Raw genomic sequence first — 56927 nt, 5'->3', positions numbered from 1 at the left:
GACACCACGTTACCGTAGGAGTTGGTGATCACCGACATCATGATCAAGCCCGGCACGATGTATTCCATGTAGTTGAAGCCGCCCATCTCGCCGATCCGACTACCGATCAGGTTGCCAAAGATGATGAAATACAGCGTCATGGTGATCGCCGGCGGCAGCAAGGTCTGACCCCAGATCCGCAGGAAGCGGCGCACTTCACGATGGACGATGGTGGAAAACGCTGTAAACAGTTGCTGCGGGCTCATGCACTCTCCCGTTGGCTCAGATTCTTCTCGACCAGCGCCACGAACAGCTCCTCCAGTCGGTTGGCTTTGTTACGCATACTGCAGACCCGGACCTGCTGCTGCTCCAGCTGCTGGAACAGATGGTTCAGCCCCTGGCCACGCTCCACATCCACCTCCAGGCTGCCGTCGCCCAACGGCCGGACCACGTAGCCGGACAGCAGCGGCGGCTGTTCGCGGGCGGATTCGATATCCAGGATGAAGGTCTCGGTATTGAGCTGCTGCAGCAGATCGCGGGTGCTGGTGTTCTGCACGATGCGGCCGTGATCGATGATGGCGATATTACGGCACAGGCTCTCCGCCTCTTCCAGGTAGTGGGTGGTCAGGATGATGGTGGTGCCGGCGGAGTTGATCTCTTTGAGAAACTCCCACATCGAACGGCGCAGTTCGATATCGACCCCGGCGGTCGGCTCGTCGAGGATCAGCAGCTTGGGTTCATGCATCAGCGCCCGGGCGATCATCAGCCGGCGCTTCATACCACCGGACAGCATCCGCGCCCGCTCCGACCTTTTCTCCCACAAGCCAAGCTTCTTCAAATAGAACTCGGCCCGCTCGCGGGCCTGGCCCAGCGCAATACCGTAGTAACCGGCCTGGGTCAGCAGGATATCTTCAACCTTTTCGAACATGTTGAAGTTAAACTCCTGCGGCACCACCCCCAGACACATTTTGGCGGCGATCTTGTCGTGGTCCAGGTCATGACCGAACACGCTAACCCGGCCGGAGCTCTTGTTGACCAGCGAGGAAACGATTCCCAGGGTGGTGGATTTACCGGCGCCGTTCGGCCCCAGCAGGGCCATGAAATCACCCTGCTGCACCTCGAATGAGATCCCCTTCAGAGCCTCGAAGCCGTTGTCGTATACTTTGCGCAACTCGTGTATGGATAGCACTGTCGTCATTAAGCAATCCTGTTATCAAGTGAACTTTTCCAGCTGAGGGCGGCAGCGACCAGTTTCAAGCGTTACAGGCCGGATTAAGGTAAAATTGCCGGCCGCCAAGCAGAAGTGAGTCAACCATGAGCCTCGATTATCGCAGTTTTCACCTCAATCTTTTATCCCACGCCTACAACAATCTGTTGCGCAGCCATCCGTTTGACGATGATGCGATGAGCGCGGAAGATGCCGATTTCCTGCAGGGATTGCATGACTTGATCGAGGCGGGCCAGTCTGAACAGGCGGATTTCATCGATCGCGGCCAGGCGCTGCTCGCCACTCTGGTGCGCCGCTACCCGGAACATGTGCCACTGGTACCGCGCGACCTGTTCTGGTTCTTCGGCGGCGAATGCCTGCACTTCATGCCCGACGAGGAGATCGCGCTATTCCAGCTGCTGGACGAACAGCGCTTCGATGCGGAGCGGGCCGGCGAGCCATTCAATTACGAGGAAGCCCGCGCCAATATCAAGGGACTGCATTGATCAGCCATCAGCTAAACGCTTTGCGAAAACCAGCCAAGCGGCTGGTTTTTTTGTGCCTTGAGTTACCCGCCTAAAGCTGGCGCTCGCGAAGGGCTGACGAAGTCGCCCCGGCAGGACAAACCAGATAGCAAGAGATGAAGACGCCAGGTTCGAAGCGCGTATAAACGAAAAAAGCAGCCTCGAGGCTGCTTTTTTCCGGAATCTGGAGCGGGAAACCGGGTTCGAACCGGCGACCTCAACCTTGGCAAGGTTGCGCTCTACCAACTGAGCTATTCCCGCGACTCTTTAATGATACCTTAAAGCATATCTTAAAGAGAGTGGCGTCCCATAGGGGGTTCGAACCCCTGTTACCGCCGTGAAAGGGCGGTGTCCTAGGCCACTAGACGAATGGGACGCTGCGGACACTTTTCACCGTGTCTGTCATCCCCTGAGGGGATTGGAGCGGGAAACCGGGTTCGAACCGGCGACCTCAACCTTGGCAAGGTTGCGCTCTACCAACTGAGCTATTCCCGCGACTCTTTAATCAATCTTAAAGAGAATGGCGTCCCATAGGGGGTTCGAACCCCTGTTACCGCCGTGAAAGGGCGGTGTCCTAGGCCACTAGACGAATGGGACGCAAACACCATTTTGTGGCTTTCCTCGTTGAGGAGGCGCGAATACTAAGGACCTGAACGGCCTCCGTCAACACCTTTTTTAACTTTTTTATCAACTGGATAGCTTTCACTCAGCTATTAGCTGGAAGCGATAAGCCGCAAGCTGCCCAGCGAGAGGAATCAGCTTGAAAACCAGCCCGATCCCTCCCGATATACCCCCGGCCCTCAGGCGCCGCGATTACAGACGAACAGGGAATGACCAGGGCCAGAAACGAAAAAACCAGCCACTAGGGCTGGTTTTTCTGGAATTTGGAGCGGGAAACCGGGTTCGAACCGGCGACCTCAACCTTGGCAAGGTTGCGCTCTACCAACTGAGCTATTCCCGCAAATGGCGTCCCATAGGGGGTTCGAACCCCTGTTACCGCCGTGAAAGGGCGGTGTCCTAGGCCACTAGACGAATGGGACGCTGCAGCCACTGCCTCAGCAGCGGTGCGTATAATATGGATTACTCATTGATTCGTCAAGCTTTTTTTAACGTTAATCGACTATCAAATCAGCCCCTTTTTAGTTAGGGTAACAGCTGCACAAAATATCCACTGGAAGAAGCTGCCATGGGGCCGACCGAAACGGGCCTGTTGATTCTTACTGGCGTCGCCATTCTGGCCGTTGTCGCCTTTGTGGCGCAGAACATCGAGAACACCAAACGCGAACGGCATCTGAAACTGATGCGGCTGCGCGATAACGTACGCCGGGCCGACCACCTGCTCAGCAGTTTTCCGGCGCTACTGCTGACCTTCGAGCTGAAGAAGCTGTTGGCCCGCTATCTGCAGCAGCAATGGCAAGCCATTCTGGAACTCGAAAACAGCGAAGAGAATCAACGCCAGCTAAAACGCGTGGTGGATATCGGCAATCAGAAGCCCGCTCCAATCCCCCATCCGGAAGGCTCGCTGACCGCCTTTGCGTCGCCGGCCGAGGCCGCCCAGGCACAGAGCCTGCTGCGCGAACAGGCCCAGTTCATCAACGATATCGAGAAGCGCGGCGAACTCCCCGCCCAGGCGGCCCGGGGGTATCTGGTACAGGTCAAACGCGCCTATACCCGCGCGTCCATCGAATTGGAGATCTGGGAAGCGATCGAGATCGAGCGGATGACCGGCAGTGAAGCCTCGCTGCCGAAGCTGCGCGGCTGCTTCATGAAGCTGGAGCGCCTGAACCATGACCAGTCGCTCGACCGCCAGCTGTACGAGCTGCGCACCCATATCGCCAAGCTAACCCAGATGAAGGAAGAAACCGACCGCCAGTGGGCGGAGGAGCGCAAGCGGGAAGCGGAAGCGGAGCGCAAGAAATTCCCCTCCTGATCGACCAATAACAAGACGATAGAAGGAGCTTGAGATGAGTCTGACCCTGCACGGCGTGGCGCTATCCCCCTTCGTCCGTAAAGTCCGGGTGGTGCTAGCCGAAAAACAGCTGGCCTACCAGATGAAAACGGTGGTGCCCTATATGACCCGCGAGGAGTACGCCGAGATCAACCCGCTACGGCGGGTGCCGGCACTGCAGGATGGCGACACCACACTGGCCGATTCCGCCGTTATCGCCCACTACCTGGACGCCAAGTACCCCGTGCACCCGCTGATGCCGGAGGCGATCGACGGCCGCGCCCGTTGCGAGTGGCTGGAAAAATTCGGCGACTATGAACTGGCCCAGAACGCCACCTTCGCGCTGTTCTACCAGACATTGGTCGCGCCAACCCTCGGCAAACAAACGGATCACGCAGTCGTCGAAAAGGCTTTGAACCACACACTTCCGCCACTGCTGGATTACCTGGAACAACAGCTGACCGACCGGGAATGGCTGGTCGACAACCGGTTCGGCCTGGCCGATATCGCCATCGCCAGCCAGTTGATCAATATGGGCTACGCCGGCTATCCGCTGGATGACAGCCGCTGGCCGCAACTGGCCAGCCACCTGAACCGCTGCTGCGCCCGGCCAAGTTTCGCCGAGCTGCTGCCGGAGGAGCAGCAGGTGCTGGGCAAGCTGAAAGCCCGCTAAACCCTGCCGCCGCAAACACCCGATCTCCTGCCACGAAGGAACCTTTAACGATGGCCGAACAGCTATTTTTTGATCCCGATGCCGCCAAAGAGCAGCGCTACGCGTCCCTGATCCCGCAGATCGAGGCGCTGGTTGGCGGCGAGGACGATCTGATCGCCAACCTGGCCAATATCAGCGCGGCGCTGAAGGAAGCGATGGGGTTCTTCTGGGTCGGCTTCTATCTGGTGAAAAAGAACGACATGCTGGTGCTCGGCCCGTTCCAGGGGCCGATCGCCTGCACCCGCATTCCGAAAGGGCGCGGCGTCTGCGGTGCCGCGTTCGAACGCGGTGAAACCATCCTGGTGCCGGACGTGGATGCGTTCCCGGGCCATATCGCCTGCAGCTCGGCGTCACGTTCCGAGATCGTGCTGCCGGCAATGAAGGATGGCGAGGTAAAGCTGATCCTGGACGTGGACAGCGACCGGCTGGATGATTTCGATGCGGTCGACCAACGCTACCTGGAACAGCTGATGCGAGTTATCGAAAGCACGCTCTGATTTTTTCAGATATCCGCTTCTTTCAGCACAGGCTGCAGCGGGCTCATAACAGAGATCCGCAGTTGCCAGCCCTGCAACCTCCCCGGGGCGCCATCGCCGCAGGCGGTTGCGGAGCCCTGCGGGCACCTGGTCGAGTGATACCCACAGGGCACCAGCCCAGCCGCTTACGTGAACAGCATTAATCCAAAGGCGGCCCTATGGCTTTTCATATTGCTTTATTAAATTAAACGCTTGCCTCGCCGACCAGCTCCACCGCCCGGCGGGCGACCGGCGACAGCTGATCGCCGCCCTGCTGCAGGTATGCACTGATCTGCTGCTTCATTGGCCGCGCCCAGAACTTGCGGATATGACCGGCGACCATGGTGGCGGCGGACTCTACATCGTCATGATGCAGGTTGTTGGCAGCGATCTGGTTGATCATCCGGACCAGATGGTCCTGCTGGGATGGATGGCTCATCGACGACTCACTCCTGACTTATTCTTTGCATTCTTTAAGCGTTCGATCCGAGCGCCTGGTTATAGATCATATGGCGCCCCTGGCGGGCGAAGCCGATCAGGTTAACACCGGCCTGCTCTGCCTGGCGGATCGCCAGCGCGGTCGGCGCCGACACCGCCACCAGCGTGGCAATGCCGACCGCGGCCGACTTCTGCACCATCTCGTAACTGGCCCGGCTGGAAACCAGCGCGAAGCCCTGCAACGGGTCGATCCCCTGTCCATACAAGGCCCCAACCAGTTTATCGAGCGCATTGTGTCGACCGACATCCTCACGCACCAGCCGGATCTCGCCGGCCAGATCACACCAGGCCGCGCCATGACAGGCGCCGGTCAGCGCCTGCAACGGCTGCCAGTCGGCCAGCTGGGCCAACGCCCGCTGCACCGCCTGATCGGACGGCAGCGGCTGAGCCGAAACCGGACTGATCGGCCGGATCGCCTGCTGCAACGATTCGGTACCACAGAGACCGCAGCCGGTACGGCCGGCCAGGTTGCGGCGACGCTCTTTCAGCGCCGCCATCCGGCCGGCGGCAATAGTCAACTGGACTTCATAACCCTCATCATGCGGCTCCAGTTCAACCGAGTAGAGCTCGGCCGGGCTGGCCAGGATCCCCTCGCTGAGGCTGAAGCCCAGCGCGAAATCCTCCAGATTGCACGGACTGGCCATCATCACCACATGGGAGATGCCGTTGTAGACCAGCGCCACCGGATACTCCTCGGCCACCTGATCGACGTAGCGCTCGGAGAGCGTCCCCTCCCCCCGCTGCCAGCTGCGTACCTCGACGCTGCGACAGCCTTCGGGATCGGGGGCCGCTAGCGGCCGCACAGAGGGCTGTGCCATCAGTGCGGCTCCGCACTACGCCGGCGTCCTGCACGCAGCAGCGTTTGCTGCTGTTCGTTGAAGGACCGGTAGCGCTGCTGCCAGTGCGACGGCTGGGTCACTTTCTCGACCTGCACCGCGGTCACCTTGTACTCCGGACAGTTGGTCGCCCAGTCGGAGTTGTCGGTGGTGATCACGTTGGCGCCGCTGCCCGGATGATGGAAGGTGGTATACACAACCCCCGGCTGCATCCGCTCGCTGACCTGCGCCCGCATCACCGTTTCACCGGCCCGGCTGCTGATCCCCAGCCAGTCGCCATCATTGATGCCACGCTCCTCGGCGTCGTGCGGATGGATCTCCAGCACATCCTCGTCATGCCAGACCTGGTTGTCGGTGCGCCGGGTCTGGGCGCCGACGTTGTACTGGCTGAGAATGCGGCCGGTGGTCAGCAGCAGCGGGAAGCGGCGGCTGGCGCGCTCTTCGGTGGCGACATATTCGGTGATCGCAAAATGCCCCTTACCGATCGGGAAATCCTCCACGTGCATGATCGGCGTGCCGTCCGGGTGCTGCTCGTTGCAGGGCCACTGGATACTGCCGAGCTGCTCCAGCTTGTCGTAGCTGACCCCGGTGAAAGTCGGCGTCAGGCTGGCGATCTCGTCCATGATTTCGGACGGGTGGCTGTAGTTCATCGGGTAGCCCAGCGCGTTGGACAGCGCCTGGGTCACCTGCCAGTCCTCCATGCCGGCCAGCGGCGGCATCACCTTGCGTACCCGGTTGATACGTCGCTCGGCGTTGGTGAAGGTACCGTTCTTCTCCAAGAAGCTGGCACCCGGCAGCAACACATGGGCGAACTTGGCGGTCTCGTTCAGGAAGATATCCTGCACCACCAGGCACTCCAGCGACCCCAGCGCCGCTTCCACATGCTGGGTGTTCGGATCGGACTGGGCAATGTCCTCGCCCTGCACGTAGAGTGCCTTGAAGGTGCCCTCGATCGCCGCGTCGAACATATTGGGAATGCGCAATCCCGGCTCGTCGTCGAGCTGGACGCCCCAGGCCTGCTCGAAGCGCTGGCGCACCGCATCGTCGGCGACATGCTGGTAACCCGGCAGCTCGTGCGGGAAGGAGCCCATATCGCAGGAGCCCTGCACGTTGTTCTGGCCACGCAGCGGGTTGACACCAACACCTTCGCGGCCGAGGTTGCCGGTGGCCATCGCCAGGTTGGCAATGCCCATCACCATGGTCGAGCCCTGGCTGTGTTCGGTCACGCCCAAGCCGTAGTAGATCGCCGCGTTCGGTACCGAGGCATAGAGCCGCGCCGCCTCGCGCACCTTGGCCGCCGGCACGCCGGTGATTGATTCACTGGCTTCCGGCGAGTTGCGCGCTTCGCTGATGAACTCGCGCCACTGCTGGTAAGCTTCCGGCTCGCAACGGCTTTCGATAAAGGCGCGATCCTCCAGCCCTTCTGTAATCACCACGTGGGCCAGGGCGTTGATCAATGCCACGTTGGTACCCGGCCGCAGCGGCAGGTGGTGCGACTCGCCCAGGTGCGGCGTATTCAGCAGGTCGATGTCGCGCGGGTCGGCGACGATCAGCTTGGCGCCTTGACGCAGCCGGCGGCGGGCCAGCGAGCCGAATACCGGATGGGCATCGGTCGGGTTGGCGCCGATCACCATGATCAGATCGGCCTGCATCACCGAGTCGAAGGTCTGGGTGCCGGCCGACTCGCCCAGCGTGGTCTTCAGACCGTAGCCGGTCGGCGAGTGGCAGACCCGGGCACAGGTATCTGTATTGTTGTTGCCGAAGCCGGCACGGATCAGTTTCTGCACCAGATAGGTTTCTTCGTTGGTGCAGCGCGACGAGGTGATGCCGCCGACACTCTCGCGACCGTACTTGGCCTGCACCGCCTTGATACGGTCGGCGGCGAACTCCAGCGCCTCCTGCCAGGAGACGGCGCGCCAGGGCTGGTCGATGGAGTCGCGGATCATCGGCTCGGTGATCCGGTCCTTATGGGTGGCGTAACCGAACGCGAAGCGCCCCTTGACGCAGGAGTGGCCGTGGTTCGCCTCGCCACCTTTATAGGGCACCATGCGGATCACCTGATCGCCCTTCATCTCGGCCTTGAACGAGCAGCCGACACCGCAGTAAGCACAGGTGGTCACCACCGAGTGCTCCGGCTGGCCCTGCTCGATCACGTTGTTCTCCATCAGCGTGGCGGTCGGGCAACTCTGCACGCAGGCACCGCAGGAAACGCAGTCTGATTCGAGGAACGGCTGGTCCTGGCCGGCCGCCACCTTGGAGTCGAAGCCACGCCCCTGGATGGTCAGTGCGAAGGTGCCCTGCACCTCCTCACAGGCGCGTACGCAGCGGGAGCAGACGATGCACTTGCTGGGGTCGAAGGTGAAATAGGGGTTGGACTCATCCTTCGGCGCCGACAGGTGGTTCTCGCCGTCGAAACCGTAGCGCACCTCGCGCAGGCCGACCGCACCGGCCATATCCTGCAGTTCGCAGTTGCCGTTGGCCGGGCAGGTCAGGCAGTCCAGCGGGTGATCGGAGATATAGAGCTCCATGATATTGCGACGCAGCTTGCCCAGCTTGTCGTTCTGGGTGGTCACCTGCATCCCCTGCTCCACCGGCGTGGTGCAGGAGGCGGGATAGCCGCGCCGGCCTTCGATCTGGACCGCACAGAGCCGGCAGGAGCCGAACGCTTCCAGGTTGTCGGAGGCACAGAGTTTCGGAATGTTGATATCCGCCAGTGCAGCGGCACGCAGCACCGAGGTGCCCTCCGGCACCGATACCTCGACACCGTCGATATTCAGGGTCACCAGCGTCTGCGACAGGCTGGCCGGGGTGCCGTAATCCTTGTTGGGGTCGGCCTTGGGGTTAAAGTATTCAACCATGATCTGCCTCCCGGCCTTGCGGGTTAAAGTCTTCAGGGAAGTGGGTCAGTGCCGAGCGCACCGGGTACGGCGTCATGCCGCCCATCGCGCAGAGCGAGCCGAACTCCATGGTGTCGCAAAGATCGCCCAGCAACTCCAGATTCTGCTCAGGCCGCTCGCCGTTGCGGATCCGGTCGATCACCTCGACACCGCGGGTCGAGCCGATCCGACAGGGGGTACACTTGCCGCAGGACTCCTCGACGCAGAACTCCATCGAAAAACGGGCCTGTTCGGACATATCGACAGTATCGTCGAACACCACTACCCCGCCGTGCCCCAATACCGCGCCAACCGCCGAGAAGGCTTCGTAATCGAGCGGCGTATCCCACTGGCTCTCCGGCAGGTAGGCACCGAGCGGGCCGCCCACCTGTACCGCCCGGATCGGTCGACCGGAGGCGGTGCCGCCGCCGAACTCTTCCATCAGTTCACGCAGGCTCATACCGAACGCCAATTCGATCAGCCCGCCGCGCTCGATGTTGCCGGCCAGCTGCATCGGCAGAGTGCCGCGCGAACGGCCCATGCCGTAGTCGGCGTAGGCCTGACCGCCCTCCGCCAGGATGAACGGCACCGCGGCCAGCGACAGCACGTTGTTAACCACCGTCGGCTGACCGAACAGACCGACCAGTGCCGGCAGCGGCGGCTTGGCGCGCACCAGGCCGCGCTTACCCTCCAGGCTCTCCAGCAGCGAGGTCTCCTCGCCACAGATATAGGCGCCGGCGCCGAGCCGCACCTCCAGTCGGAAGGTACGGCCGCTGCCGAGAATATTCTCGCCAAGGAAACCGGCCGCTTCGGCCTTTTCGATCGCCTGGTCCAGAATCCGGTGCGCCACCGGGTACTCGGAGCGCAGGTAGATGTAGCCCTGGTCGGCACCGACCGCCAAGCCGGCGATGGTCATCCCCTCGATCAGCATGTAGGGATCAGCTTCCATCACCATCCGGTCGGCAAAGGTACCGGAATCGCCTTCGTCGGCGTTGCAGACGATATATTTCTGGGTTTGCTCCCCGTCCGGCTGGGCATCGAGCACCGTCTGCCACTTGATGCCGGTCGGGAAGGCGGCGCCGCCACGACCGCGCAGGCCGGAAGCCTTGACCTCGTCGACGATCGCCTGCGGACTCGACTGCAGCGCCTTGCGCAGCCCCTTGAAGCCATCATGGGCCTGGTAATCTTCCAGCGACAGCGGATCGGTGATACCGGCGCGGGCGAAGGTCAGCCGCTGCTGCTTAGCCAGATAGGGGATCTGCTCGGTCAGCCCCTGGCAGAGCGGGTGTTCCTGCCCGCCGCTCAGCAGGCCGGCGTCGAACAGCTCCTTGACATCGCGCACTGCGACCGGGCCGTAGGCGACCCGCCCCTCGGCGGTTTCCACCTCCACCAGCGGTTCCAGCCAGAACAGGCCGCGTGAACCGTTGCGGACAACCTCCACCGCCGCACCGCGCTCAGCGGCCTCGGCCGCAATCTCAGCGGCCACCTTATCGGCGCCCAATGCCAGCGCGGTGGTATCGCAAGGTACGAAAATCTTCAGGCTCATCATTTCACCTCCAGCGGCACAGTGGTCAGCTCATCGACCAGCTGATCGAAACGGGTCGCATCGACCCGGCCGACGATCTCGTCGCCCACCCGTACAGACGGCCCGCAGGCACAGTTGCCCAGGCAGTAGACCGGTTCCAGGCTGAACTCCCGATCCGGGCTGGTCTGGTGGTAGCCGATCCCCAGCTTGGCCTTGGCATGGGCTTCCAGTTCGCGGGCACCGCGCGCCTGGCAGGCCTCGGCGCGGCAGATCTGCAGCTGATGACGGCCCGGCGGGCTGGTACGAAACTGGTGGTAGAAACTGATCACGCCGTGGATCTCGGCAGCGGTCTGCTGCAACGCCTCGGCAATCAGTGGCACCGCCTCGGAGGGGATATAACCCAACCGATCCTGGATACCGTGCAGGATCGGCAGCAGGGCACCGGGTTTGCTCTTGAGTTGATCGACAATAGTCGAGACCGCCGTGCGATCCGCTTCGGTAAGGCCGCTCATCTGTGCTCACCTTTTGGTTTTACTTATTTTTGTATTAAGACCGCCAAATATGAACTCAATTGCATATCTGACGAGCTTTTACTCGAATTAATTCGGTTCTTGTCGCCGTTAAAGGTAGCATTAGTGATCCGAGCGAAAAATATGAAAAAAAGTGCATATGTCCAGTTCCAAGCGCATCCATGTAGAACCCGCCTGGTCGTTCCGCGACGAACACGGCAATCGGCTCGATCCCAAGCTGTTCCAACTGCTCAATGCGGTCCACCAACACGGCAAGCTGACCGAGGCCGCCCAACAGGTCGGCATCTCCTACCGCCATGGCTGGAACCTGCTCAACAACTGGGCCGCGTTCTTCGGCAGCGAACTGGTGGCGCTGCAGAAAGGCAAAGGCGCCAGGCTGACGCCGCTGGGTGAGAAACTGCGCTGGGCGGAACAGCGGGTGGTGGCGCGGCTGGAACCACAGTTGAAAAGCCTGGCCTCGGAGTTGAACCTGGAGATTCAACGCAGCCTGGCCGGCGCCAGTCCGCTGCTGAAACTGCACGCCAGCCACGGCTATGCGGTGGAATTGCTGCCGGAGTATGCCGACAGCTTCCAGTTGGACCTGCAGTTTCGCAGTGCCGAAGAGGCACTGGCCGCATTGAACCGGGGTGCCTGCGACCTGGCCGGTTTCCACCTGCCGACCGAGACGCTAAGCGAAGCGCTGATCGACAGCTATAGCCGTCACCTGAAACCGCGCGTACACCGGGTGATCCGCTTTATCACCCGTTGCCAGGGGCTGATAGTCAAACCGGACAACCCACTGCAGATAACCCAGCTCGATGACCTGCAACGGGATGGGGTGCGCTTTATCAACCGGCAGAAAAACGCCGGCACCCGCGCCCTGCTGGACGAGTTGCTGCGCCGCGCCGGCATCGCCAGCGCGCGGATCGACGGCTACGACGACGAGGAGTTCACCCACTCGGCGGTGGCCGCCTACGTCGCCGCCGGCATGGCCGACGTCGGCTTTGGCGTCGAGGCCGCCGCCCGCCAGTTCAACCTGGATTTCATCCCGATCACCACCGAACACTACATGCTGGTCTGCCACAACCGCACGCTGCAGCAGGAAGCCACTCGCCGGCTGCTGACGATGCTCAGCAGCGAAGCCTTTCAGCAGGCGATCGAGCAGCTGCCCGGCTATCGGCTGGACCGCTGCGGCGAGGTGGTTCCCTTAAGCGAGGTATTTCCCTATGCCGGCAGCTGATCCCCTACGCCAATCCGCAATCGACCCGGGCAAAACATCCTTCGCAACAGATCTATCTTCTATACTGAGCGGACTAAGCCGTTGAACGGTGTTATTGGCGGGCCACTGCGCGCATCTGCAACAGCTCCCCATAAGCGGCGCTGATCTCTATACTCAGTTAACAACGGAGGCCAGCTCATCCCTTCCCGAGCGGCCTCCTGACGCAAGCACACAGGAAGTTCGCCTGATCATGGAGGTGGCAGTTGAAGCCGATCAACCTAGAAGTTGACCAATCGTTGTCAGACAGCCAGGCAGCCGCTGAGCATTATCTCAAGAGGGAACTCTATGAACTGGTCCGGCTCGAGCCGGCAGTATTCGAGTTCCTGCAAGCGGGATCGCTGGATGGCCTGTGGTATTGGGATATCGAGAACCCGGCCGTCGAATGGATGAGTCCGTCGTTTTGGACCCTGCTCGGCTACGATCCCGCCGAGAAGCAGCACTTGGCAGCGGAATGGCAGGATATTATCAACCCGGACGACCTTCAGCTGGCACTGCAAAACTTCGAGAAACACTGCCAGGCCCCTCACCACCCCTACGATCAAGTGGTGCGCTATCGCCACAAGGACGGCTCGACCGTCTGGGTACGCTGCCGCGGGATTGCGATACGTGATGCCAATGGCAAACCGATCCGGATGCTGGGGGCGCATAACGACTTGACTCCGCTCAAACGTACCGAACAACTCCTCAGAGAAAAGAACAGGCAACTGGAGAAACTCGCCCGCGAGGATTACCTCACCTCGCTGTACAATAGGCGGGCCTTTTACGAACACTTTGAAAGCCAACTGCGTATCTCGATTCGCGAGCGCTTGCCGATCTCCATAGCGCTTATCGACATCGATCACTTCAAACAGATCAATGACAGCCTGGGGCATCAGAAGGGTGATGAAGTCTTATGCACGCTCGCCAGACTGCTGGAAGCCAATTCCAGGGACAGTGACACCCTCGCCCGCTTTGGCGGGGAAGAGTTCATCGTATTGATGTTTGACGCGGACCGGCAGGACGGCCTGAAAGCCGCAGAGAGGCTACGACAGTGCGTTGAAGAGAGCGCCATGGCGCAGACCAGTCTGACGGTCAGCATAGGCGTCTCCAGCCATCAGCAGCCGGACCCGGTAAGCGGGGATATCGACGCTCCCCGTCTTTGCAACCGCATTATCGCCAAGGCGGACCAAGCGCTTTACCGCGCCAAGCGGGCGGGCCGAAACAAAATTGCCCACTTTGACGATGACACTTGTGAGGACCACATTTGCGACACGCTCGCTCGGAGCCTAACCCAGCAGGCAGGTTAAACAGTCGAGACACAGGCTGACGCCCGCATCAGGGGTGATGCGAATCTCTTCGGCCCCGGCTGCGGGCCGCCCCCTTGATAGCGACGCCAATAGGCCGCCAGTTAAGTTATTCTTATTCACTCTCAGAATATATCGTTTGCCCATCCAGCCCTCAGGGCAGATCATCCTCCTGACTAGCGCATTAAAAGGAGGAAAGGCCATGTCCTGCACCGTATCCAACTGCCAAACCCCTGCCACCAAGTTAAGCCTGGCTTCACTGATAAAAGGTTACTGGCGGGCCTGGCGGCGCCAGCTCTGCCGTTGGCGCAGAAACAGCCATGGCCGCCACCAGCTGGCCCAACTGGACGACCGGCTGCTGCGGGATATCGGCCTCAGCCGGCATGACGCCGAGCAGATTAGCCGGAAACCGTTCTGGCGGGAATGAGCCCCAGCCCCCAGCCGATATCGACTTTCGCCAAGCCCTGCCCACAGCACGGTGTTGCTGTGGTACATTGCCCAGCCGTACTGGCCAAAGATCGATATCGTCTATGGAATTTATCTGGGTATTGTTTGCATTTATCTGCGGGTTCGGCGTCAAGCTGCTGGCGCTGCCGCCACTGATCGGGTTCCTGTTCGCCGGCTTTCTGCTGCACTTCATCGGCGTCGAGCCGACCGCCAGCCTGGACACCCTGGCGGACCTGGGGATCACGCTGATGCTGTTTACCATCGGCCTGAAACTGCATGTCGGCGACCTGCTGAAACGTGAGGTCTGGGCCAGCACCCTGTCCCATATGACGTTGTGGACACTCCTGTTTGGCTCGTTGACGCTGTTGCTGGCCTCACTGGCCGCGCCCTATTTCACCGACATCGACCTCAAGTCCGCCGCCCTGCTCGGCTTCGCGCTGAGCTTCAGCAGCACCGTCTGCATCGTCAAGCTGCTGGAGGAGAGCGGCGAGATGAAGACCCGCCACGGCCAGTTGGCGATCGGGGTGCTGGTGATGCAGGATATCGCGGCGGTGCTGTTCCTGGTGTTCGCCACCGGCAAGGTGCCGTCGATCTGGGCGCTCGGTCTGCTGGGGCTGCTACTGGTGCGGCCGCTGCTCGGCACACTGCTGCAGCGGGCCGGCCACGGCGAACTGCTGCCACTGACCGGCTTTTTCCTGGCATTGGGCGGCTATGAGTTGTTCAACCTGGTCGGCGTCAAGGGCGACCTGGGCGCGCTGATCTTCGGCATGCTGCTGAGCAGCCACCCCAAGGCCAGCGAGCTGACCAAATCACTGCTCAGCTTCAAGGATATCTTCCTGATCGGCTTCTTCCTGTCGATCGGCTTCACCGCGCTGCCGGACTGGTCGATGCTGTCGATGGCGCTGCTGCTGGCGGTCCTGCTCCTGGTGAAGTTCCTGCTGTTCTTCCTGACCTTCGCCCGGCTGCGGCTACGCGGCCGCACCTCCTACCTGGCCGCGCTGGCATTGAGCAACTTCAGCGAGTTCGGCCTGATTGTCGCCGCATTGAGCGTGGACGCCGGCTGGCTGTCCAAGGAGTGGCTGGTGATCCTGGCGCTGGCGGTGTCGATCTCGTTCATCCTGACCAGCGCACTGTACCGCTCGGCCCACCGGGTCTACATGACCCACAAGGCGTTGATCAAGCGCCATGAACACCCGCAGCGGCTGCGGGAGGACGTGTTTGAACAGCCGGCCAATGCCGAGATTCTGGTGATCGGCCTGGGCCGGGTCGGCAAGGGCGCGTTCAAGGCGCTGCAATCGCTGGCCGACGAGCGGGTCTGCGGCATGGATGCCGATCGCAACCGGATCAAGCGGCTGCAGGCCAAGGGGATGAACGTGTTCTACGGCGACGGCGAGGACGCCGATCTCTGGGAGCGCTTTGACACCGCCAGCATCAAGCTGGTATTGCTGGCACTGCCGTCGATCGACGACAGCCGCAACATCACCCAGCAGCTGCGTAACGGCCAATACGACGGCCAGATCGCCGCGATCGCCCGCTACGAGGATGAACGGGATGCGCTGCAGGCAGCCGGTATCGACAAGGTATTCAACTTCTACACCGAGGCCGGCTCCGGCTTCGCCGAGGAGAGCCTGCAACTGATCGGCCTGCAATCGGACCGAAACCCGCCGGCCGAAGATGAAACCCGCTCGGCACAGGCGGTGGCCGGCTGATGTCCGGCCGGGCCGGCAGTTGCCGGCCCGATATCGGAGAAGCCGTCCGCTCGCCGGCGACCATTCCGATATACTGAGGGGACGGAAATCGCCCCAACGACAACCAGCAAGGAGGTTAAGATGTCAGATACGTTTGAAGCCAGCGGCAGCTGCCTGTGCGGCGCCACCCGATTGACCGCCAAAGCCACCAGCCGCAGCGTCGGCGCCTGCCACTGCGGCATGTGTCGCAAATGGACTGGCGGACCGCTGTTGGCGGTCGATTGCGGTACCGAGGTCAGCCTGGAAGGCGGCGAGAATATCGCCTGCTACGCATCGTCAGACTGGGCCGAACGCGGATTCTGCAAGCAGTGCGGTAGCCACCTGTTCTACCGGCTCAAGCAGAGCGGCCAGTACATCGTACCCGCAGGACTGCTGGACGGTGACGCGGCGCTCCATTTCGACCACCAGATTTTCATCGACCGCAAGCCGGACTACTACAGCTTCGCCAACCCGACCGAGGATATGACCGAAGCGGAGGTGTTCGCCAAATACATGCCGCCATCGACCTAACGCCAAGACGGCCGGAGGGCGGCTTCCGCCCTCTCCATCCCTATTTCGTCCCTCTCCCTGTTGCATTCAGGGCTGCGCAAACATCTTGCCGAACAGCGCGATATTCTCTTGGATATAGCCTAGGAAGGCATTCATCACCGGTGTCGGATGCTTGCCCTTCGGGTATACCGTGCACCAGGAGCGACGCAACGGAAAACCGTCCAACGGTAGAACCCGCACCCGCCCCTGGGCCAGCTCATTCTGGCAACTGAGCCGCGGCAGCACCGCCACGCCGAGACCGGCCAGCACCGCGTGCAGCACCGCGGCGTTCGAGCCCAGCTCCATGCAATCGGGCAACCGCAGGCGTTGTTCGGCACAGTATGCCTCCAGCGCCAGCCGCGTACCGGAGCCCGGTTCGCGCAGGATCAGCCCACCATCCAGGAACGCCTTCACATCGGGCGTTGCCTCGTCGAGCAACCGGTGATCCGCCGGCACCACCGCCACCATCTCGTTGTCGAGAAACGGCATGAAGGTCAGCGAGCGGTCCTGCGGCACCATCCCCATGATCACCAGGTCGTCGGTATTCGCGGCCAGCCGATCCAGCGCCTGGGCCCGGTTGACCACCCGCATCCGCACGTTGATCTGCGGATGCAGATCGAGGAACCCCTTCAGCAGCCGGGGTACCACATACTGGGCGGTACTGACCGCTGCCAGTCGCAGCTCCCCCCGCACCTGGCCGGCCAGTTCGGCGATCTCCATCTGCAACCGTTCCAGTTCACTGAAGATGTTGCGGGTTGCCAGCGCCAGGGCGTCGCCGGCCTGGGTGCGGTATAGCCGCTTGCCGATATATTCGAACAGCGGCTCACCCAGCGCACTCTCCAGCTGGCGGACCTGGGCACTGACCGCCGGTTGGGTCAGTCCCAGCTCCTCTGCAGCCTTGCTGTAGCTGTTGAGGCGGTGAACCGCCGTGAAAACCTGCAGCTGACGAAACGACAGCCGGTTGAGCAGTGGTTGAAGCTTCGAAGCCATAAAAAAATGCCATCCGCCGTTATCTATAACGTTTTACTTATAACAAACCTAACAAATATCAATTTTTGCTTCGCAAGGGAATCGACTAACGTCTTTAGACATGTACACGCCTACCCGGAGGAGCGGCATGTTAAAGAAAATCCTGATCGCCAATCGTGGCGAAATTGCAGTCCGCATCGTGCGCGCCTGCGCCGAGATGGGGATTCGCTCGGTCGCGATCTACACCGATCCCGACCGCTATGGCCTGCACGTCAAGCGGGCCGATGAAGCCTACTTTATCGGCGACGACCCGCTGGCCGGCTATCTGGATCCACGCCGACTGGTCAACCTGGCGGTTGAAACCGGCTGCGACGCGATCCACCCAGGCTACGGCTTCCTGTCGGAAAACGCCGACCTGGCGCGGATCTGCGCAGAGCGCGGCATCACCTTCATCGGCCCGAGCGCCGAGGTGATCGCCCGGATGGGTGACAAGACCGCCGCCCGCGCCAGCATGATCGCCGCCGGTGTACCGGTCACTCCGGGTAGCGACGGCAACCTGAAAGACCTGGACGAAGCGCTGAGCGTGGCCGCCGAGATCGGCTACCCGGTGATGCTGAAAGCCACCTCCGGTGGTGGCGGCCGCGGCATCCGCCGCTGCGATTCGGCCGAAGACCTGCGCCAGCAGTACCCGCGGGTGATCTCCGAAGCCACCAAGGCATTCGGTTCCGCCGAGGTGTTCCTGGAAAAATGCATCGTCGACCCGAAGCATATCGAGGTGCAGATTCTGGCCGACAGTCAGGGCAACGTGGTGCACCTGTTCGAGCGCGACTGCTCGATCCAGCGGCGCAACCAGAAGCTGATCGAGATCGCACCCAGCCCGCAGCTGACCGAAGAACAACGCGGCTACGTCGGCGAGCTGGCGGTCAAGGCCGCCCAGGCGGTCGGTTATGAGAACGCCGGCACCGTGGAGTTCCTGCTGGCCGGCAACGAAGTCTACTTCATGGAGATGAACACCCGGGTGCAGGTGGAGCACACCATCACCGAGCAGATCACCGGCGTCGACATCGTGCGCGAACAGATCCGGGTGGCTTCCGGCCTGCCGCTGAGTTACCGCCAGGAGGATATCCAGTACCGCGGCTTTGCGATCCAGTTCCGTATCAACGCCGAGGACCCGAAGAACGACTTCCTGCCGAGTTTCGGCCGGATCACCCGGTACTATGCGCCGGGCGGCCCCGGCGTGCGTACCGATACCGCGATCTACAGCGGTTACACCATCCCGCCCTATTTCGACTCGATGTGCCTCAAACTGGTGGTCTGGGCGTTGACCTGGGAGGAAGCACTCAACCGCGGCAGCCGGGCGCTGGCCGATATGCGACTGCAGGGGATCAAGAACACCTCGCTGTACTACGAGCAGATCCTGCAGCATCCGCAATTCCGCAAGGGTGACTTCAACACCAGCTTCGTGCCCAGCCATCCGGAGCTGCTGAACTATTCCGAGAAGCGTCGCCCGCGCGAAGTTGCGCTGGCCATCGCGGCTGCCATGGCCGGCTACACCGGCCTGTAAGCGACAGAGTCCACAGGAGATGAATAAGATGACTAAAGTCCACGTTACCGATGTGATCCTGCGCGACGCTCACCAGTCGCTGATCGCCACCCGCATGCGCACCGAGGATATGCTGCCGATCTGCGACAAGCTCGACCAGGTCGGCTACTGGTCGCTGGAGGTCTGGGGCGGCGCCACCTTCGACGCCTGCGTGCGCTTCCTGAAGGAAGATCCCTGGCAGCGCCTGCGCCAGCTGAAACAAGCCCTGCCGAACACCCGCCTGCAGATGCTGCTGCGCGGCCAGAACCTGCTCGGCTACCGTCACTACGCCGACGATGTGGTCGAGGCATTCGTGCAGAAAGCCGCCGACAACGGCATCGACGTATTCCGCGTATTCGACGCGTTGAACGACCTGCGCAACCTGGAAACCGCGATGAAAGCGGTCAAGAAAGCCGGCAAGCACGCCCAGGGCACCATCTGCTATACCACCAGCCCGGTCCACACCTCCGAACTGTTCGTCAAGCAGGCCCAGCAACTGAAAGCGATGGGTGCCGACTCCCTCGCGATCAAGGACATGGCCGGCCTGCTGACCCCCTATGCCGCCTATGACCTGGTACGCGCCATCAAGGATGCGGTCGACCTGCCGCTGTTCATCCACAGCCACGCCACCGCCGGCCTGGCCGCCCAGTGCCAGCTGAAGGCGATCGAAGCCGGTGCCGAGCATATCGATACCGCGCTGTCCGCCTTCGCCTGGGGCACCAGCCACCCGGCCACCGAATCCCAGGTCGCCGCGCTGAAAGGCACCCAGTGGGATACCGGCCTGGACCTGGCGCTGCTGGCCGAGATCACCCAGTACTTCCGCGAAGTACGCAAGAAATACCACCAGTTCGAAAGCGAGTTCACCCGCGAAGACGTGTCGGTACAGATCAACCAGGTCCCGGGCGGCATGATGTCCAACCTGGCCAACCAGTTGAAGGAACAGAACGCACTGAACCGCATCCAGGAGGTGTTCGACGAGATCCCGCGGGTACGCCAGGACCTCGGCTACCCGCCACTGGTCACCCCGACCTCGCAGATCGTCGGCACCCAGGCGGTACTGAACGTGCTGGCGGGCGAGCGCTACAAGACCATCACCAACGAGGTGCGCCGCTACCTGCAGGGCGGCTACGGTCAGCCGCCGGCCGAGGTCGACGCCAAGCTGCGTACCCAGGCGATCGGCAATGAACCGGTGATCGACGAGCGTCCGGCCGACCGGCTGAAACCGGAAATGGCCGCCCTGCGCGAAGCGATCGGCTCGCTGGCCGAGAGCGACGAGGATGTGCTGACCTACGCGATGTTCCAGGATATCGGCAAGCAGTTCCTTGAGGAGCGCGCCGCCGGCACCCTGCAGCCGGAACCGCTGCAGCCGCCCGCCGCAGCCGGCCGGCCGCATGACGAAGGGGTGGCGACCGAGTTCAAGCTCGACGTGCACGGCGAAACCTACGAGGTGGCGATCACCGGCGTCGGCGGCAAGGACAGCGCCAAGCGCAGTATCTTCCTGACCGTCGACGGCGTGCCCGAAGAGGTGGTACTGGAGCCGATCGGCAGCTTTGCCGGCGCCAGCGAAAGCGGCCGCGGCAAGGCCACCAGCCCGGGCCATATCACCACCGCGATGCCGGGCAATATCGTCGAGGTGCTGGTCAAGGAGGGCGATACCGTCAACGCCGGCCAGCCGGTACTGGTCACCGAGGCGATGAAGATGGAAACCGAAGTGCAGGCGACCATCGCCGGCACCGTTAAAGCGGTCTATGTCGAGAAGGGCGACCGGGTCACCCCGGGCGAGATCCTGGTCGACATCGAAGGCTAAACCGATCAGCCAACGCCACCGGTCCTCAGCACCGGTGGCGCCCCTTCGGCCGCTCCGCCAGGCGCGGCCACTTTTGTTCCGCCAACCGGACTGCCCGCTCCCACCCTGCTCTCACCGCGACCGGAATTGGATGAATCAACCCTATTGGCGCAGAGCAATGCTTGTCGATTAATGGCATCCGACGGTTGTTAGTCGAACCCGCGGCCGCTTTCTTACAAACTTTTTCAGGCGTGGCTTAACACCTTAGTATCTTTCCGGCGTGCGCTATTGCTGGTCATTTCAGTTTTGCGGTCTATAAAGGTTTGGGTAGGGTGAAAGCGTCGTACCTGGTTCCGGAGGCGCGTCATCGATCAGTTTGCAGGCCAGACACTCTGCGCCTCAAGGAGGATTTGAATGATTAAGCGAGCAACGATCTTTGCAACATTGCTGGCGGCCGGCTTCAGCCCCTGGCTGCAGGCTGGCTCACTGGTGCTGGGCGGCGGCGCCATCGCCGACCTGGATAATGACGCCAAGCCCTTGCTGCAGCTGGCATATGAGGCCGAACCTCAGGATGCATGGTGGAGCGTGCAGCCCTATGGCGAACTGTTGGTTAGCGAGCATAGCACCAGCTATCTGGGGTTGGGGCTGCAGAAGGCATTCCCGCTGTCGGACCACTGGGACTGGGGCCTGGGCATCAACGCCGGCTACTATCATTCCAACGATCATCAGCTCGATCTCGGCTATGACGTGGAATTCAGGTCACGCCTGTTTGTCGATTATCGGCTCGATCAACAACAGCGAGTCCGCCTGGAGATCGGTCATATCTCCAATGCCGAGCTGGGCGATGACAACCCCGGTACCGAGGTACTGCTGATCGACTGGATACGCGCTCTTTAACTGCCGCTCCCAGCCGGCACATTGAGCGTAGACGCTTATCAAGCCTGCCGGCAGAGCTCGATCCAGCGCTCGATGCCGGCGCTGTGATACTTGTGGCGATGCATGATCAGGTAGAACTGACGACTGAAGTCGCGCCCCGCCACCGACAGCGGCACCAGCGTCTGGCGCTGAAACTCCTCCCGCAGGGCGATCCGCGACAGGCAACCGATCCCCAGGCCAGCCGCCACCGCCCGCTTGATCGCCTCAGTCTGCTCCAGCTCCAGCAGAATATTCAGTTCCGGCAACAGGCCGTGCAGCGCGTGGTCGAAGGTTTGCCGGGTGCCGGAGCCCGGCTCACGCAGGATCCAATTGGCAGACAGCAGATCGGTATCGCTCAGCCGAGGTTTCCCGGCCAGCGGATGGTCCGGCGCGCAGAACACCGCCAACTCATCGCCACGCCAGGGCTGAATCTCAAGCTCAGGGTGCTGAATCTCACCCTCGATCAGGCCGATATCCAGGTCAAAGTTGGCCACCCGGGCGGCGATGGTCGAGGTGTTCGCCACCTGCAGCTGCGGCCGGGCGCCGGGATACTCGGCCATATAGCGGGCGATCAGCCCCACCGCCAGATAATCGCCGATGGTCAGCGTGGCACCGATCTTCAACTGGCCGACCGCCTGGTGCTGGCTGAGATCCTGTTCCAGTGCCAGCGCCCGTTCCAGCAGCGATTCGGCCCTTGGTCGCAGCAGCCGGCCCAGCTCATTGATCTGCAGCCGCTTGCCAACCCGGTCAAACAGCTGGATATCGAACTGCTCCTCCAATTCTCGCAGCGCCCCGCTGGCGGCGGACTGGGACATCGACAAGCTCTCCGCCGCGCGGGTGATATTGTCGTAATGAGCCACTGCCAGGAACACCTGAAGCTGACGCAGGGTGTATTTCATATCCGCTTTTACCGATCGCTTTTACCGATAAGGGTTAGCTGAATTATCGTCTTTAACACTATGCTAGTCCCGGCTAGCATCTTCAACACAGGAATAGATTTTAATTTTTTTATAACTAAATTGAATAACCTAAGAGGAAAGTTCCATGGCAAGCATCGGCAGCGAAGAGGTCCTCAGCGTCCATCACTGGAACGATACCCTGTTCAGCTTCACCACCAGCCGCGACCCGGGCTTCCGTTTCAAGAACGGCCACTTCACCATGATCGGCCTGGAGCACGAGGGACGACCGCTGATGCGCGCCTACAGCATCGCCAGCGCCAACTATGAAGACCAGCTGGAGTTCTTCAGCATCAAGGTGCCGGACGGACCGCTGACCTCCAAGCTGCAGAAGATCAAGGTGGGCGACCAAATCCTGATCAGCCGCAAGCCAACCGGCACCCTGATCAACGACCACCTGCTGCCGGGCAAGCGGCTCTACCTGATCAGCACCGGCACCGGGCTGGCACCGTTTCTGAGCATCATCAAGGACCCGGAGATCTACGAGCAGTATGACCAGGTGATCCTGACCCACGGCGTCCGCTTCCGCTCTGAACTGGCCTACGCCGAGATAATCCAGAGTCACCTGCCAAACAACGAATATTTTGGCGATCTGGTAGCCGAGAAACTGATCTACTACCCGACCGTAACCCGCGAACCGTTCCACACCCAGGGCCGGCTGACCGAGTTGCTGGCGTCCGGCAAACTGACCCGTGACCTGGGCTTGCCCGAGCTCAGCGTCGAGGAGGACCGTTTCATGATCTGCGGCAGCCCCAGCATGCTCAAGGACACCTGCAGCATTCTGGACGAGATGGGCTTCATCGAGGCTCGCCATGGCGATCATGGCCACTACGTGATCGAACGGGCCTTTGTCGAACGATAAGTAGAATCATGACTCAGCATGCAGATCAGGCGGTTAACAACCGCCTGAATCCTGCACCAAAGCCACGTCAATCACGATAATAATCGCCGTATCGGCGCATCTGATGATGACGCTGCCTTTGTTCCTCGGTCAGAATACCGTGCATCTCACGATGCATTTGCGCCATCAGCTCGATCATCCGGCCATGCACCTCGCTCATCTCCATATAAGCTTCGCGCAACGCTTTCGGCTCCGGATCATCTTCCCCGTACAGTTCCATCATTTTCTGACCATGGCCGTGTAACGACTGCATCAGGTCCCAATGCTCCCTGGCATGGCGGCGCTGGATATCGGCAATCTGGGCCTGCTGCTTATCACTCAAGTCCAGGGCTCCGGCCATATAGGGCGAGATTTCGCCCATCATACCCTGGCCCCACATCATTCCATGACCATCCATCATGCCGAAGCCGCCCATAGCATGGCCACCCATCATGCCCTGGTCCTCCATCCCCGGACCATGGGCCTGTGCAGGCACAGCAACCAACCATGCGGCGATCAAAGCCCCACGGCAAAACCCGGCCAATAAACGCTGTCTCATAATCACCCCCTCACGAGTCGCAATTATCAGCATCATCTCTGACAATAACAGCCGGCCTTGTTGCCTGGGCCGGGCCCACACCGAATGAAACGCAATGCCACAAGACAAACCGCAATGGCAGTTCGGCCGCCAGACAATCTGCCGTGCATGTTGTTGAGAATAGCTTGTCGATCGGCTCAGGGGACAACGACACACCCAAACTTGATCACAATCAACCTTAAGCCGGGATAGCGGGCATCAGCAGGTGATAACCACAGCACCCGAATAGCATCGTTACCATTCGGCATGCAGCAATGCACAGTGGCCACTTTTTAAAAGGGAAGCCCGAATAATAGGGCAATCGCTTGATTAACAGGAGAGCCGGAAGAAAATTAGAATACTTTAAGGCAGGCGAGTGCAGACATCATATTAAAGCCCTGTACGCAGACTCCAAATAATGACATCCATACCGTTCGTCAATCACTAAAGCGCAGCGTTCATTAATACCCGACAGCAGAGCGCTACGAGCTAAATAGAAGTTAGACTTTAATTTTCACAATGCGTCAGGCTCCGTCCGATACATCGCTCCGATATTGGCCCATCATTGGTTGCCATACTGCCCCATCTGCTATTACAGAGCAATAGCTTTTGCGAGCTTCACGACACTGCCGTTTACTGAGGGACCGATACCCCTTACCGCCCCGATAGCCGGGCCCGGCGCAGAGAAACGAAAGATCAGGCAGCAGCGCCAAAGTGCACCACCATTAGCGCCAGAGTGCACCACTATCCGGTAACTGACCTTGCCATTACTGCAACCTTATTTCACAGGGTTGCTCCCCGCTATGATTTACCCGCAATATCTGCCAAATGGAATGTCGGTAATTCTCTAGCAAGTAGTTGACAACGAAGGCTTAAACGCCTTTGATGGTATGGCGTGGTCTGGAACAGCTTTTACTCGGAACCACAAAATAAAAATAATCGGCTAAACATGCCTGGTTTTGGCTAAAACAACACTCACTGAGGGAACGCCTAATGTTCAAAAAATCACTTCTGGCTACTGCGACAACCCTTTCAATTGCGCTTGCCTCCACCACCGCTTTTGCCGCCGGCACCCTGGACTCCGTTAAGGAACGCGGTCACCTGCAGTGTGGCGTCACCAGCGGCGTGCCCGGCTTCTCGGTACCCGATGACAAAGGCAACTGGAAAGGACTGGATGTGGATGTCTGCCGTGCAGTGGCCGCTGCGGTTTTGGGTGATGCGAGCAAAGTTAAATACATCCCGCTGACCGCGAAGGAGCGTTTCACCGCGTTGGCATCCGGCGAGATCGACGTACTGTCCCGGGTAACCACCTGGACCCTGAGCCGCGACACCCAGCTGGGTATCAACTTTGCCGGGGTGACCTACTATGACGGCCAGGGCTTCCTGGTGAAGAAGGACCTGGGCCTGAAAAGCGTTAAGGAACTCGACGGCGCCACCATCTGTGTCCAGTCCGGTACCACCACCGAACTGAACATGGCCGACTACTTCCGCACCCATGGCCTGCAACACACGCCGGTGGTATTCGATACCAACGAACAGGCGGCAACCAGCTTCGACACCGGCCGCTGTGACGCCTTCACCACCGACCTGTCCCAGGCATACGGCCTGCGCACCCGCATGAGCAATCCGGACTCCGTGGTCGCACTGCCGGAAGTGATCTCCAAGGAACCGCTCGGACCGGTGGTCCGCCAGGGTGACGACCAGTGGTTCAACATCGTCAAGTGGTCACTGAACGCGATGATCACCGCGGAAGAGCTCGGTGTCACCTCCGCCAACGTCGACCAGAAAAAATCCGACAACAACCCGAATGTCCAGCGTCTGCTGGGCGGCTCCGAAGGGTTGGCTAAAGGCATGGGCATCGGCGAAGACTGGGGCTACCAGATCGTCAAGCAGGTCGGTAACTACGGCGAATCCTTCGACCGCAACGTCGGCATGGGCTCTCCGCTGAAGATCGACCGTGGCCTGAACGCCCAGTGGAACCAGGGCGGCCTGCTGTACTCTCCGCCGATCCGCTGATAACCCGCAGCCACCGGCTTAAGACTGCAAACGCAACGTCCCGGCGGTCGCCGGGCCGTTGCCCTGTTTTCTAAAGGGTAACTCCCCTGTCGGGGCGGAGAACGTTAGATGCCACCTGATCTACAGAAAGATAAGGGTGCCGCATCGTCGGCACCGGAAGTAAAATTCTGGAATGATCCGGGCAAGCGGGCGCTGCTGTTTCAAGGCCTGCTGGTCGCAGCCATCCTGCTGTTCGCCTGGTTTATCATCTCAAACACCCTGAATAACCTCGAACAACGCGGTATCACCACCGGCTTCAGCTTCCTGTCCGAAACAGCCGGCTTCGGTATCCCGATGTCGCTGATCGAATACAGCGAGGCTTCCAGCTACGGCCGTACCTTCGTCGTCGGTCTGCTGAACACCATACTGGTTTCAGTGCTCGGTATTATTGCCGCCACCATCCTCGGCTTCATCATGGGGATCGCGCGACTGTCCGATAACTGGCTGGTTGCCAAACTGTCCAGCCTGTACATCGAGATCTTCCGCAACATCCCGCTGCTGCTGCAGATCTTCTTCTGGTACTTTGCCGTGCTGCGTACCCTGCCGTCACCGCGCCAGAGTATCGAGTTCCTCGGCAGCTACCTGAATATCCGCGGGCTATCGATGCCGGCACCGGTGCTGGAGGACGGCTTCGGTCTGGTGGGTATCGCGCTGGTGATTGCCGTCGTCGCGTCCGTGCTGCTGAGTCGCTGGGGCCATAAGCGTCAGGACGAGACCGGCCAGATCCTGCCAACCGGCTGGATCAGCTTCGGCCTGATCATCGGCCTGCCACTGCTGGCATTCTTCGCCGCCGGCATGCCGCTATCGCTGGATCACCCGGAACTGAGAGGCTTCAACTTCCGCGGCGGCATGACCCTGCTGCCGGAGCTGGTGGCCCTGTGGCTGGCACTGACCATCTACACCGGCACCTTCATTGCCGAGACGGTGCGGGCCGGTATCCTGGCGGTACCGCACGGTCAGCTGGAAGCGGCCTCAGCGCTAGGGCTGCCGAAAACCCGCACATTGCGGCTGATCATCATCCCGCAGGCGATGCGGGTGATCATCCCGCCACTGACCAGCCAGTACCTGAACCTGACCAAAAACTCCTCGCTGGCCACCGCCATCGGCTATCCGGACCTGGTGGCCGTGTTCGCCGGTACCACCCTGAACCAGACCGGCCAGGCGATCGAGGTGATCACGATGACCATGGCGGTCTACCTGACCCTCAGCATTCTGACCTCGATCTTCATGAACTGGTACAACAAGCGCATGTCGCTGGTTGAGCGTTAAGGAGCCTGCGATGAAGTACGAAACTCAAAAAGCACTCCCACCGCCGGCCAGTACCATTGGCGTACTGGGCTGGATGCGCAAACACCTGTTCAAGGGACCGGGCAGCAGCATTGCCACCCTGGTGCTGGGCTACCTGGCGGTGATCTGGCTCTGGCCGCTGATCGACTGGGCCTTTATCAGCGCCGACTGGCTCGGCACCACCCGGCAGGATTGCAGCGGCGACGGCGCCTGCTGGGTGTTTATCAACCAGCGGCTCGACCAGTTCCTGTACGGCTTCTATCCGGAGGCCGAAACCTGGCGACTGGACCTTAGCTTCGTGATCCTGATGGCCTGTATCGGCTGGCTGGTGATCCCCCGCCTGCCGGCCAAGGGGCCGATGGCGGTATTCACGCTGGTGATCTTCCCGTTCATCGCCTTCGTGCTGCTCAGCGGCGGCTTTTTCGGCCTGGAACCGGTTGATACACATAAATGGGGCGGCCTGAGCCTGACCCTGGTGCTGGCGGTGGTCGGTATCGTCGCGGCGTTGCCGTTCGGCGTGTTGCTGGCGCTCGGCCGGCGCTCTCACATGCCGATCGTCCGCTCGCTGTCGGTGATCTATATCGAGATCTGGCGCGGCGTGCCGCTGATCACGGTACTGTTCATGGCGTCGGTGATGCTGCCGCTGTTCTTCCCCGAGGGGATGGACTTCGACAAACTGCTGCGCGCACTGATCGGTATCACCATGTTCCAATCCGCCTACATGGCAGAGGTGGTACGCGGTGGCCTGCAGGCGATCCCGAGAGGCCAGTATGAGGCCGCCGACGCGCTGGGGCTGGGCTACTGGCAGAAGATGGTGATGATCATCCTGCCGCAGGCGCTGAAGCTGATGATCCCGGGGATCGTCAACACCTTCATCGCGCTGTTCAAGGATACCAGCCTGGTGTTGATCATCGGTCTGTTCGACCTGCTGGCGATCATGCAGGCGGCAGCCAACGATCCGAACTGGATCGGCTTCGCCACCGAAGGCTACGTATTCGTTGCGCTGGTATTCTGGGTGTTCTGCTTCAGCATGTCGCGCTACAGCCAACACCTCGAAAAACGCTTGCACACAGGCCATGGCGCCCGTTGAAGCTGGAGAGTTAGACAATGAGTGAACCACAGAATCGAGTAGACAATGAGTTGGCGGTAGAGCTGCGTAACCTCAACAAGTGGTACGGCGAGTTCCATGTGCTGAAAAACATCAATCTGCAGGTGAAGAAAGGCGAGCGGATCGTCATCTGCGGCCCGTCCGGCTCCGGCAAGTCGACCATGATCCGCTGCATCAACCGGCTGGAGGAACACCAGCAGGGCGAGATCATCGTCAACGGCCGCCACCTGACCGAGGACGTCAAGCAGATCGAGTCGGTCCGCAAGGATGTCGGTATGGTGTTCCAGCACTTCAACCTGTTCCCCCACCTGACGGTACTGGAGAACTGCGTGCTGGCGCCGATCTGGGTCAAGAAGGTGCCCCGCAAGGAGGCGGAAGCGACCGCCATGAAATACCTGGAGCGGGTCAAGATCCCGGAGCAGGCGAAGAAGTATCCCGGCCAGTTGTCCGGCGGTCAGCAGCAGCGCGTGGCGATCGCTCGCTCGCTGTGCATGAACCCGGACGTGATGCTGTTCGACGAACCGACCTCGGCGCTCGACCCGGAGATGATCAAGGAGGTACTGGACGTGATGATCGAGCTGGCCCGGGAGGGGATGACCATGCTCTGCGTGACCCACGAGATGGGTTTTGCCAAGACCGTCGCCGACCGGGTGATCTTCATGGACAGCGGCCAGATCATCGAAGAGAACGAACCGCACGCCTTCTTCAACAACCCGGAACATGAACGTACCAAGCTGTTCCTGAGCCAGATCCTCAACCACTGACGGTATTCTGGCGGGACCACGCAAAAGGGGGCCAAAGCGGCCCCCTTCTCGTTTCAAACCAACTATTCCGCTGCAGTCTTACCCTGAGGCAGGCTGCCCCCCGGTCGCCTGTAACGGTTTGATGAATATCCGGTAACTGCCATAGCTGAGCAACGGCAGAACAAACAGCGCGACGAACAACCAGGTCAGGGTGCCGTAACCACCGCCGATCAAGCCGACCAGTCCGACCACCTGCGCCAGGTAGATCGACAGCACCAGCGCCAGTGCGGCGATCAATGGCCGTAGCCCTTTCGGCATCACCCGTTGCCGTTCCTGATAGACCTCGGCAATCCGTTCGTTCATCGCATGGATAAAGGCGGAGCCGGTCTCGACGAAGGTACCGAACAGCACCACATAGAAGATCGCCTGCAGCCAGGGCGCATCCAGCTGCCCGATCATGAAATCCGACGGCACCGCCGCCTGGGCCACCTCGGCAGAGCCCGACACCATCGCCAGGTAGAACACCAGCGCCGGCAGCATCGCCAGCGGCCCCGCCAACATGCCGGCCCGGATCGCATCCTGCCGGCTAGCCATATGCCGTACACAGAACAGGATCAGCGGCAGTGCGGCAACGTTGTAGCCCACATACTTGATCGCATTGACCAGCCAATCACCGGTCACCTCGCCACCGAATAGCTTGTCGCCCAGCGCATCCCCCTGCTCGCTCAGGTAGAGATAGACGAATGCCGCATAGGTGGCGTAAAGCAGGAACGACCAACCGGCCAGCACCTTCTCGATCAGTTTGGTGCCCCAGGCCACCAGCACGCAGATTGCCACCATCAGAACGACGGTACCCGACGTGCTGCTGATCTGCAGGTGATCAGCCACCACTTGGCCGGCCGCTGAACCGATCACCGCCAGCACCAGGATACCCAGCGCGAAATAGGCCAGCTCATAGAGAAACCAGCCGCGCCCCAGCAGCTGGTTGAAAAAGCTTCGATAGCTGTAGCTACGAGTCATCCGGGCCAGTTCGAAGGTCAGCATGCTGATCAGGCTGAAGACGCCCGTCGCCACCAGGATGCCCAGCAGGCCGCCGAGCGGTCCGGAACTGAGAAAAAACTCGACCAGTTCCCGTCCGGTGGCATAGCCGCCACCGATCAGTACCGATTGCAGGATAAAACCCGGCAACAGAATCCTTTGAAAAAGCGTTGCGTTCATAAAGACCTCTTATTTTTATTTTTTCAAACTAGGGGGGATCTCTTGCAGCATCAGCGTTTAAGCGCCTGGTAGCGCTCCAGCAAGCAGCGCCAAACCGGTCCCGGCCGGCCAGATCCGATCGGATCGCCATCGACAGTTACGATCGGTTTCAACTCCTCGTAGGAGTTGGTCACCCAGACCTCGTCCGCCGCCGTTAGCTGGGCGATATCCGGCGCCTGCTCTATAACCTTGAGCCCTTCGCCACGAGCCAGCTCGATCACCAGGCTACGGCTGACGCCGGGCAGGATGTTGTCCAGCGGCGGGGTCCGGATTACGCCATCGCAGGCAATGAACAGGTTGCTGCTCGGCGCTTCCACCACCCGGCCGTCACGCACCAGCAGCGCCTCGTCATCGGCTACCCCGTCCGTGTATAGCTGGCGATAAGCAAGCACGTTGCCCATCAGGCTGGTGGACTTGACGTTGCAGCGTTGCCAGCGCAGGTCGGCCTGCAGGTGGCCGGCACAGCCGGCATAACTGCCGTCGATCGGTGGCTGAAAAGATGTCGAGAACAGCAGTACGGTCGGTTCCGCCAGTACCGGGAAGCGATGCTTGCGGCTGCCCTCCACGCCACGGGTCACCTGAACGTAGAGCATCTGGGCCGGTTCATCGGCCGACAGCAGCGGTGCCGCCACTCCCGGCCAGTCGGACAGTGCATAGGGCGACTCGATTCCCACCGCCTGCAACCCCGCCATCAGCCGCTGCCAATGGCGTTCGGCGCCCAGCCCCACCCCATGATAAACAGGAATGACCTCGTAGATGCTGTCACCGAGCAGAAAGCCGCGGTCCAACGGCGATATGGCAACCTCGTCGAGGGCCATGTAGCGACCGTTGAAATATGCCGGACAGCTTGATTTTTCAGTTATCATGACTCTTCTCCCTGTTCCGTTTAAGGAACCTTGAGCCTAAGCAAGGGAGTGATCACCAACAAACGAGTTCTGGTTATCCAAGCATGACCATTAGTCATCCACCTGGGCGCTACCAACGGCTACCGGCCCAGCAATCGATTCGCGTATTCGAGGCGGCCGCCCGCCATCTGAGCTTCACCCTGGCGGGTCAGGAGCTGGCGATGACCCAGAGCGGCGTCAGCAAACAGATCAAGGGGCTGGAAGCCTTCCTCGGCGTTTCGCTGTTCGTCCGTGAAGGCCACCAGATCAGCCTTACCGACGCCGGCCGGCTGTTCTACCAACGCTGCAGCCAGGCGCTGGACTGCCTGCAGCAGGCGGTCAACGAGGTACAGGGCGAGAAAGGCCGGATCCGACTGCAGGCGCCCCCGACCTTCGCGGCACGCTGGCTGATCCCCCGCATGGAGCAACTCAGGCGCAGCTACCCGCAGCTGGACCTGCATATCGAAACCACCTGGCTGCGTACCATCAACGACCGCATCCAGATCGATGGGGGCGAACTGGTGATCCATGCCTGTCGCCAGTACCCATTCGACGATCTGCACTGCGAGCTGTTGCGCCGGGAGTGGCTCGGCGTACTGGTGTCACCGGATTACCTGGCGCGGCACGGACCGATCGAGCGACCGGAAGATTTGATCGGCCAGACGCTGATCCATACCCGGCTGGACGGCCATATCCACTGGCAGGCCTGGGCGCAGGCGATGGGCTTGGATGCGCTGGATACCGAACAGGGCTACGAATTTGAAACCCTGGACATGGCGCTGTCTGCCGCCGAGAACGGTATTGGTGTGGTGGTCGGCGATCTACTCTACGTATTGGACCGGCTGGCATCCGGCCAGCTGGTAATTCCGTTTCGGATGCCGATCATGGAGGGGCTTTGCTACATGCTGCTCAGCCAGCCCGGCCGCAAGTTTCAGAGCCTGCAGGATACTTACCGCAACTGGCTCGGACAGCAGCTGGCGGCGGACGAACAACGGATGTTTACGCTGCTGGAGCAACTGGGCTTCGATCCGAGCCAGCGCCTGCAGGCATCGGTCTGATTAACGGCAACGCAAGTCAGTGCAGATATTTTGCAAACCAGTCGCCAGCCTGTTGGGCAACCTGCTCCAAGGTACCCGGCTCCTCGAACAGATGGGTGGCGCCGGGGATGATGCTGAGCTGTTTCGGGCAGCTAAGCGCTTGCTCGGCCTGCCGGTTCAACTCGATCACCTGGTAGTCGAGCCCGCCGACCAGCAACAGCGTCGGTGCCTTGACCCGGTCCAGGTAAGGCATCGCCAAGTCAGGCCGGCCGCCGCGTGACACCACCGCGGCGACCTGACCGGGCAACCCGGCGGCGGCCTGCAGCGCCGCCGCGGCACCGGTACTGGCGCCGAAATAGCCCAGTGGCAACGGACCCGGTGCCGGCTGCCGGCACACCCACTCGGTCGCCTGCAGCAGCCGCCGGCTCAGCAGATCGATATCGAAGCGGCTGGCATAGACCCGGTCTTCCCGCTCGGTCAGCAGATCGAACAGCAACGAGCCGATCCGCCGCTCCGCCAGCAACTCGGCCACGTAGTTGTTGCGCGAACTCAGCCGGCTGCTACCGCTACCGTGGGCGAACAGCACCAAGCCGACCGGATCGGGCGGCAGACGCTGAATTCCCAGATGGATCGTACCCTCCATGGCGATCTCAACCTGCTCCCTGTAGCGGATGCTGGGCATGCTCACGACCTGAATGGCTGATGGCTGAAGCGCGGGACGATGCTGTCGGCACCACCTGGCCGATATCCGCCACTGCGGCTATCGGCAATCGGGCTCGCCCCGCTTCAGTATAGGAAACAGCCACCAGCCAGAGCGGCCCGCAGCAGGTTTACTCCGGCAGGCCAGCCATCATCGACTCCGCGTGGGCGCGGCCTGACGTAGAGACCGGCGCCAGCACCGGTTTGGCCCGGCCCAGGAACGCGCGGCATGCACCGTAGGCGATCAGCACATAGCCCAGCAGCTCCAGGGCCTCCTGGATCATCGACTTGTATTCGTTGTCATAGCTGACCTGCATCACCGCTTTCCACAGGTGGCCGGTACCGAAAATACGGCTGAACACCAGTACCACCACCAGCCCGATCAGCAGATAGGGATAGGGCCGGCTGGTCATATACGCGCTCATCGGCGCCATCACGGTACCGCGGCAGCGCCGGGCATAGAGTATCGCCATCAATGCCAGGGCGATCGCCGGGTACTGCCAGAAACCATGGGCGATGGCATCCAGGTAGCCATCGCACTCACGAATCAGCATGCAACCGAAGAACCCCGCGCCGAGCACCAGCATGCCGCGCGCCGCCGGCTGGCGCACCGCCTCCCGGGCAAACAGCCACATGGTCAGCAGCAGCAGTAGCGCCTGGCTGATCTGGGTAAGCGACTGTTCCGAGGTGCCATAGCCGATCAAGAAGATATCGGCAGCCACCACGGCCGGCACCAGTATCATCAGTCCAGCCAGGGTAACAAACTCGATGATCGAGCTAAGCAGTCCTTTCAATTTCCGTTTATTCCTCACAGGTTCCAGCGCCATCCCGCACCGGCCAGAAACATTCCATAGCCAAAACACGCCGGTTATCCGCCTCCCGGCAAACATCCCCGCTGATTATAGCGCCGCGCCTGTCGCGACGGCATTCGCTATAGGTGGCGATGCTAGCCGCTAGACCGACACGAAAAAGCCCCGGCATCGGCCGGGGCTTTGCGAACTACGGATAAGTCTGAACTTACAGCTGGATGACGCCCAGCGCGTTCAGGAACACCACGATAATGGCGATCGGCGATACGTAGCGCAGGGTGAACAACCAGGCCTTGTACAGCAGCCCCTTGCCCATGCCCATCTCGTCGATGGTGGTTTCTCGGGACAGCACCCAGCCACAGAAGATCGCCATCATCAGGCCGCCCAGCGGCATCATCCAGTTGGCGGTCAGGTAGTCCAGCATATCGAAGAAGGTCTTGCCGAACAGCGTCCACTCGGCACCGATATTCAGCGACAGCACCACGCCGATACCGCCAACCCACAGCAACAGGCCGGTCAGTGCGCAGGCCTTGGCCCGGCTCATGTCGAACTTCTCGGTCATCCAGGAGACGGTCGGCTCCAGCAGCGAGATAGCGGAGGTCAGTGCCGCCACCGCCAGCAGAATGAAGAAGATCGCGCCGAACGCTGTACCGAACGGCATCTGGCCGAAGGCGATCGGCAGGGTCACGAAGATCAGACCCGGACCAGCGCCCGGCTCCAGACCGTTGGCAAATACCAGCGGGAAGATCGCCAGACCGGCCAGCAGCGCCACGGCGGTGTCCATAAAGGCGATCAGCAGCGAGGTTTTAACGATGGAGACGTTCTTCGGCAGGTAGGAACCGTAAGTCATGATGGCGCCGGACGCCAGGCTCAGGGTGAAGAACGCGTGACCCAGCGCGACCAGCACGCTGCTCGCGGTCAGCTTGCTGAAGTCGGCGGCGAACAGGAACTCCAGGCCGTGCTCGAAGTGATCGGTGCTCATCGCATAACCGACCATCACCAGCAGCAGCACCAGCAGGCCCGGCATCAGGGTGTTGATCGCCTTTTCCAGACCGCCCTGCAGACCACGGCTGACGATCCACATGGTGATGGCCAGTACCAAAGTACCCCAGATGGTCAGGCCGACCGGGTCGGCCAGCATGCCGCCGAACATCGCGCCGATCTCATCGGCGGAGGCACCGACGAAGGCCCCGGAGGCCGCTTTCGGCACATAGGCGAACGCCCAGCCGGCGATGATGCTGTAGAAGCAGAGAATCATGAAACCGGCCAGCAACGCCATGCCGCCGATAATTTTCCAGAACGGGTGCGCGCCCGCTTCTTTGACGATAGAGCTGATGCCCTGTGCCGGGTTGTGACGGCCGCGACGGCCGAGCGCGATTTCGGCCATCATCACAGGAATACCGATGATCAGGATACAGGCCAGGTAAACGAGTACGAAAGCACCGCCACCGTTTTCACCAGTGATGTAAGGGAACTTCCAGATGTTACCCAGACCGACGGCGGAGCCGGCGGCGGCCAGGATGAAGGCCATTCGGGTGGACCACTGCACACGACCGGCAGCGGAGGTTGCTTCAGCGGATGCTGAACCAGCGGCGAGGCTACTTGCTTGCGACATGGTAAATACCTTCTTATTTTTGTGTATTTTTCGGGTAGCGGTGCTTTATGGGCGGTGCCACCTGATCCATATACAACCGCTGCGCCATCCGGATCACGGGGTGGCGCAGCGAAGGGCATGGATCATCGTGAGCTAGACGTTGGCTGTCAACTCCTTCAGTGAAATTTCAAAGGCGGTGCGGGCTAGTCCTTTAGTCTCATTCGAGCGGTTATGACAGCGAATCAGTGCCTTCTGGATGGTGTCGGTGACATCGTTGAAGATCGCCTCGTCGGAGATCTCGATATCGTTCTGCATCAGGAACGCGAACACCCGCGCCATACCGCAGTTGGCGATAAAGTCCGGGATCACGCTGATCCGCTCGTCGGCATATTCGTAGACCGGGCCGTAGAAGATCTCCGGGTCCTTGAACGGTACGTTGGCGCCGCAGGACACCACTTCCAGGCCGGCATCGATCAGCCGGCCGATCTGCTCCTGGCTGACCAGCCGTGAAGCCGCGCATGGCAGGAAGATATCCGCCTCAACATCCCAGATCTTGGCGTTAACTTCTTCGAACGACAGCATATTTTCCGCCACCAGGCGGTTATTCTGCTTGTTCATGAACAGCTGCTTGACCGCCTCGGCATCCAGCCCTTCAACGTCGATCAGACCGCCGTTGATATCGATAATACCGACCAGCTTGGCGCCCGCCTGGGTCAGGTAGTAGGCGGCTGCGGAGCCGACATTGCCCCAGCCCTGCACGATCACCCGCTTGCCGGCCAGGTCGCCCTTGTAGATGTCGTAGAACTGGCGGACGGATTCAGATACACCCCAGCCGGTCACCAGGTCGGCAACCTTGTACTTGCGCTCGTGGTCCGGCGTGAACTTCGGGTCCTCGACGATCTTGGAGACACCCATGCGCAGCTGGCCGACTTTCTGGATCTGTTCGCTGACCGACGGCTCGAAGTGGCCGTTGACCACACCTTCCTGCGGATGCCAGAGACCGAGGCTCTCGGTGATCGGGATCACCTCGTGCACCTCGTCGACGTTCAGGTCGCCGCCGGTACCGTAGTAGGCTTTCAGCAGCGGTGCCACCGCCTTGTACCAGCGCTGCAGCACGCCGTGCTTGCGCGGGTCGGCCGGATCGAAATTGATACCGGATTTAGCACCGCCGATAGCCGGCCCGGAGACGGTGAATTTCACCTCCATGGTCTTGGCCAGCGATTCCACCTCGTGGCGGTCCAGCCCGGCGCGCATCCGGGTGCCGCCACCGGCCGCACCGCCACGCAGCGAGTTGATCACCACCCAGCCACAGGCTTCGGTTTCGGAATCATGCCATTCGAACACCACCTCCGGCGGCGTGTTCTCATAGCGGTTCAGCAGTTCTTTCATATTCATTGTGCGGTCTCTTCTTTCTTGTTGTGTTCAGCCGAGTCGTTGGGCGTTAGCGGACCGCCCGCCCTGACAGGCGGTCCGCTGAAACTCGGCTGGAGTGGGTAATCAGTGCGGGTATTTGACGACGCGCTGGTCGATGGCGCCGAAGATGCTGTCGCCCTGCTGGTCCAGCATCTCGATCCGGATCCGATCGCCAAAACGCATGAACGCGGTGCTCGGCTGACCGTTGTTGATGGTCTCGATCATCCGCACTTCGGCGATGCAGGAGTAACCGACACCGCCTTGGCTGATCGCCGAACCCCATTCGGTGTTCTGCTTGTTGGAAACGGTGCCGGAACCGACGATGGTGCCGCTGCTGAGCGGCCGGGTCGCAGCGGCATGGGCCACCAGCTGGGCGAAGTCGAAGGTCATGTCGATACCGGCATCGGCCTTGCCGAACGGCTCGCCGTTGTAGGTCACCAGCAGCGGGTGGTGGACCTTGTGATCCTGCCAGCGGTCAGCCAGTTCATCCGGAGTGATCGCCACCGGCGAGAAGGCGCTGGACGGCTTGGACTGGAAGAAGCCGAAGCCCTTCGCCAGCTCGGCCGGAATCAGGCCGCGCAGTGACACATCGTTGACCAGCATCAGCAGCTTGATGTGCTGGCCGGCCTGCTCGACCCCGGTGCCCATCGGCACGTCGTCGGTGACCACCGCGATCTCGGCCTCGAAGTCGATGCCCCAGGCTTCGCTGGCCAGCGGGATATCGTCCTGCGGCCCGATAAAGCTGTCGGAACCGCCCTGGTACATCAGCGGATCGGTCCAGAAGCTCGGCGGCATCTCGGCGTTACGCGCCTTGCGCACCAGTTCGACATGGTTCACATAGGCACTGCCATCCAGCCACTGGTAGGCACGTGGCAACGGCGAGGCGCATTCGGCAGGGTTGAACGGAAAGCTGTTGTTTAACTGGCCGGCATTGAGAGCGTCGTAGACCAGCTGCAGACGGGGCGCACAGTCGCTCCAGTGATCCAACGCCTGCTGTAGCGTGGCGGCGATCTCGGGAACACTGGCGGCACGGCTAAGGTCACGGGAGACCACCACCAGCTGGCCGTCGCGACCCGATTTCAGGCTAGCAAACTTCATGACAACTCCTGTCCAGGCAGGCCAGTGAGCATCTGGCCTCTTGTTATTGTTGGGCTACCAGAGCGGGCTGATACAGAAAGACAAAGTAAAAGACTTGATCTGTATCAAGATTGAAGCCCATGTTGCCTGCAAGAAAGACCCGAAAAAAGATTAATATTTTGCCCAACTCAATCTAATTTTTTGATTGTGTTTTTTATGGCCAGCGTAAATACCCGTGGCTCAGAAAGGCTAAGTTGCTGTCAGATCCAGCAAGAAGAGCGCAAAGACAGCCGAAATTTGCGCAGAATCGCGAATGATCAGGAAAATAGAGAAGATTCCCAGCGTAACGGAATCGGATCGGGATTGAGGCAAGTATTGAAGTATCGCTAGTTCGCGTGAAAGACCGGTCCGGCGGTCCGCCGGCCCTGCCATTGAGTAACCGGTGGCCAAGTCGGAAGGACGCCGACAGAGGCCACCGGTTTACCGGCTCAGTCAGCCGTATCAGTAGAAGTAGAAGGATTAGAGAGGCGCTGCTGGGTCCACAGGGCCAGACCGACCAAAGCCGCCAGGCGCGACGGGTCGAAAAAGTTCGCGGTGAAGGCTTCGGCATCGAGGATACCGATCACCCGATCCTGCTTGTCGAACAACGGGATGCAGAGTTCCGCCTGCACCTTGGGATCGCAGGTGTAGTACTCGCCGCCCTGCGCCAGGTAATCGGCCACACTCTGGATCAGCCGTCCCTTGCCGCTGAGCCCGACGGTACTGTTATTGGAGATGGTGGCGAATTCCGGATTCAGCGGAAACTCCGCCCGGCTCGGAGCCCCCCGGTAGGCCAGCTTGACCAGCACCTCCTCGCCCTGCGGATTAGTGCGGCGGGCATAGAGCCCGAGCCAGTCGACCCCGGTCTGGCCGGTCAGTTGCTCGGCCGCCGCATTCAAGTCAGCCAGCAGCTGATCGTTGGCCGCCGACTCGCCGCCGAGGATCGGCCGCAGATCGTACGGCTCCTCCGCCAACTGACCGAACAGCGAACAGGCGCCGCCCTCGCCCAGCTCCGGCACCTGGAAACGGTACAGAGCGTCCCGCTCGGCCGGCACCTCGCCCCGTAGAGCATTCAGTGCCTCCGCCTGCTGGTCCGCCCGTTCCGGCTGGTCGAGTTCAAGGCCTGCCAGGGCCAGGTAGTGGGATGCGCGCATGACAACTCCTGTCGCTTCTTTTGCTATTTAAGGCGGCCCCGTATGGTAAGCGGTCGAGCTTTCGACCGCTTACCAAAGCGCCGCCAGCACCGAAAAAGCCCATAAATCACAAGGCATCAACGGCCAATTATCAGACCCGGCATTCTACCCAGCGCCAGCATCCCTGAACAGCATGGCTCAATCGGTCAGCACGCCGCGCTGGTAGTCCTCGATCGCCTGGCGCAGTTCCGCTTCGGTATTCATCACGAAGGGACCGTAGTGAGCCACCGGCTCGTTTATAGGCTCACCTTTCAACAACAGAATGCCGGCGCCGCTGTCGGAACTCAGCTGCAGCGATGCCAGATCGTCGGCCTTGAGCATCTGGCGACGGACGAAGCGCTGACCGTCGACCGTCAGCTCGCCCTCATAGAGGTAGCCCAGCAAACGCTGGCCGCTCAGGGCGGACACTGTCAGCGAGCCACCGGCGGCAAGGCGCAAGTCGGCCACCGACGCCCGGGCCGGCAACTGGTCGATCGGGCCGGTCAGGTGCTGCCCCTGCAGCTCGAACGCACCGGCAATCAGCTTGATCTCGCTGCTATCGGCCAACGGCTGCCAGGGCAGCTGATCCGCCTGGTAATCCTGCCACTGGGCCGGCTTCATCTTGTCGGCGTCGGGCAGGTTGATCCACAGCTGGAAGCCGTGCAGCAGACCATCCTGCTGCAGCGGCATCTCGGAGTGAATCACGCCGCGACCGGCCGACATCCACTGGGCACCGCCGCCCTGGATCGCGCCGCGGTTGCCCATATGGTCTTCGTGTTCGAAGCCGCCGTGGCGGATATAGGTCAGGGTCTCCATGCCACGGTGCGGATGGGGTGGAAAGCCAGCCAGGTAGTCGTTCGGATCGTCGGAATGGATCTCGTCGAGCATCAGGAACGGGTCCAGAGCGTTATCCTGAAAGCCGTGCACTCGCTGAATGCGCACCCCGGCGCCATCGGACGAGGGCTGACTTTGTAAGCGTACAATCGACATAAGCAGATCTCCTTTAATCAGTATGGCGATCATGCTAGCGCGCAGGGCGGGGAAAAAAATCGCACTTTTCTGTACGGTTTGATCGACAAATCCGAAAGCTCGCAGATTCATCGCCATATTCAACAACCTTTCAGATAAACCGAACGTTTAGCGCAGTTTTTTACCATTTTTTCTCAAGATTCCAGCCGTTAAGCTGGTCCCATCACTTAAGAGAACCGAACAGAATTCAGCCAGGAGAGTAACAGATGGGTTTGCTGATCAATGGCCAGTGGCACGACCAGTGGTACGACACCAAGACGTCCGGCGGAAAGTTCGTCCGCGCAGGCGCGCAGTTCCGTAACTGGATCGATAGTGACAATTACGGCTTCGAACTACCGGCAGACGCCAAGCGTTTCCCGGCCGAATCCGGCCGTTACCATCTTTACGTTTCGCTGGCCTGCCCCTGGGCACACCGCACGCTGATCTTCCGCAAACTGAAGGGGCTGGAGGATCATATCTCGGTGTCGGTGGTCAGCCCCGATATGCTGGACAACGGCTGGACCTTCGACCAGAGCGCCGGCGCCAGCGGCGATGCCCTCTACCAGAGCGAGTTCATGCACCAGATCTACAGCCGCGCCAAGCCGGACTATACCGGCCGGGTGACCGTGCCGGTGCTCTGGGACAAGCAGCAGCAGACTATCGTCAACAACGAGTCATCCGAGATCATCCGGATGCTGAACTGCGCCTTTAACGAGCTGACCGGCAATACGCTGGACCTCTACCCAGCGGAGCTGCGCGATGAGATCGAGCGCTGGAACAACTATATCTACCCGAACATCAACAACGGCGTCTACCGGGCCGGCTTCGCCACCGAACAGGACGCCTACGAGGAAGCGTTACAGTCACTGTTCTCGGCATTGGATACCCTGGAAGCGCACCTGGCCGGCCAGCGTTACCTGGCCGGGGATCGGATCACCGAGGCGGACTGGCGGCTGTTCACCACGCTGATCCGCTTCGACGCGGTCTATGTCGGCCACTTCAAATGCAACCTGCGCCGCATCGCCGACTATCCGAACCTGTCCGGCTACCTGCGCGAGCTCTACCAGCAGCCGGGAGTCGCGGAAACGTTCAACCTGGAGCATATCAAGCGGCACTACTATTACAGCCACGACACCATCAACCCGACCCGCATCGTGCCGGTCGGCCCGGAGCTGGATTTCGACAGCCCGCACGGCCGTGAAAGGATTAATGCCGCTTGAGAATCCGATTGTAGGGCCGCAGCCGGGCAGCCGCTATCGACCGGCCAACACCGGCCGACCCAACGCGATGGCGTTCCGGGCGGCGCCCTACAGGCCCGAACGGAATCAACCGTTACGGGCGTTCTCATAGCAGCGGATCGCCGCCGCCAGATCCTCCAGCGAGGCGCCGACCGACTTGAACAGGGTGACCTGCTCGGTGGAGCTTCGCCCCGCCCCTTCGCCGCGCGCCAGCTGCTGCAGATCGGCGACGATCTGCTCCGGCTTGAAGTTGCCGTTGGCGATCGGGATCAACAGGTCGCCCGCCTCCGCCAGCACCCCGTCGCGGGTATCGGCATAGACCGCCGCCTTGCTGACCAGCGCATCGTCGGTTTCGCGCATGGTCGGCTTGAAGGCGCCGACCAGATCGATATGAGTGCCCGGCTGCACCCAGTCGCCCAACACCAGCGGTTCGCTGGACATGGTGCCGCAGCTGACGATATCCGCCCAGCGCACACCCTGCTCCAGCTGTTCGACCGGCTCGGCCTCGAAGCCATGGCTGCGATAATGCTCGGCCACCGCCTCGGCTTTCTCCAGGCTGCGTGCCCAGACCCGGATCTGACGGATCGGCCGTACCGCCGCATGGGCGAAGCCGATATTCATCGCGATCCGGCCACTGCCGACGATCAGCAGCTTGCTGGCATCTTCACGGGCCAGGTACTTGGCCGCCAATGCCGAGGCGCCGGCGGTGCGGCGGGCGGTCAATTCGCCCGCCTCCAGGTAGGCCAGCGGCGCGCCGCTGTCGCCGTCCATCAGCAGGTAGCCGCCCATGATCGACGGCAACTGCTTGCTGGCGTTGTCCGGGTAGACATTGACCAGTTTCAGGCCGGCGTACTTGCCCGGCGTCCAGGCCGGCATCAGCAGCATGGTGGCGTCGGCCTGGCCGGGAATCTGCATGGTGTGGTGGTGACGCACCGGCGCTTCGCAGCCCTCGCGGAACATCTGCTCGAGCGCCTCGATCACACTGTCCCAATCGAGGTAAAGGCGCACCTCGTCGGCGGATATAAACTGCATCTCGTTTCCTTACTTCTGGTTTCTCGGCATCGGCCAGGTATCGGCCACCTTGTAGCCTTCCGGCCAGGGGTCGGTCGGGTCCAGCATATGCTGGTGGGTGCCGGTGATCCAGGCGCGTCCGGAGATCAGCGGATAGATCGCATCACGGTCGCCCACCTTGGTGGTGGCGTCGATGCTGCAGTGGAAGCGCGAACCGATCACCGACTCGCCGATGAAACGGTCACCCGCCTTCAGCAGCCCCTTGGCGTGTAACAGTGCCATCCGCGCCGAGCAGCCGGTGCCGGTCGGCGAACGGTCCAATTTACCGGGCTGGATCGCCACCGCGTTGCGGCCCAGCCAGCTGCCCTGCTCCTGTACCAGCGGCGCGGCGATCTGGCAGAACGAGATATGGCGCCACTCGGGGTTGGCCGGGTGGTGGAAACCGAGCTGCTCGTTGGCGGCGTTGGTGATGCGGATACCGGTCTCGGCGATCTCGCGAGCCTCGTCCGGAGTGATCGCGAAACCCAGCTTATGCGCATCGACGATCACGAAGCTGTCGCCGCCATAGGCGGTATCGACAGTCAGCGTACCCAGCCCCTCCACCTCGATCACCGCGTCCATCCGGTCGACGAACGAGGGCACGTTGCGTACTGTCACCTGTTTCACCTTGCCGTTCTCGCACTGCGCCACCACGTCGATCAGACCGGCCGGCGGCTCCAGCGTCATGCGGGTCTCCGGCTCCTGCATCGGGATGATGCCGGTCTCCAGCAACACCGTGGAGACACAGATGCTGTTGGAACCGGACATCGGCGGGGTATCCTCCGGCTCCATGATGATCCAGCCCATCTGGGCACGCGGATCCTTGGCCGGCACCAACAGGTTCACATGGCGGAACACCCCGCCACGCGGCTCGTTCAGCACGAAATTACGCAGCGTCTGATCCTCGGCAATCCAGCGCGACTGCTGCCAAACCGTCTCCCCCGGCGGTGGCGCCACGCCACCGACGATCACATCGCCGACCTCGCCTTCCGCATGACAACTGACCACATGGATCACCTTGCTCGCCTGCATCGCATCTTCCTCATCAAGCTTGATTGTTGTTATTCGTCATAGCCCACGAAACGTGGCGTCAGAACTATTGCATACAATATACAATTGTGTCGAATAGTACAGCCCGTGATGCGTCATTCTTTAGGCCAATGTGGCGGACGGATGTCAGGAAGAGAGTGAGAGAAAATGGCTAAACGATCTGGGACTCTGTGAATCTTAGCCAGGTATGTCGCGCTCCCGTTGGCTCGAGTGAGGTATGCCGAAGGGATCTGGTTCGAACCGGTTTGTTTATATAAAGGGATTACATTGGTAACAACACTACAAAAAGACGACTAAAATCACTGCCCTCTTCTCCACTACTCAGTTATCACACTTGTTGGGGCCTACCAAACTTTTAGTCACATCCCTAATGTAATCTTTATGATCACTCGCCAATAAATAGCGACCGCTAGAAAAGAACATAAAATACCTTACACTAATACCATTTGGCAGAAAACTCAGTTCATAAATATTTAATTTTTCATCATTCCAAACAACATCATCAACAATAACCCTGTCTCTTAAAAAAACACTCTCACCACCAACAAAACTGAAAATCGCATGCCTATATTCTCCATCACCAATGGACTTCTGAAGCGTATAAACCTCTCCGCCCACCTTACCCTCCACATTTATAACGACCCAATCATTGGAAACACTTAAGCAAAGCCCATCAAATAATATATCAGCACCATTTTTTATTTTATTATATTGATCAAACAGATATCTCCCACTGTGTCCGATCCAGATGCCAATACCGATGACACAGAATAAAAACAAACATTTAGTTATTTTCATGATGAACCTCAACGTAGTTCATAGGCAACATTAAAAGAACCAACATTATCCACAAGTGCCATTAGAAAACGCTCACAGGGCCACCCAAACAAACCGATGAAAATTCAAACAGCCCCAATAATCATACCTAACCAAGCATAAATCAAAAACACCACAAAAAACACAATGGCCTTTTTGCAAGCCACAACCCCAGCATTATTAAAGTATGAAAACATGAACATCCAAATGAATGTATACATAATCCATTTATGCTCTTTTTTGCAGTTCCTTTTCGCAATATTCCAACAGGATGTCGCCGGAAGTGCTATACCGAACAAACCAATAAACCATATAAGTCTAAGAACAACCAGTAAGTCTTCGCTCATATCCGCCTCATATAGAAGCCATGATTACAGAACACTATACGCAACAGATCCGGCTTATCAAAAAATCAATCATTATGATGACTTACGCCTATATCCATACTCTTTAAAACAACCTAAAGCCCTAATATTTTAAAACCTTGCAAAGCACTCAAAAACCCAACAAAAAAAACCTAATACAGAAAAATCATAGAAGATCCGTATCTGAATAACTCAACAGACCCCATAATCATCCAAGTTAATAAAACAAGTCTAGCCCAGCTAAGCTAATCTGCAATCCAAGCGCTATAGAGGAGGAAGGAGGATATGGTTGCAATAGGGAAGAAGAGTGGCGCTATCAATAAGAGCGTTATAATCCGCCAACAATATAGGATAAAAGCTCGTTGTCCAGATTAGCTGGACACAACGGATACCACCAATAAATACAAATACAAAAAATGAATAAGTGGATAGGAGCCCGCCGCCATAGACGGCGAAGAAAGCAGAATGTCTTTACGGAGCCAGCCGGGTTTCCCAGCTGGCAACTGTCAACTCAGCACTGTCTGCTGAACCACCAATTACTGCTCTTCAACCGCCGCATACGCCACGATCTCACAGAGCATCTCTTCGCGGGCCAGGCCGGCGACGATCATTGCTGCGCGGTTCGGGTACGGCGGCTGGAAGTATTCGGCGTAGACCTTGTTGAATACCGGCAGCTGGTCGCGGTCGGTGACGTAGATCAGCACCTGGGTGACCGCGTCCATGGTCAGCCCGGCCGCCTCGATGGTGTGCTTGAAGTTCTCCATGGTCTGGCGGGCCTGGGCCTCGATGCCACCCTCGACCACCTTGCCTTCTGCGTCGATTGGGATCTGCGCGGTGGACAGGGTGCCGTTGGCGATGATCGCCCACTCCAGCGGCGCCTTGGAGGCGAACAGGTCGGTTTTGACTGCTTGTTTCATTAGCCGGTCTCCGGTGAATTGAATGGTTCGAATAAAAAGGAATTCATAAAAAAAGGCGGCCGAAGCCGCCCAGGACGAGAGCGCAATGCTTGCGTTGAAACTCTTTCGATTGGCTGAAGCGCTGTTTATCAGGCTGAAGCTCTTTCGATCGGACTATCAGAGCCCCTGTTCGTCAGCCATCTGAGAGGCGATCTTGGGTGCGGTCCACAGCGACGGCAGCAGCACCAGCGACACCGGCACGGCAGTGACCACGATGAACGACTGCAGCGCCGAGATACCGCCGGAGCCGATCGAGATCAGCAGCGCCGCCATCACCCCCATCATGATCCCCCAGAACACCCGCACTTCGGTGCGCGGATGATCGGTGCCGGTCATCACCATCGATACCGCGTAGGTCATGGAGTCACCGGTGGTGGCCACGAAGATGGTGGTCAGCACCAGGAACAGCAGCGAGATCAGGAAGCCCATAGGCAGCTGTTCGGTGATCGCCAGCAGTGCCGCCGGCAGATTGAAACCGGTGAACGGTTCGGAGATCACGCCCGGGTTGGCCAGTTCAAACGCCAGCCCGCTGCCACCGACGATGGTGAACCAGAAGCAGGTGATCACCGGCGCCACCACCGAGATCAGCAGTACCATTTCACGGATAGTGCGGCCACGGGAGATACGCGCCACGAACATCGCCATCAGCGGGCCGTAGCCCAGGAACCAGCCCCAGAAGAACACCGTCCACCAGTCCAGCCAGCCCGGGCTGGCACGGAAGGTCGCCATCGGGATGAACTGATCCAGGTAAATACCGAACGAGTGCAGGTAGCTGTCGATGATGAACGCGGTCGGGCCGAACAGCAGGATGAACGCCATCAGCAGCACCGCCAGGATCACGTTGGCGCGGCTGAGCAGCTGGATGCCTCGGGTCACGCCGCTGACCGCAGACAGGGTATAGAGCACGATCAGCCCCACCAGGATGGTCACCTGGGTGGCGTAGGTATTGGGGATGCCGAACAGTTTTTCCAGGCCGAAGCTGACCTGCAGGCCGAGGAAGCCGATCGGCCCGACGGTGCCTGCGACCACCGCCAGCACGCAGCTGGCATCGACCAGCGCACCGAAGGCGCCTTTCATCACCCGATCACCGAACACCGGGTAGAGCAGCGTACGCGGTTTCAGCGGCAGGCCCTTCTCGTAGTGCAGGTACATGAATACCACGCCGGTCAGGCTGCCGAGGATCGCCCAGGCCAGGAAACCCCAATGCATGAAGCTCTGCGCCAGCGCGTTGTAGGCCGCCTGGGCGGTACCGGTCTCACCACCGGCCATGCTTGAAAAAAGCGGCGGCGGCGAGGTGAAGTGTGCCATCGGCTCGGCGGCGGCCCAGAACACGCCACCGCCGGCGAGCAGGGTGCACATGATGATCGAGATCCACTTGAAGGTGGAGATCTCCGGCACCTTGATGCCGCCGAGCACTACCGCGCCGGTACGGCCGATCGCCATGAACAGGCCGATCACGAAAGTCAGCAGCAGCAGTACCTGCCAGTAGGCGCCGAATGCCTTGGTGGACGCCGCGAACGCGCTGTTCACCCAGCCGGACACCATGTCGATATCGTAGAGCGCAAATGCCGCGAACAGCACCAGCACGCCGCCGCTGATCAGGAATACCGGCAGGTCGACGCCCGCCAATACCGGGTTCTTTGCCATATCTGCCTCACGTGCAGACAGCGTGGCCTGAGAAGTATCGTTCATTTTAGTCTCCTGACAGGTCTCTTATATTTATTTGAAGATCAGGGAGTAAAATCGGCCGCCGCTACGCAGCGGCAGCCGAAATCCGTTAGCGGAAGGCCGCGCCAGGCTGCGGCTGCAACGCGTCATCCAGGAACTCGAGCCAGTTCTGCCCCATGATTCGGGCTACCTCGTCGTCACTGAAACCGCGCGCCTGCAGGCCGGCGGTGAGGTTCGGGAAGTCGCGGCTGTCGCGGAACCAGCTCAGCGGTGCCGGCCAGTCGGCGTTCGCCTTGGAGCCTTCGCCGTAATCCATCTCCTTCGACCAGCGACCATTGCGCATCCACTCCAGCACCGACAGCGGCTGCTGCTGGCACAGGTCGGTGCCGATGCCGATCCGCTCGATACCCATCAGGTCGGCGGTGCTGGCCACCATGTCGCAAAACTCATCCAGCGTGCAGGCGGAACCGTTCTTCAGGTGGAACGGGTAGAGGCTGAAGCCCAGCAGGCCGCCCGACTGGCCCAGCGCCTTCAGTACGGTATCGGACTTGTTGCGCTTGGCCGGGTGGAAGCTGGCCGGGTTGGCGTGCGAGATCACGATCGGCCGCTCAGACAGCTCGATCGCCTCCAGCGTGCTGCGTTCGCCGCTGTGGCTCATATCGACCACCATGCCGACCCGGTTCATCTCGCGGATCACCTGGCGACCGAAGCGGGTCACGCCGCTGTCTTCGGCTTCGTAGCAGCCGCAGGCCAGCAGGCTCTGGTTGTTGTAGGTCAACTGCATGATCATCAGGTTCAGCTCGCGCATCACCTCGACCATGCCGATGTCGTCTTCGATCGGCGAGCAGTTCTGCGCGCCGAACAGGATGCCAACCTTGCCGAGCTGCTTGGCGCGGCGGATATCCGCCGCGCTCTTGACCGGCATGATCAGGTCGCCGTGCAGTTCGAACAGCCGGTTCCACTCGGCGATCCGCAGCAGGGTTTCGCGGATCTGCTCGTGGTAGACGATGGTGGCGTGCACCATGGTCACACCGCCTTCGCGCAACTGCTCGAAGATCTCACGACTCCAATTGGAGTACTGCAGGCCGTCGATGACGATCAGCTCGTTATGCAGCGCTTTGTTCATAGACCGGTCCCCGTGTTAGGCGCGGATGTAGGTGGTTTTTACGACGGTGTAGAACTCCTTGGCGTAAGTGCCCTGTTCGCGCGGTCCGAAGCTGGAATCCTTGCGGCCGCCGAACGGTACGTGGTAGTCGGTGCCGGCGGTCGGCAGGTTGACCATCACGCAGCCGGTCTTGGCGTTGCGCTTGAAGTCGCTGGCGTACTTCAGCGACTGGGTGCAGATGCCGCCGGTCAGGCCGAAGTTGGTATCGTTCAGAGTGGCCAGTGCCTCGTCGTAATCCTTCACCTTGATCACGCAGGCGATCGGCGCGAACGCCTCTTCGCGGTTGATGCGCATATCGTTGGTGGTTTCGGTGAACAGCGCCGGCTGCAGGTAGTAACCTTCGGTCTCCTCCTTCAGTACCTCGCCGCCCCAGACCAGCTTGCCGCCCTCAGCCTTGGCCAGTTCCAGATAGGCCAGGTTCTGTTCCATCTGGCGGGCGTCCGCCACCGCACCGATGTGCACACCCTCTTTCAGCGGGTGACCGATCACCAGCTTCTTCATCCGCTCGACCACCGCCTCGACAAAGCGGTCATGGATACCTTCGGTGACGATCAGACGGGAGGACGCGGTGCACTTCTGGCCGGTACCGCCGAAGGCGCCGTTGACCGCGCACTCGACGGCGTTGTCCAGGTCGGCGTCATCCAGCACCACCAGCGCATTCTTGCTGCCCATCTCCAGCTGGCACTTGACCAGGTTGACGGCGGTGGCAGCGGCCACCTTGCGGCCGGTCTCCAGCGAGCCGGTGAAAGTCAGCGCGTTGATGTCGCGGGAGTTGATCAGCACGTCGCCGACCTGGGAACCCGGCCCCATCACCAGGTTGAAGGTGCCGGCCGGCAGCCCCTGGCGGGAGATGATCTCGGTCAGTGCCCAGGCGCTGGCCGGAACCTGGTTGGCCGGCTTCCAGACGATGGCGTTGCCGAACGCCAGTGCCGGGGCGATCTTCCAGGCGCCGGTGGCGGTCGGGAAGTTCCAGGGGGTGATGATGCCGACCACGCCGACCGGCTCGCGGCGGGTTTCGATCTCGACACCCGGTCGTACGGAATCGGCGGTCTCGCCCATCTGGCGCAGCACCTCGGCCGCGTAGTAGTGGAAGAACTGGCCGGAACGGTAGGTCTCGCCAACGCCTTCCGCCAGGGTCTTGCCCTCTTCGCGGGCCAGGATCGCGCCCAGCTCGTCTTTACGGGCGATCAGCTCGTCACCGATCGCCATCAGCACCGCGTAACGCTGTTCCAGGCCGCTCTTGGCCCATTCGATCTGGCCTTTGGCTGCCGCGGCGATCGCCGCTTCGGTCTGCGCCTTGTCGGCCTGGGCGTAGTAACCGATCAGATCGCTGGTATCGGCCGGGCTGATATTCGCCACGCTGCCGTTGTTGCCTTCTACCCACTCACCCGCGATGTAGTTACGAAAAACTGAATCAGACATAGTCACCTCCTGATAGTGTTGGAAGCATCTTAGGCCGCGTGCTTTAATAACAAAAATTAATTAATAATATTCCTCAATAAGGTTTCCTTATCATGCTGCCGGAACTGAAGATCACTCAGCTACGCCACTTCGTCTGGGTCGCCGAGCTCAAGGGCTTCCACGCCGCCGCCGAGAAAGCCCACCGCACCCAGCCGGCCATTTCGCTGTCGATCCGTGATCTGGAAAACAAGTTGGGCGAGCCGTTGTTCGAGAAGCGCAAATCCAAGGCCGCCAAGACCGAGCTGACCCCGTTCGGCCGCCATTTCCTGCCGCAGGCCAAGGAGCTGATCGCCCATCACGACCGCATCGCCCAGGACATGACCCTGCTGGCGGAGCACAAGACCGGCCACCTACGGCTGGCCTCGGTACCGTCGATCGCCAGCCGGATACTGCCGCAACTGCTGTCGCGGTTCGTCGCCGACAGCCCGAACCTGCATATCAGCTTCTACGACGATAACTCCGATGCTGTATTAAGGATGGTGGAAAACCAGCAGGTCGACTTCGGCATCGCCAGCCTGTGGCAGGCGCAGGAACACAGCGACAAGAACTTCACCCCGATCTGGCAGGACCAGATCGGCGTGGTCTGCCGCAACGACCACCCGCTGGCGGAAAAAGAGGCACTGCACTGGAAGGAGCTGCGCCAGTACCGGCTGATCGCCAATGGCACCTCGCGGCTGCTGGAAGAGAGCGAGGCGGAGCCGCTGCTGGCCGACTCCCAGTTCTATATCTCCAACATGATCTCGCTGATCGCGATGCTGGAAGCGGGCATCGGCATCACCACCCTGCCCTGGTTCGCCTTCCCGCAGGACAGCGCCACACTGCGCTTCATCCCGCTGACCCAACCGGCGGTGGTGCGCCATATCGGTATCGTCCGGCTGAGCAACAAATCGCTGACCCCGGCCGCCGAGGCGTTGATTAATTTCATTATCGACAACAGCAGCACCGAAGATTAACCCGCCCTCGGTCGGTCGCGGATAAATCCGCTCCTACAAGGGCCTGCACGCTCTGTTGTAGAAGAGGCTCCGGCCAAGCAGCTTTAGCCGAAACCCATGCGTTATCCCACCCAAACCATAGAAAAAATAATATCTTCCGCAGGTTTGATAAGTCCGACTTATCAGACGATATAACCTTTTGATTTGTCGGTTAGCGCTCAATTCCCCCAATATGAAACGGTCTTCCGGGTGGAGACGGCCAGGCAAGGCCGGCAATCCGAAAGGCCGAGTGCCGTTTCCGCATATGGCAGGAGCCGCACGGTCAACTATCTGCGATGGAACCCGGCAGATACGCCTCCCTGCATACAATTAAAGATAAGGAAAACCGGCAGGGGCCGATGGGCGAGAAGGTTTCCAACACATCTATGCTGCCGCCGGCGAATGAGGCCGGCATCTCGAAATTCCGGATGTGTCTAAAACGAGGATAACAACAATGACCACGCCAGCAGCCATTCAAGCCTCACTGCGGGGCGACAATGCACTGCCACTGCGGCCCGCCAACCAGGTAATGGACCTGGAACGGCTGGGCGCGTTGCATCAGAGCCGACTGAGTTTCATGCGTACCCTGGTGCGCAAGATTATGCGAGAGCGCTGGCAGATCGAGCCGGCTCGCTTCGAACTGGACAACGACGGCTACGGCACCGTGATCTACGAGATCCACGCACCGCACGGCCTGTTCAGTTTCGTACTGTTCTCCGATTACCTGGCGCCGGAAGAGCGCAACGACCGGGTAATCGCGACCAAGTGGGACCTGACCATGGCGCTGGTCGAAGACAAGGTGGACGATATCTACCTGGAGAAGCTGCGCCAGAACGTTCCCAAACAGGAAGCCGGCCGGGTCGACGCCCGGGTGTTCGTGCTGTCCCGCGCCAACCGTAGCGCCCGCAATTTCGACTACGTGGTCGACCAACTGGCCAACGGCCGCCAGCCGGATGTCGAGCAGATCGCCAAAGTGGGCTATCTGTACCGCACAACGGCGGTGTACGGTAGCGGCAAGCTGGGCATGGCGGACTGGGAGAAGGTTCGCGACAAGCACGCTGACTTCGCGCGCCCGTTCTCGGCAGAAATGTTCGTCTGCCTGATGCTGCGCAACTTCAGCTTGCTGCAGGCGGAGCATATCGCCAAACACCGCGCACCAGACAGCTTCCAGCCGATGAAGCCGGAGATCAAACGCTACTTCGGTATCGGCAATTCCACCGGCCTCGGCATGGCACCGTTCCTGGTCAACCATCCTCTGCTGATCAACCAGTGGGTCGAGATGCGCGAACTGGCGCTGGCCCGCATCCGGGTGCTCGGCAACATCAACGGCATGATCCGCCAGCGCTTCGCCGAACTGCTCGAGCGCTGCGAACGCCACACCGCCGAAACCGTCACCGAGGACGACTGGCAGACCGATAACAACCAGATGGTGCTGCAGGACCTGGTCAAACTGAAAACCCATACCGAAGACGGCATCGGCAACTGGGACAACCTGCTCAAATGGAGCGAGCAGCACTGCTCGCTGCAGGGCCAGGAGATGCTGGTATCGATCCTGCTGGAGCTCTACCCGGAGCTGGTCGACGACCTGGAAGATTATCATGACGCCGAGGAGTTCCTCGATCTGGACCCGCTGATGCCGTTGCAGCAGCTGAAAGCGGTAATCGAGCAGCGCTACGGCTGGGCACTGACCACCGATTTCGAGGCCGAGGGTGCACGGGAAACCTTCTGGTACCGCTCCGAGGAGAAAATGGAACCACGCCTGGGCAAGACCAGCTGCGATGCCGGCAAGGAGAAGCAGATGGCGCTGGGGGTCGGCTACGCGGTGCGCAAGTGCTACGACCAGCTGTGCGAATACGTCGCCGAGTACCCGCAGCACACCACCGCCCGTTTCATGGTGGCGCGACCGAAACTGCGCGGCATCGTGCGCCGGATCCAGAGCATGAACCGCTGCATCTACGGCGATATCCAGTCCAACCTGCTGGACCGGGACGTGCTGCCAATGCACCTGCTGCGCGCCAAATTGGCATTCTTCGGGGTCAGCAAGTTCGATCCGCGTTCGCGGCTGTGGGTGCGCAACACCATGTTCCAGGGCGCGCCGCTGCTGGACGATATCGGCAAGACCTTCAATGACGACTGGTTCATGCCGCTGGCACCCAAGCAGTGAGGAGAGCAACGATGCATATTTCGATGAATGAACTGAAAGCCGCTCTGCGCCGCTGCTTCGAGGCCACCGGCTACTACGTGGGCAACTACGAAGACGCCGCCAACATGATTCTCTGGCTGGAGAAGCATGGCCTGAACGGGCTGGCCGAACTGAAGCGGGCGATGCCCTATATCGCCGACGACTCCGACAAGCCGCTCAGCCGGGTGGTCTACGAGGACAGCACCTCGGCGATTATCGACAGCAACGGTCGCAGCGCGCTGAACTGCATCGCCGCGTCGGTCGACCTGGCCCACGCCAAGGCGTTGGAAGTCGGCATCGCCACCGTGACGGTGCACAACTGCCATAACCGGATGTTCATCCTCAAGGCGCTGACCGACTGCGGTCGACGCGGTATCAGCGTGGCCGCCTACTGGCAGAACGGCAACCAGACGGTGACCGAACACGCCGCCGCAATCAACGCCGGCGACCGCTACCCGAGCTACAGCGAAGCCACCACCAGCCTGTCGACCACGCCGGCGGACAAGCAGACCCTGACCATCGTCTGCAGTTCACGGGTTAACCTGACCGCCTCGCTGCAGAGCTCCAAGGGTAACCGCCTGGCCCGCTATGTCAGCCCGCAGCAAGTAGCCGAAAACAAGGCGCACAGCGTCGAACACGGCATCGAGATCGAGCCCGAGCTCTGGGACGAGATCAACCGCATCGGCGCCGGCGTCCTGGTGGAGAACAGCGAACAGTCCCAGCGTGGCGCCGGCGGTCGCTAAGCCGCAACACGCTAACCCCTGTTGCAAGCCAAACTAACGTCCACGCAGGGCCGGGCCACCGTCCACCGGCCCGCCCCTGCGCCGGGCTTGGCCTGCCCGCCCCCACCGTGGGGCGGTTTTTTTATGGTTGAGTGAACAGAGAACAGTGTTGAGCTCAGAGTGACGCAGCATGTTGCATGCCGGCGGAACAGCGGAAATCGCAAACTGTTACGGGCCGTTAGTCAAAGAGCACTGAGTAGCGCCGCTTGAAGTATCACTGGCCGGTCATTTCTGGGAGCTGCACCTCATACCGATCTACCGTCACTCGTCACTCGTAACTCAAAAGTATCGAACTGTCCCACCGCCCCGAAACACGCTTTCCTAAGTTAATTAAAAGAAATGCTTACTCTCGCAGACAGCCTGGCCCTGCTGGCCGTAACCCTGGGCGTCGCCCTGCAGCGCTGGATCGGCATCGGCCTGGCGCTACTGGCCGCGCCGCTGCTCTACCTGCTGAAGCCGGCTTATCTGCCCGGCCCGGTGTTGATTGTCGGTTTCTGCCTGTCGCTGTGGACAGTACTGGAGCAGGCCCGGCCACCCTGTTGGCGGCCGATCCTGCCGGCGCTGGTTGCCCGGTTGCCAGGCGCCTGGCTGGGTGCGCTGCTGCTGGTCTGGCTGTCACCGCCGCTGCTCGGATTACTATTCGGTTCCCTGTTGCTGCTGAGTTGCGGCCTCAGCCTGCGTCGGCCGCTGATCAAGCAGACACCGCTGCGGTTGGGATTTGCCGGCTTCTGCTCCGGGCTGCTCGGCACCACCACCTCGATCGGCGGCCCGCCGATGGCGCTGGTCTACCAGTCGCAACCGCGCGAACTGATCCGCGACCAGATGGCCGCCTTCTTCCTGTTCGGCACCCCGCTGTCGCTGGCGATGCTCTGGCTGGAGGGGCGGCTGGACGAACAAAGCTGGACGCTGGCGATCAAGCTATTGCCCGGCCTGCTGCTGGGCCGCTGGCTGAGTACGGTGCTGCAACAGCAGTTTGACGACCGGCTGGTTCGGCCGATGCTGCTCGTCTTCGCCGCCACGGCCGGTGGTTTTATTCTGCTGCGCGGGTTGTTGCAGCTGATTTGAAGCACTTGTGGCCGAGAAGCATCCATGGCCGAATGGCTGCCAACCCGGTCCGACGGTCGCGTTGGGCTTCATCGCTCCGCGGACTACGCGTCGCGACTCACCCCACTGATACGTGAAGACTGCTCAGATGACGGAAGGCAGGTCGGAGGTGAAGCTCACCGCCCCGGTCAGCTGGACGATGTCGCTCAGGTCGCTGTCGTGCAGGTTGATCAGGGTGTTGTGCAGCGATGCCCCACTGAGTCCACCATCGCCGTTCACCAGCAACCAGGAATTCTGCAGATGTTTGAAAAACACCAGCTTATCAGCCAGCGTGGGGTTGGCGCGCAGCTGTTCCAGCACTTCGCTATGCAAAAGGTTGTCATCAAGCTGGTACACCTGGTCGGCGACCTGATAGTTGCCTTCGGTGATGAACACCAGCGTATCGTCTGAGGCATCGAAGTCGGCCACCAAGTCGTAGCTGTCGGTGGATAGATCGGTCGCAGACTGGAATACGAAGCGATCCTGCCCGGTGCCGCCATACATGTTGCTCCAGCTGTTCGGCTTATCCAGCAGGATATCGTCGCCGCCCCCGGCATGCGCGCTTCTCAGGCTCTCGCCCAGGGCAATGTAATCGGCATCGTCACCGGCTTGCAGCTGTTCAATATTGCTGAACCGGTCCATACCGATAAGCGCTGTTGCCTGTGCATCGACACCGGTCGTACTGCCGCTGTCAACCGTAACACCATTGACGGTGATCGTCTGCCCGCTGCCATTGGCGATGGCGGCCGCGGCCGAGGTATCCAGCAGATCGTCACCCTCCCGGCCATCGATCAGGTCGTTTCCGGCGCCGGTGACAATGTGATCGTACTCGCTACCGCCGTAGATCTGATCATCGCCATTGCCCGCGTCGATATAACTGTCCAGCGAGCCGTTATGAGTGATCACATCAGCTCCGTCGGTCCCTTCCAACAGCGTGCGAACAGTACCGAAGTGCAGCAAGAAGTACTGGCCGCTTTCATTCTGCAGCTTAATCAGCGTCTCGGCGTTGTCGCCCTGCGCCGCAACATAGATGTAACTGTCGGTGGTGTCCGTCGCCACGGTAAACACCACCAGCTGACCTTCGGCCGCCGCGCGCGCCGCCGCCAATCCGGCATCGAGTGATGGATAGCTGTCGCCGAGCTGCAGGAAGTCATAGCCCGCCAGTCCGCTGATCTCGACGCTGTCCGCCAAATTGCCGACGGACAGATCAGAAATGGTGGCGGTCTGGCTTACAGTGGACTGACCCGGTATGAACTGGAAGCGGTCCTGCCCGTCCCCACCAGACAACTGATCCGCTCCGCCACCGCCGACCAGAATATCATCGCCGCTTCCGGCCAGTATCGCCTCGTTCTGCGCGCTGCCCACCAGCCGGTTGTCGTCTCTGTCGCCGGCAAGCACCGTACTGAGGTTCTGCGGCAGGATGCCATTGTAGTCGGCGGACGCGTATAGCTGGCTGATCAGCTCGCGGCTATCGGCAGCGGCTCCGGCCAACTCTCTATCGTTGGGCTGGCGCTGCAGGATGCCGTAGTAGATGGCGCTGGTCTGCACCGCCGTACCCCGGTGTTCTTCAAACTCGGCGGATTGGGCAAAGATCAGCATCAAATCGGCCCGACCGGTGCCCTGATTCAGTTGCTCCAGCCAGTAGTTGCGGCCCCCATCATCGGCCTGGCGGTTAAAGGCGTTCTGATAGAGCTGATCGATAAAGTCACTGTCGGAAAGGTCGCCGCCATAGCGGGTCTCGAATTCGCTGGAGTCCATAAAGGCGGTGGCAATATCGGTCTGCGTCATCCCGTCCCGGGCGGCATTGACCCAGAAGTTCAGCCCGCCCTGATCGGGGATGCGGTCGAACACCAGATAATAGAGTTTGACCAGTTCCGCA

51 protein-coding genes and 6 tRNA genes (2 of these 57 cut by a window edge) are annotated in these 56927 nt (G+C 60.6%); 23 read left to right on the top strand and 34 right to left on the bottom strand.

The genetic code is table 11. The features are described 5' to 3' along the window. Both K6T12_RS02415 and K6T12_RS02410 read right to left on the bottom strand, forming a co-directional pair. On the bottom strand, nucleotides 1-245 hold the 5' end (the start) of the coding sequence (locus K6T12_RS02415; protein ID WP_222219110.1) for an ABC transporter permease. 529 nt of this gene lie to the left of the window's left edge; the window shows 245 of its 774 coding nt (coding positions 1-245); it begins with the start codon at nucleotides 243-245; the stop codon falls past the left edge of the window. Beyond that, nucleotides 242-1177, bottom strand: coding sequence for an ABC transporter ATP-binding protein (locus K6T12_RS02410; RefSeq protein WP_222219108.1), 936 nt, complete (start codon nucleotides 1175-1177; stop codon nucleotides 242-244). Before K6T12_RS02410 ends, K6T12_RS02415 begins: the two co-directional genes overlap by 4 nt. A gap of 116 nt (nucleotides 1178-1293) precedes the next feature. On the opposite strand from K6T12_RS02410, the gene K6T12_RS02405 reads away from it, so the two are divergent. Next, a complete protein-coding gene (locus K6T12_RS02405; protein WP_222219106.1) occupies nucleotides 1294-1692 on the top strand; it encodes a PA2817 family protein in 399 nt (132 codons plus the stop codon). A gap of 203 nt (nucleotides 1693-1895) precedes the next feature. Here the strand turns inward: K6T12_RS02405 and K6T12_RS02400 are convergent. The 6 genes from K6T12_RS02400 to K6T12_RS02375 form a co-directional block, all read right to left on the bottom strand. After that, nucleotides 1896-1971: transfer RNA gene (locus K6T12_RS02400), tRNA-Gly, on the bottom strand. Between the two features lie 39 nt (nucleotides 1972-2010). Next, nucleotides 2011-2086 (bottom strand) — tRNA-Glu (locus K6T12_RS02395). Nucleotides 2087-2129: 43 nt separating this feature from the next. Then, nucleotides 2130-2205 (bottom strand) — tRNA-Gly (locus K6T12_RS02390). A gap of 26 nt (nucleotides 2206-2231) precedes the next feature. Next, a tRNA-Glu gene (locus K6T12_RS02385) sits at nucleotides 2232-2307 on the bottom strand. Between the two features lie 288 nt (nucleotides 2308-2595). Further along, nucleotides 2596-2671 (bottom strand) — tRNA-Gly (locus K6T12_RS02380). A 3-nt stretch (nucleotides 2672-2674) separates the two neighbouring features. After that, nucleotides 2675-2750 (bottom strand) — tRNA-Glu (locus tag K6T12_RS02375). A gap of 146 nt (nucleotides 2751-2896) precedes the next feature. On the opposite strand from K6T12_RS02375, the gene K6T12_RS02370 reads away from it, so the two are divergent. Genes K6T12_RS02370 through K6T12_RS02360 form a run of 3 tightly spaced genes read left to right on the top strand, consistent with a single transcriptional unit; the run spans nucleotide 2897 to nucleotide 4867 of the window. Next, the gene (locus K6T12_RS02370; protein WP_222219104.1) at nucleotides 2897-3640 is read left to right on the top strand and encodes a hypothetical protein; all 744 of its coding nucleotides are present in this window, start codon (nucleotides 2897-2899) and stop codon (nucleotides 3638-3640) included. A 34-nt stretch (nucleotides 3641-3674) separates the two neighbouring features. Further along, a complete protein-coding gene (locus K6T12_RS02365) occupies nucleotides 3675-4331 on the top strand; it encodes a glutathione S-transferase family protein (RefSeq protein WP_222219102.1) in 657 nt (218 codons plus the stop codon). A gap of 50 nt (nucleotides 4332-4381) precedes the next feature. Continuing rightward, the gene (locus tag K6T12_RS02360; RefSeq protein ID WP_222219101.1) at nucleotides 4382-4867 is read left to right on the top strand and encodes a GAF domain-containing protein; all 486 of its coding nucleotides are present in this window, start codon (nucleotides 4382-4384) and stop codon (nucleotides 4865-4867) included. A gap of 223 nt (nucleotides 4868-5090) precedes the next feature. Here the strand turns inward: K6T12_RS02360 and K6T12_RS02355 are convergent, their stop codons facing one another. The 5 genes from K6T12_RS02355 to K6T12_RS02335 are packed head-to-tail and all read right to left on the bottom strand — an operon-like array spanning nucleotide 5091 to nucleotide 11132. Beyond that, nucleotides 5091-5324, bottom strand: a complete 234-nt coding sequence (locus K6T12_RS02355; protein WP_222219100.1) for a formate dehydrogenase subunit delta — start codon at nucleotides 5322-5324, stop codon at nucleotides 5091-5093. A 34-nt stretch (nucleotides 5325-5358) separates the two neighbouring features. Further along, the gene (gene fdhD / locus K6T12_RS02350; RefSeq protein ID WP_222219099.1) at nucleotides 5359-6201 is read right to left on the bottom strand and encodes a formate dehydrogenase accessory sulfurtransferase FdhD; all 843 of its coding nucleotides are present in this window, start codon (nucleotides 6199-6201) and stop codon (nucleotides 5359-5361) included. Further along, nucleotides 6201-9077, bottom strand: a complete 2877-nt coding sequence (gene fdhF / locus K6T12_RS02345; RefSeq protein WP_222219098.1) for a formate dehydrogenase subunit alpha — start codon at nucleotides 9075-9077, stop codon at nucleotides 6201-6203. The genes fdhD and fdhF overlap by 1 nt, the downstream gene beginning before the upstream one ends. Continuing rightward, nucleotides 9070-10641: a formate dehydrogenase beta subunit gene (locus K6T12_RS02340; protein ID WP_222219097.1), complete on the bottom strand. Its 1572-nt coding sequence runs from the start codon at nucleotides 10639-10641 to the stop codon at nucleotides 9070-9072. Before K6T12_RS02340 ends, fdhF begins: the two co-directional genes overlap by 8 nt. Further along, complete coding sequence (locus tag K6T12_RS02335; RefSeq protein ID WP_222219096.1) at nucleotides 10641-11132, bottom strand: formate dehydrogenase subunit gamma; 492 nt, start codon at nucleotides 11130-11132, stop codon at nucleotides 10641-10643. The genes K6T12_RS02340 and K6T12_RS02335 overlap by 1 nt, the downstream gene beginning before the upstream one ends. A gap of 157 nt (nucleotides 11133-11289) precedes the next feature. On the opposite strand from K6T12_RS02335, the gene K6T12_RS02330 reads away from it, so the two are divergent. From K6T12_RS02330 to K6T12_RS02310, 5 genes are all read left to right on the top strand, one after another. Continuing rightward, on the top strand, nucleotides 11290-12369 hold the full coding sequence (locus K6T12_RS02330) for a substrate-binding domain-containing protein (RefSeq protein WP_222219095.1): 1080 nt from the start codon (nucleotides 11290-11292) through the stop codon (nucleotides 12367-12369). A gap of 242 nt (nucleotides 12370-12611) precedes the next feature. Continuing rightward, nucleotides 12612-13694 carry a sensor domain-containing diguanylate cyclase gene (locus K6T12_RS02325; protein ID WP_222219094.1) on the top strand — a complete coding sequence of 361 codons (1083 nt, stop codon included), beginning with the start codon at nucleotides 12612-12614 and terminating at the stop codon, nucleotides 13692-13694. 199 nt (nucleotides 13695-13893) lie between these two features. Continuing rightward, nucleotides 13894-14118, top strand: a complete 225-nt coding sequence (locus tag K6T12_RS02320) for a DUF1127 domain-containing protein (RefSeq protein ID WP_222219092.1) — start codon at nucleotides 13894-13896, stop codon at nucleotides 14116-14118. A gap of 103 nt (nucleotides 14119-14221) precedes the next feature. Beyond that, nucleotides 14222-15847, top strand: a complete 1626-nt coding sequence (locus tag K6T12_RS02315; protein WP_222219091.1) for a cation:proton antiporter family protein — start codon at nucleotides 14222-14224, stop codon at nucleotides 15845-15847. A gap of 120 nt (nucleotides 15848-15967) precedes the next feature. After that, a complete protein-coding gene (locus tag K6T12_RS02310) occupies nucleotides 15968-16396 on the top strand; it encodes a GFA family protein (RefSeq protein ID WP_222219089.1) in 429 nt (142 codons plus the stop codon). Nucleotides 16397-16462: 66 nt separating this feature from the next. On the opposite strand, the gene K6T12_RS02305 is transcribed toward K6T12_RS02310, so the two are convergent. Continuing rightward, on the bottom strand, nucleotides 16463-17404 hold the full coding sequence (locus tag K6T12_RS02305) for a LysR family transcriptional regulator (protein ID WP_222219087.1): 942 nt from the start codon (nucleotides 17402-17404) through the stop codon (nucleotides 16463-16465). A 127-nt stretch (nucleotides 17405-17531) separates the two neighbouring features. Between K6T12_RS02305 and K6T12_RS02300 the strand changes: the two genes are divergently transcribed. The 3 genes from K6T12_RS02300 (at nucleotide 17532) to K6T12_RS02290 (ending at nucleotide 21648) form a co-directional block, all read left to right on the top strand. Next, on the top strand, nucleotides 17532-18947 hold the full coding sequence (locus K6T12_RS02300) for an acetyl-CoA carboxylase biotin carboxylase subunit (RefSeq protein WP_222219085.1): 1416 nt from the start codon (nucleotides 17532-17534) through the stop codon (nucleotides 18945-18947). A 28-nt stretch (nucleotides 18948-18975) separates the two neighbouring features. Next, nucleotides 18976-20772: a sodium-extruding oxaloacetate decarboxylase subunit alpha gene (gene oadA / locus K6T12_RS02295; protein ID WP_390878856.1), complete on the top strand. Its 1797-nt coding sequence runs from the start codon at nucleotides 18976-18978 to the stop codon at nucleotides 20770-20772. A gap of 393 nt (nucleotides 20773-21165) precedes the next feature. Beyond that, nucleotides 21166-21648, top strand: coding sequence for an acyloxyacyl hydrolase (locus K6T12_RS02290; RefSeq protein ID WP_222219081.1), 483 nt, complete (start codon nucleotides 21166-21168; stop codon nucleotides 21646-21648). 38 nt (nucleotides 21649-21686) lie between these two features. Here the strand turns inward: K6T12_RS02290 and K6T12_RS02285 are convergent, their stop codons facing one another. Beyond that, on the bottom strand, nucleotides 21687-22565 hold the full coding sequence (locus tag K6T12_RS02285) for a LysR family transcriptional regulator (RefSeq protein WP_222219079.1): 879 nt from the start codon (nucleotides 22563-22565) through the stop codon (nucleotides 21687-21689). Between the two features lie 145 nt (nucleotides 22566-22710). Here K6T12_RS02285 and K6T12_RS02280 point away from each other — a divergent pair, with 145 nt between their 5' ends. Next, the gene (locus tag K6T12_RS02280) at nucleotides 22711-23484 is read left to right on the top strand and encodes a ferredoxin--NADP reductase (protein WP_222219077.1); all 774 of its coding nucleotides are present in this window, start codon (nucleotides 22711-22713) and stop codon (nucleotides 23482-23484) included. Between the two features lie 67 nt (nucleotides 23485-23551). On the opposite strand, the gene K6T12_RS02275 is transcribed toward K6T12_RS02280, so the two are convergent. Then, nucleotides 23552-24061 carry a Spy/CpxP family protein refolding chaperone gene (locus K6T12_RS02275; protein ID WP_222219075.1) on the bottom strand — a complete coding sequence of 170 codons (510 nt, stop codon included), beginning with the start codon at nucleotides 24059-24061 and terminating at the stop codon, nucleotides 23552-23554. Nucleotides 24062-25072: 1011 nt separating this feature from the next. Between K6T12_RS02275 and K6T12_RS02270 the strand changes: the two genes are divergently transcribed. The 4 genes from K6T12_RS02270 (at nucleotide 25073) to K6T12_RS02255 (ending at nucleotide 29293) form a co-directional block, all read left to right on the top strand. Continuing rightward, complete coding sequence (locus K6T12_RS02270) at nucleotides 25073-26095, top strand: amino acid ABC transporter substrate-binding protein (protein ID WP_222219073.1); 1023 nt, start codon at nucleotides 25073-25075, stop codon at nucleotides 26093-26095. Nucleotides 26096-26203: 108 nt separating this feature from the next. Next, complete coding sequence (locus K6T12_RS02265; protein ID WP_222219071.1) at nucleotides 26204-27403, top strand: amino acid ABC transporter permease; 1200 nt, start codon at nucleotides 26204-26206, stop codon at nucleotides 27401-27403. A 10-nt stretch (nucleotides 27404-27413) separates the two neighbouring features. Beyond that, nucleotides 27414-28511: an amino acid ABC transporter permease gene (locus tag K6T12_RS02260; protein ID WP_222219069.1), complete on the top strand. Its 1098-nt coding sequence runs from the start codon at nucleotides 27414-27416 to the stop codon at nucleotides 28509-28511. A gap of 17 nt (nucleotides 28512-28528) precedes the next feature. Beyond that, nucleotides 28529-29293 (top strand): amino acid ABC transporter ATP-binding protein, encoded by a 765-nt coding sequence (locus K6T12_RS02255; RefSeq protein ID WP_222219067.1) that lies wholly within the window; start codon nucleotides 28529-28531, stop codon nucleotides 29291-29293. A 78-nt stretch (nucleotides 29294-29371) separates the two neighbouring features. Here K6T12_RS02255 and K6T12_RS02250 read toward each other — a convergent pair whose 3' ends face one another. Both K6T12_RS02250 and K6T12_RS02245 read right to left on the bottom strand, forming a co-directional pair. Continuing rightward, nucleotides 29372-30490 carry a hypothetical protein gene (locus K6T12_RS02250; RefSeq protein ID WP_222219066.1) on the bottom strand — a complete coding sequence of 373 codons (1119 nt, stop codon included), beginning with the start codon at nucleotides 30488-30490 and terminating at the stop codon, nucleotides 29372-29374. A 50-nt stretch (nucleotides 30491-30540) separates the two neighbouring features. Beyond that, nucleotides 30541-31395, bottom strand: coding sequence for an aminotransferase class IV (locus tag K6T12_RS02245; protein WP_222219065.1), 855 nt, complete (start codon nucleotides 31393-31395; stop codon nucleotides 30541-30543). Nucleotides 31396-31478: 83 nt separating this feature from the next. On the opposite strand from K6T12_RS02245, the gene K6T12_RS02240 reads away from it, so the two are divergent. Continuing rightward, nucleotides 31479-32471, top strand: coding sequence for a LysR substrate-binding domain-containing protein (locus K6T12_RS02240; RefSeq protein WP_222219064.1), 993 nt, complete (start codon nucleotides 31479-31481; stop codon nucleotides 32469-32471). A gap of 16 nt (nucleotides 32472-32487) precedes the next feature. Here K6T12_RS02240 and K6T12_RS02235 read toward each other — a convergent pair whose 3' ends face one another. The 7 genes from K6T12_RS02235 to K6T12_RS02205 all read right to left on the bottom strand — a co-directional run bounded on the left by K6T12_RS02235 (nucleotide 32488) and on the right by K6T12_RS02205 (nucleotide 40243). Beyond that, nucleotides 32488-33132 (bottom strand): dienelactone hydrolase family protein, encoded by a 645-nt coding sequence (locus K6T12_RS02235; protein WP_222219063.1) that lies wholly within the window; start codon nucleotides 33130-33132, stop codon nucleotides 32488-32490. A gap of 148 nt (nucleotides 33133-33280) precedes the next feature. Then, complete coding sequence (locus K6T12_RS02230) at nucleotides 33281-33943, bottom strand: hypothetical protein (RefSeq protein WP_222219062.1); 663 nt, start codon at nucleotides 33941-33943, stop codon at nucleotides 33281-33283. A gap of 223 nt (nucleotides 33944-34166) precedes the next feature. Beyond that, nucleotides 34167-35573, bottom strand: coding sequence for a sodium-dependent transporter (locus K6T12_RS02225; protein ID WP_222219061.1), 1407 nt, complete (start codon nucleotides 35571-35573; stop codon nucleotides 34167-34169). A 132-nt stretch (nucleotides 35574-35705) separates the two neighbouring features. Beyond that, a complete protein-coding gene (locus K6T12_RS02220) occupies nucleotides 35706-36947 on the bottom strand; it encodes a Glu/Leu/Phe/Val dehydrogenase dimerization domain-containing protein (RefSeq protein ID WP_255611491.1) in 1242 nt (413 codons plus the stop codon). Between the two features lie 102 nt (nucleotides 36948-37049). After that, nucleotides 37050-38063: a fumarylacetoacetate hydrolase family protein gene (locus tag K6T12_RS02215; protein WP_222219060.1), complete on the bottom strand. Its 1014-nt coding sequence runs from the start codon at nucleotides 38061-38063 to the stop codon at nucleotides 37050-37052. 467 nt (nucleotides 38064-38530) lie between these two features. Then, nucleotides 38531-39235 carry a GAF domain-containing protein gene (locus tag K6T12_RS02210; protein ID WP_222219059.1) on the bottom strand — a complete coding sequence of 235 codons (705 nt, stop codon included), beginning with the start codon at nucleotides 39233-39235 and terminating at the stop codon, nucleotides 38531-38533. A gap of 177 nt (nucleotides 39236-39412) precedes the next feature. Continuing rightward, a complete protein-coding gene (locus tag K6T12_RS02205) occupies nucleotides 39413-40243 on the bottom strand; it encodes a pirin family protein (protein WP_222219057.1) in 831 nt (276 codons plus the stop codon). A gap of 245 nt (nucleotides 40244-40488) precedes the next feature. On the opposite strand from K6T12_RS02205, the gene K6T12_RS02200 reads away from it, so the two are divergent. Further along, entirely contained in the window at nucleotides 40489-41481 is a 993-nt protein-coding gene (locus K6T12_RS02200) for a glutathione S-transferase family protein (protein ID WP_222219055.1), read from the top strand. 105 nt (nucleotides 41482-41586) lie between these two features. Here the strand turns inward: K6T12_RS02200 and K6T12_RS02195 are convergent, their stop codons facing one another. The 8 genes from K6T12_RS02195 to K6T12_RS02160 form a co-directional block, all read right to left on the bottom strand. Beyond that, the gene (locus tag K6T12_RS02195; protein WP_222219053.1) at nucleotides 41587-42531 is read right to left on the bottom strand and encodes an ornithine cyclodeaminase family protein; all 945 of its coding nucleotides are present in this window, start codon (nucleotides 42529-42531) and stop codon (nucleotides 41587-41589) included. Between the two features lie 9 nt (nucleotides 42532-42540). After that, nucleotides 42541-43581 (bottom strand): trans-3-hydroxy-L-proline dehydratase, encoded by a 1041-nt coding sequence (locus K6T12_RS02190; RefSeq protein ID WP_222219051.1) that lies wholly within the window; start codon nucleotides 43579-43581, stop codon nucleotides 42541-42543. A gap of 339 nt (nucleotides 43582-43920) precedes the next feature. Beyond that, on the bottom strand, nucleotides 43921-44397 hold the full coding sequence (locus tag K6T12_RS02185; protein ID WP_222219049.1) for a hypothetical protein: 477 nt from the start codon (nucleotides 44395-44397) through the stop codon (nucleotides 43921-43923). A gap of 104 nt (nucleotides 44398-44501) precedes the next feature. Continuing rightward, nucleotides 44502-44762 (bottom strand): hypothetical protein, encoded by a 261-nt coding sequence (locus tag K6T12_RS02180; protein ID WP_222219047.1) that lies wholly within the window; start codon nucleotides 44760-44762, stop codon nucleotides 44502-44504. A gap of 554 nt (nucleotides 44763-45316) precedes the next feature. Continuing rightward, on the bottom strand, nucleotides 45317-45697 hold the full coding sequence (locus tag K6T12_RS02175) for a RidA family protein (RefSeq protein WP_222219045.1): 381 nt from the start codon (nucleotides 45695-45697) through the stop codon (nucleotides 45317-45319). 156 nt (nucleotides 45698-45853) lie between these two features. After that, nucleotides 45854-47428, bottom strand: coding sequence for a BCCT family transporter (locus K6T12_RS02170; RefSeq protein ID WP_222219043.1), 1575 nt, complete (start codon nucleotides 47426-47428; stop codon nucleotides 45854-45856). A gap of 85 nt (nucleotides 47429-47513) precedes the next feature. Then, entirely contained in the window at nucleotides 47514-48530 is a 1017-nt protein-coding gene (locus K6T12_RS02165) for a dipeptidase (RefSeq protein ID WP_255611490.1), read from the bottom strand. A 15-nt stretch (nucleotides 48531-48545) separates the two neighbouring features. Further along, on the bottom strand, nucleotides 48546-49991 hold the full coding sequence (locus tag K6T12_RS02160; RefSeq protein ID WP_222219041.1) for an aldehyde dehydrogenase family protein: 1446 nt from the start codon (nucleotides 49989-49991) through the stop codon (nucleotides 48546-48548). A gap of 92 nt (nucleotides 49992-50083) precedes the next feature. Between K6T12_RS02160 and K6T12_RS02155 the strand changes: the two genes are divergently transcribed. The 4 genes from K6T12_RS02155 (at nucleotide 50084) to K6T12_RS02140 (ending at nucleotide 55030) form a co-directional block, all read left to right on the top strand. Then, on the top strand, nucleotides 50084-50983 hold the full coding sequence (locus K6T12_RS02155; protein ID WP_222219039.1) for a LysR family transcriptional regulator: 900 nt from the start codon (nucleotides 50084-50086) through the stop codon (nucleotides 50981-50983). 472 nt (nucleotides 50984-51455) lie between these two features. Beyond that, the gene (locus K6T12_RS02150; protein WP_222219037.1) at nucleotides 51456-53165 is read left to right on the top strand and encodes a hypothetical protein; all 1710 of its coding nucleotides are present in this window, start codon (nucleotides 51456-51458) and stop codon (nucleotides 53163-53165) included. An 11-nt stretch (nucleotides 53166-53176) separates the two neighbouring features. Then, nucleotides 53177-53926: a DUF3726 domain-containing protein gene (locus tag K6T12_RS02145; protein WP_222219035.1), complete on the top strand. Its 750-nt coding sequence runs from the start codon at nucleotides 53177-53179 to the stop codon at nucleotides 53924-53926. A 378-nt stretch (nucleotides 53927-54304) separates the two neighbouring features. Then, the gene (locus K6T12_RS02140) at nucleotides 54305-55030 is read left to right on the top strand and encodes a sulfite exporter TauE/SafE family protein (protein WP_222219033.1); all 726 of its coding nucleotides are present in this window, start codon (nucleotides 54305-54307) and stop codon (nucleotides 55028-55030) included. A gap of 123 nt (nucleotides 55031-55153) precedes the next feature. On the opposite strand, the gene K6T12_RS02135 is transcribed toward K6T12_RS02140, so the two are convergent. Next, on the bottom strand, nucleotides 55154-56927 hold the 3' portion of the coding sequence (locus tag K6T12_RS02135; protein WP_222219031.1) for a DUF4214 domain-containing protein. The gene runs 164 nt beyond the window's last position; 1774 of the gene's 1938 nt are visible here — the last part of the coding sequence; the start codon falls outside the window, past its right edge; it ends in the stop codon at nucleotides 55154-55156.

It is taken from the genome of Marinobacterium arenosum (assembly GCF_019795155.1).
Taxonomy (GTDB): Bacteria; Pseudomonadota; Gammaproteobacteria; order Pseudomonadales; family Balneatricaceae; genus Marinobacterium_C; species Marinobacterium_C arenosum.
Note: the sequence above shows the minus strand (reverse complement) of the source record. Positions and strands in the feature narration are given on the sequence as shown.

Bases quoted from the DNA above. Each gene is read 5' to 3' on its own strand.
- K6T12_RS02185 (WP_222219049.1), bottom strand. From the start codon at position 44,397: ATGAAAATAACTAAATGTTTGTTTTTATTCTGTGTCATCGGTATTGGC.
- K6T12_RS02210 (WP_222219059.1), bottom strand. From the start codon at position 39,235: ATGCGCGCATCCCACTACCTGGCCCTGGCAGGCCTTGAACTCGACCAG.
- K6T12_RS02205 (WP_222219057.1), bottom strand. From the start codon at position 40,243: ATGTCGATTGTACGCTTACAAAGTCAGCCCTCGTCCGATGGCGCCGGG.
- K6T12_RS02355 (WP_222219100.1), bottom strand. From the start codon at position 5,324: ATGAGCCATCCATCCCAGCAGGACCATCTGGTCCGGATGATCAACCAG.
- K6T12_RS02155 (WP_222219039.1), top strand. From the start codon at position 50,084: ATGCTGCCGGAACTGAAGATCACTCAGCTACGCCACTTCGTCTGGGTC.
- K6T12_RS02405 (WP_222219106.1), top strand. From the start codon at position 1,294: ATGAGCCTCGATTATCGCAGTTTTCACCTCAATCTTTTATCCCACGCC.
- oadA (WP_390878856.1), top strand. From the start codon at position 18,976: ATGACTAAAGTCCACGTTACCGATGTGATCCTGCGCGACGCTCACCAG.
- K6T12_RS02240 (WP_222219064.1), top strand. From the start codon at position 31,479: ATGACCATTAGTCATCCACCTGGGCGCTACCAACGGCTACCGGCCCAG.
- K6T12_RS02285 (WP_222219079.1), bottom strand. From the start codon at position 22,565: ATGAAATACACCCTGCGTCAGCTTCAGGTGTTCCTGGCAGTGGCTCAT.
- K6T12_RS02190 (WP_222219051.1), bottom strand. From the start codon at position 43,581: ATGCAGGCGAGCAAGGTGATCCATGTGGTCAGTTGTCATGCGGAAGGC.
- K6T12_RS02365 (WP_222219102.1), top strand. From the start codon at position 3,675: ATGAGTCTGACCCTGCACGGCGTGGCGCTATCCCCCTTCGTCCGTAAA.
- K6T12_RS02170 (WP_222219043.1), bottom strand. From the start codon at position 47,428: ATGAACGATACTTCTCAGGCCACGCTGTCTGCACGTGAGGCAGATATG.
- K6T12_RS02305 (WP_222219087.1), bottom strand. From the start codon at position 17,404: ATGGCTTCGAAGCTTCAACCACTGCTCAACCGGCTGTCGTTTCGTCAG.
- K6T12_RS02410 (WP_222219108.1), bottom strand. From the start codon at position 1,177: ATGACGACAGTGCTATCCATACACGAGTTGCGCAAAGTATACGACAAC.
- K6T12_RS02175 (WP_222219045.1), bottom strand. From the start codon at position 45,697: ATGAAACAAGCAGTCAAAACCGACCTGTTCGCCTCCAAGGCGCCGCTG.
- K6T12_RS02340 (WP_222219097.1), bottom strand. From the start codon at position 10,641: ATGAGCCTGAAGATTTTCGTACCTTGCGATACCACCGCGCTGGCATTG.
- K6T12_RS02180 (WP_222219047.1), bottom strand. From the start codon at position 44,762: ATGAGCGAAGACTTACTGGTTGTTCTTAGACTTATATGGTTTATTGGT.
- K6T12_RS02270 (WP_222219073.1), top strand. From the start codon at position 25,073: ATGTTCAAAAAATCACTTCTGGCTACTGCGACAACCCTTTCAATTGCG.
- K6T12_RS02260 (WP_222219069.1), top strand. From the start codon at position 27,414: ATGAAGTACGAAACTCAAAAAGCACTCCCACCGCCGGCCAGTACCATT.
- K6T12_RS02250 (WP_222219066.1), bottom strand. From the start codon at position 30,490: ATGAACGCAACGCTTTTTCAAAGGATTCTGTTGCCGGGTTTTATCCTG.
- K6T12_RS02360 (WP_222219101.1), top strand. From the start codon at position 4,382: ATGGCCGAACAGCTATTTTTTGATCCCGATGCCGCCAAAGAGCAGCGC.
- K6T12_RS02215 (WP_222219060.1), bottom strand. From the start codon at position 38,063: ATGAAGTTTGCTAGCCTGAAATCGGGTCGCGACGGCCAGCTGGTGGTG.
- K6T12_RS02140 (WP_222219033.1), top strand. From the start codon at position 54,305: ATGCTTACTCTCGCAGACAGCCTGGCCCTGCTGGCCGTAACCCTGGGC.
- K6T12_RS02280 (WP_222219077.1), top strand. From the start codon at position 22,711: ATGGCAAGCATCGGCAGCGAAGAGGTCCTCAGCGTCCATCACTGGAAC.
- K6T12_RS02225 (WP_222219061.1), bottom strand. From the start codon at position 35,573: ATGTCGCAAGCAAGTAGCCTCGCCGCTGGTTCAGCATCCGCTGAAGCA.
- K6T12_RS02370 (WP_222219104.1), top strand. From the start codon at position 2,897: ATGGGGCCGACCGAAACGGGCCTGTTGATTCTTACTGGCGTCGCCATT.
- K6T12_RS02200 (WP_222219055.1), top strand. From the start codon at position 40,489: ATGGGTTTGCTGATCAATGGCCAGTGGCACGACCAGTGGTACGACACC.
- K6T12_RS02330 (WP_222219095.1), top strand. From the start codon at position 11,290: ATGTCCAGTTCCAAGCGCATCCATGTAGAACCCGCCTGGTCGTTCCGC.
- K6T12_RS02275 (WP_222219075.1), bottom strand. From the start codon at position 24,061: ATGAGACAGCGTTTATTGGCCGGGTTTTGCCGTGGGGCTTTGATCGCC.
- K6T12_RS02150 (WP_222219037.1), top strand. From the start codon at position 51,456: ATGACCACGCCAGCAGCCATTCAAGCCTCACTGCGGGGCGACAATGCA.
- K6T12_RS02145 (WP_222219035.1), top strand. From the start codon at position 53,177: ATGCATATTTCGATGAATGAACTGAAAGCCGCTCTGCGCCGCTGCTTC.
- K6T12_RS02195 (WP_222219053.1), bottom strand. From the start codon at position 42,531: ATGCAGTTTATATCCGCCGACGAGGTGCGCCTTTACCTCGATTGGGAC.
- K6T12_RS02310 (WP_222219089.1), top strand. From the start codon at position 15,968: ATGTCAGATACGTTTGAAGCCAGCGGCAGCTGCCTGTGCGGCGCCACC.
- K6T12_RS02320 (WP_222219092.1), top strand. From the start codon at position 13,894: ATGTCCTGCACCGTATCCAACTGCCAAACCCCTGCCACCAAGTTAAGC.
- K6T12_RS02165 (WP_255611490.1), bottom strand. From the start codon at position 48,530: ATGAACAAAGCGCTGCATAACGAGCTGATCGTCATCGACGGCCTGCAG.
- K6T12_RS02265 (WP_222219071.1), top strand. From the start codon at position 26,204: ATGCCACCTGATCTACAGAAAGATAAGGGTGCCGCATCGTCGGCACCG.
- fdhF (WP_222219098.1), bottom strand. From the start codon at position 9,077: ATGGTTGAATACTTTAACCCCAAGGCCGACCCCAACAAGGATTACGGC.
- K6T12_RS02160 (WP_222219041.1), bottom strand. From the start codon at position 49,991: ATGTCTGATTCAGTTTTTCGTAACTACATCGCGGGTGAGTGGGTAGAA.
- K6T12_RS02335 (WP_222219096.1), bottom strand. From the start codon at position 11,132: ATGAGCGGCCTTACCGAAGCGGATCGCACGGCGGTCTCGACTATTGTC.
- K6T12_RS02290 (WP_222219081.1), top strand. From the start codon at position 21,166: ATGATTAAGCGAGCAACGATCTTTGCAACATTGCTGGCGGCCGGCTTC.
- K6T12_RS02255 (WP_222219067.1), top strand. From the start codon at position 28,529: ATGAGTGAACCACAGAATCGAGTAGACAATGAGTTGGCGGTAGAGCTG.
- fdhD (WP_222219099.1), bottom strand. From the start codon at position 6,201: ATGGCACAGCCCTCTGTGCGGCCGCTAGCGGCCCCCGATCCCGAAGGC.
- K6T12_RS02235 (WP_222219063.1), bottom strand. From the start codon at position 33,132: ATGCCCAGCATCCGCTACAGGGAGCAGGTTGAGATCGCCATGGAGGGT.
- K6T12_RS02220 (WP_255611491.1), bottom strand. From the start codon at position 36,947: ATGAATATGAAAGAACTGCTGAACCGCTATGAGAACACGCCGCCGGAG.
- K6T12_RS02300 (WP_222219085.1), top strand. From the start codon at position 17,532: ATGTTAAAGAAAATCCTGATCGCCAATCGTGGCGAAATTGCAGTCCGC.
- K6T12_RS02245 (WP_222219065.1), bottom strand. From the start codon at position 31,395: ATGATAACTGAAAAATCAAGCTGTCCGGCATATTTCAACGGTCGCTAC.
- K6T12_RS02315 (WP_222219091.1), top strand. From the start codon at position 14,222: ATGGAATTTATCTGGGTATTGTTTGCATTTATCTGCGGGTTCGGCGTC.